This window comes from Streptomyces sp. NPDC012835 (assembly GCF_042900885.1).
Taxonomy (GTDB): Bacteria; Actinomycetota; Actinomycetes; order Streptomycetales; family Streptomycetaceae; genus Streptomyces.
In genome coordinates, this window is record NZ_JBIBBW010000002.1 from 986,075 (window position 1) to 1,041,724 (window position 55,650).

Sequence of the window (55,650 nt, forward strand, 5' to 3'; positions counted from 1 at the left end):
GCGCAGGTCTCGGCGGCGCGGGCCAGCGGGCTCGTCCGGACCTCGACGCCGGCCAGCCCCGACCACGGCTCGCCGCGCAGCCGCTCCCCCAGCAGTTCGGCGCCGCGACGGCCCTCCTTCAGGAGGGGTATGTCCGTCCTGCCGGTGTGCTGTCCGGACAGCGACCAGGCCGTCTGGCCGTGCCGGGCGAGCAGGATACGCGGTGCCATGGTGGTACTCCCTGGTTTCACAAACTGGTGCCGTTCCATCATCACGCACCTGGACCGGAGGCAACCGTCAGGGGCATCCGGGCGTCCCACACTGCGTCCGGGAGGCGTCTCGGTCGGACGCGGCGACGGGGGTACACCCGACCGTGTGGGCCGGCGGAATACACCGTACGGTTGAACGTCGGCCGACAGCAGCACGAAAATATGATGGAGACGGTCCCGGATGCCGCACAGCGCCAGCGCGACTCACAGACCGCTGCCCCGCCCCCGGCCGCGCTGGTGGACCGAGCTGATCCTGCTCGTCGTGGTGTACGGCGCCTACTCGGCGGGCCGGCTGCTGGCGCGGGGGGACGTGTCGACAGCGGTCGATCACGGGCTGGCGATCCTGCGCGTGGAGAAAGCGCTCCTCCTCAACGCCGAACACCCCCTCAACCGGCTGTTCACCGACACCCCCGCGATCGGGATACCCGCCGACTTCGCGTACGCCTCGCTGCACTACCTGGTCACCCCGGCCGTGCTGATCTGGCTGTTCCGCCGCCGGCCGGCCCGCTACCGGGCGGCCCGCACCTGGCTGATGGTCTCCACCCTGCTCGGTCTCGTCGGCTTCACCCTGCTGCCCACCTGCCCACCCCGGCTGCTCGACGCCGGGCACGGCTTCGTGGACACGATGGCGCAGTACAGCTCGTACGGCTGGTGGGGCGCCGAGGCGAGCGCGCCGCGCGGACTGGGCGGGATGACCAACCAGTACGCGGCGATGCCGAGTCTGCACGTCGGCTGGGCCGTGTGGTGCGGGGTGCTGCTGTGGCGCCACGCCCGCAGCCCGCTGGTGCGGTGGCTGGGCGTGGCCTATCCGGTGATGATCACCGTCGTGGTGATGGGAACCGCCAACCACTACTTCCTCGACGCCGTCGCCGGGGTCGCCGTGATGGCGGCGGGGGCGGCGCTGACCAGGCCCGCGATCCGGGCGGCCGATCACGCCTGGAGCTGGGCGCGGGCCCGTTTCACAGCGGTGCGGACCCCGGCCCCGTCCCCCCGTTCCACCCCGATTGTCAGCGGTGGGTGCGAGACTTCGGCGGGTGAGCGATTCCCCGGGCAGCGGACCCGCACCAGCACCACAGGCGCCGTCGGCGCCGCCACCGACGACGCTCCGGCGACGACTCGCTGAGCTGCGCGGCCCGGCGGTCCCGCCGCGGCCCCTGGACGCCCGCGCGCTGGCGGCGCTCGCCGCCAATCCGGGCTGCCGGCGGCGCGCCCTGCTCGACGGGGCCGGGGTCGACAAGGCGGCGCTCGCGGCGGCGCTCGGCTCACCGGCTCCGTTCGGCCAGTCCCAGTTCGCCTTCATGCGCGGCAACGCCTTCGAGGCGCGGGTCAAGGCCGACGGCGGTACGGAGCTGATGCGGCTCCTCGCGGACCGGCTCGGCGAGGAGGTCCCCGCGCCCGGACCCGGCGAGGTGCTCGTCCCCGACCTGGCGGCGGCCGGTCCCGAGGGCCGGGCGGCACGCACGGCGCTGGCCCTGCGCGAGGCCACCGAGGCGGGGGCCTGGGCGCTGCTGGACCATCCGCTGCTCGCCCTGGAGGTGGCGGGATCGCCCGCCTATCTGGAGCCGGACGCGGTGGTGGTGCGGCCCGACGGCCGCTGGACGGTCGTGGAGATCAAGTCCTTCCCGATGATCGACGGTTCGGCCGACGCGGCGAAGGTCGGCGCGGCGGCGCGGCAGGCCGCGGTGTACGTGCTGGCGCTGGAGCGGGTCGCCGAGCTGACCCGGGGCGCCGAGGTCGGCCACCGCGTCCTGCTGGTCTGCCCGAAGGACTTCTCGAACCTGCCGACGGCCTCCGTCGTGGACGTGCGCAAGCAGCTCTCGGTGACGCGCCGTCAGCTGACCCGGCTGACCCGGATCGACGACATCGCCGCCGCGTTGCCCGAGGGCACCACGTTCGACGTCGGTCACCGCACCGGTGCGGAGCTGACAAGCGCCGTCGAGTCGGTCACCGCCGCCTACGCCCCGGAGTGCCTGGCCGCCTGCGAGCTGGCCTTCCACTGCCGCTCCCGGGCCCGCGCGGCGGACGCGGTGGAGGCGCTGGGCCGCAGCGTACGGGGCGAGCTGGGCGCTCTGACCACCGTGCCCGAGGTCCTGGCGGCGGCGCACGGCGAGGCCGGCGACCCGGCCGATCCGACGGTCGCCGCGCTGCGCAGGGCGGCGGCGCTGCGGACGGAGGCGCTGGCGCTCGCGGGAAAGGGGGAGGGATGTCGCTGATCAGTACGCTCGCCCGGCTGGAGGCCGTGCAGAGCGGGCAGGCGCAGCCGCTGGCCACGGTCCGGCACCGCAGGATCTCCGACCGGCCGCTCGTGCTCGTCCCGCTCACCACGTCGGGCGAGGCCGGGGCCCCGCTCGGCGCGCTCGTCGGCACGGACCGGGACGCGCCCCGGCTGCTGACGGTCGCGCAGCCCCGCGACCGTGATCTGCGCTTCGCGTTCCTCGCGGAGCTGGCCGATGTGGTCCTGCCGTATCTCGACGCGTACGCGGACGTCGTCGAGCCCGCCGAGCGGAGCGAGACCGACCCGGAGACCGGCAAACGTGTCAAGGTCGAGACCGACCTGTGCGTGGACGCACCGCAGTTGATCGTCCCGAGCCGCCCCGGCCTCGACTTCGTACGGCTGCTGGGCCGGTCCATGCGGTTCCGGCGTACCGCCGAGGACGACCCGGACACGCCGTATCCCGCTCCCCCTCGGGTGCCGCTGCTCGGCCGCTGGCTGACGCACTACGGCGAGCGGGCCCGGGTGCCCGGCTCCTCGCTGATGCTCGCGGCGACCGATCTGCTGAACCGGCACTGGGCGACGGGCCAGTCCAGCCTGGAGGACCAGCATCTGGGCGCGCTCCTGGCCTGGCTCGACCCGCCGGAGGGACGCACGGGCGGGGAGGCGGCGCTCCGCGCGGAGCTGGACCGGGACCGGCAGGGGCAACTGCTGTGCCCGCCGGCCGGCCCGGCGACGGACCCCGCCTTCGACAACCGCTTGCTGGCCCCGGCCATCGAGTCCTACGACCGGGCCCGCCAGGCGCTCGCGGCGGCCGAGGACGGCCCCGGCGCCGAGGATCAGCTCGCCCGGCTGACCCGGGCCGAGCGGCTGGTCCGGGAGCTGCTCGCCGGGGTCATGAGGCCGACCTGGGACGCCGTGTGGAACGGTCTCGACCTGCTGCGCGCCCTGCCGGAGGGCCCCAGGGTCGACGACCGCTGGACCCGCGACCGCTGGTCCTTCACCGGCCACCGCGACCGCGTGCGCGCCGGGGAGCCACCGCAGCCCCGCCAGGACGACGCGGTGACGGCGGCACAGAAGCTGGCCTCCCGCGAGAGCGCGCAGGCCCAGCTGGAGGCGCAGGAGGCCCTGGACGACCCGCTGGTCCTGGCCGGGCGCCGGCTCTCCGGCGAGGCGTTCCTCGGCGAGGTCACGGAGGTCGTCATGGCGTACAGCGAGAGCAAGCGCCCCAGCCCGCGCCCCCTGCTCACGGTCCGCACGGACGACCGCCCGCACCTGGGCGAGCGTACGAAGGTCTACCGCTCGCTGGACGGCAAGCCGCAGACGGCCGAGTTCGTCCACACCGTCGACGAGGCGGAGGGCACACTGCTTCTGCGTCTGACCGACCGCATGGGCCGCACCAAGGAGCCGGCACCCGGCTCGGTCCCGGCGAAGGGGGATCTGATCGCCTGGACCCTCTTCGAGCACGATCAGCGGGGCGGCCCGAGACTCCCGGACCGCGAGGAGACGCCCTGGACGCACGGGGGCCCGCCGCAGGAGGAGTCGGCGCCGGACGCGATGACGGACGAGGACGTCCTGTGAACCGCCGCCTGGGCCAACGCCGTTGCCACGGCCCGACGCGAGGCGGTGACCACACCCGCGCACGCGCTCCGAGGGAGGGGCAGGGGACCAACCACCCGCACACCTAGAACCGCACGCCCGCACCCGCACACGTACTCGTACACCACAACACAACACACCGCCCACCCCCGGAGCCCCCGATGCCCCCGCACCCGCCTCCCACCACCACCCCCGCCGACCCCGCCGTCGCCGCCACCCGCGCCACGGACGCCATCCTCCGCGACACCCTCCACAGCCCGCACCGCGGCGTGGTCGTCGACTCGCCGCCGGGGGCCGGCAAGTCGACTCTGGTGGTGCGGGCCGCGCTGGAGCTGGCCGCGGCGGGGCGCCCGCTGATGGTGGTCGCGCAGACGAACGCGCAGGTGGACGATCTCGTCGTGCGACTGGCCGAGAAGGAACCGGAGTTGCCGGTCGGCCGGCTGCACAGCAACGATCCGGACCCGTACGACAAGGCGCTGGACGAGCTGCCGGCCGTACGCAAGTCGGCGAAGGCGGCCGATCTGGCGGGGCTCGACATCGTCGTGTCGACGGCCGCGAAGTGGGCGCATGTGCAGGGAGTGGAGCCCTGGCGCCACGCGATCGTGGACGAGGCGTACCAGATGCGTTCGGACGCGCTGCTCGCCGTCGCCGGTCTTTTCGAGCGTGCGCTGTTCGTCGGGGATCCGGGCCAGCTGGACCCGTTCAGCGTGGTGGGTGCGGAGCAGTGGGCGGGGCTGTCGTACGACCCGTCGGCGAGCGCGGTCTCGACGCTGCTGGCGCACAACCCGCAGCTGCCCCAGCACCGGCTGCCCGTTTCGTGGCGGCTGCCGGCGTCGGCGGCGCCGCTGGTGTCGGGCGCGTTCTACCCGTACACCCCGTTCCGCAGCGGTACCGGTCCCGGCGACCGGCGGCTGGCGTTCGGCGTGGCGTCGGACGGCTCGGGTCCTGACCGGGTGCTGGACGAGGCGGCCGAGTCGGGGTGGGGGCTGCTGGAGCTGCCGGCCCGGCACACGCCCCGTACGGATCCGGAGGCGGTGCGCGCGGTGGCGCTGGTGGTGCGCAGGCTGCTGGACCGGGGGGCGGCGGCCACCAGCGAGCGGTCGCCCGGTCCCGTGCCGGTGACGGCGGACCGCGTCGCGGTCGGTACGGCCCACCGCGACCAGGCGGCGGCGGTCCGGGCGGCGCTGGCCGAGCTGGGGGTGGGCGGAGTGGCCGTGGACACCGCGAACCGGCTCCAGGGACGGGAGTTCGATGTGACGGTGGTGCTGCATCCGCTGTCGGGACGGCCGGACGCGACGGCGTTCCATCTGGAGACGGGCCGGCTGTGTGTGCTCGCCTCCCGCCACCGGCACGCCTGCGTGGTGGTGTGCCGGGCGGGCGTGGCGGAGCTGCTCGACGAGCATCCGTCGACGGAGCCGGTCCAGTTGGGGGTGACGGTGAAGTTCCCGGACGGCTGGGAGGCGAATCACGCGGTGCTGGCGCGACTGTCGGAGCACAAAGTGAGCTGGCGGCCGTAAATCGCGTATCGGTACGGCACTCCCGCACCTCTTTCGCGCAGGCATTCGCCCCGTCCCGATTTCCTGTTCCGGAAACTGAAACCTCTTGTGCCTGTCGCGCCCGACCCGCGAACATCGAGACATGGCACTGACCCACGCGGAACCGTTCGGCGAGTGGTGGGAGAAGCACGGAAGCAAGTGAACAGAGGAGAGCTGGGGGCAGCGCTGCGGGCACTACGGAAAGCATCCGAGAAGGAGGCAAAATCCGTCGCCCGCAGCGCTGTCATGTCTACAAGCAAACTGTCGAAGATCGAGAATGGCCACGCTCCACCCAGCGTAAATGATGTTGAACGAATCCTCACGGCCATTGGCGTATCGGAAGAGGTGAAAGCTGAGTACCTGGACGTGGCACGCGCCGCAGCCACCGAAGTCACGGCTTGGCGCCTGGTCCGCCAAATAGGGATTCATAAAGTACAGCAGCAGACCGGGGCCCTAGAGGCTCAGATGACATCATTGAAAATCTTCCAGCCCGCATTGATCCCGGGGCTACTGCAAACCCCTGAATACATCCGGGCCGTTCTCTCCCGGCACGAACTGGGCGAAGACATCCTCGCCAGAACCATCGGCGCACGGCTGGAGCGTCAACGAGTAATCCATGACAGCACGAAGATCCTCCATTTCATCATCACCGAGAACGTGCTGCGTTGGCGCATCGTGACCTCCAGCAGAATGGCGGAGCAGATAGATCGACTCACTTCTCTTTCACGACTCTCCCACGTAAATATACAAATCATCCCGTTCACTGTTGAGCAAACAGACCTAGCAAGTCATTCATTCATCATCCTGGACGGCAGGACGGTGACGGTGGAGACCATCCACGCAGAGGTCAATGCGACAGACCCGAGAGACGTCGCGCTGTACGTGAAAAAATTCAACGGCTTCGCATCCGTGGCACTTTCCGGTGACAACGCACGCGCGATGATGGAAAGCATTCGAAGTGAATATTTGCGCGAACAGGAAACCGGCTAGACGGGACCCGAACACCCATGGATCGTTGCCCGCAGCAGAGGAGATGCCCATCGTCGAGCAGAGGGAGACAACGATGGCGTGGGGAACCGGCAAGGGCGGCGACAGCGGCGATGGGAGGCACGGCGGACAGAAAGACCCCGGCACCTCCAAGCCGAGCCCGGACACCCAGAGCGGGAAGCCGGAGCCCAAGCACAAGCGCGGCGGCGACAAGTGACATCTGACGAGTGCCGGTCGGCCGTCTTGGACGACCTCCTCCGGGATGTCGCGGCGGAACTGGGCCACGATGTCGCCCCCGAGTGGCGCGAGGCGGCCGACGCCGTCGCGCGGCATCGCTTTCTGCCGGAGCGGATCTGGCTGGACGACGGCAGGGGCGGCTACGCACCCCACGACCTCGGAAAGGACCCCGCCGGCTGGTTCCGCGCCGCCTATGCGAACGCTCCGGTGGTCAGCCAGGTCAACGACGGAGTGGAGCCGGACGACCCGGGCGACGCGTGGCCGTCGTCCTCGGCGTCGGCGCCTTCCATCGTGTTCCGGATGCTTGAGGAACTCGACCTGCGTGACGGCATGTCGGTGCTTGAGATCGGCACCGGTACCGGCTGGAGCGCCGGCCTTCTCGCCCATCGCCTCGGCGGGGGCAACGTCTCCTCGGTCGAGGTGGACCCGGGGCTGACCGCGCGGGCCCGCACAGCGCTCAACGCCTCCGGGCTCGACCCCGCCGTCCGCTGCGGGGACGGCCGGCTCGGCTGGAGCGACCGCGCGCCGTACGACCGGACGATCTCCACCTGTGCCGTCCGTTCCGTGCCACGCTCCTGGATCGAGCAGACCAGGCCCGGTGGAGTCATTCTGACTCCGTGGGAGAGTCCGTGGCTCTGCTGGGGCCTTCTCCGCCTCACCCTTGAGGAGGGCGGAGTCGCACAGGGCCGGTTCAGTCCGCACAGCTCGTTCATGCTGATGCGCGGCCACCGCACCGACCTGCGCGTCTTCCGCGATGTCGTCCGTGACGACCAGCAACCCGCCGAATCACGCACCACCGCGCCGGCCCACGCCGTCGCCGCCGATGAGTGGGACCTGGGTTTCACCATCGGTCTGTGTCTGCGCGACGTCTGGAAGGCGTGGGACGACGCACCGGACGTGGCCGGGGTGTCGAGACGGCTGTGGATCGCCACCACCGACACCGCCTCCTGGGCCGCCGTGGACCACGACGGCGAACACGACGACGGGTTCACCGTGTGGCAGTACGGCCCGCGCCGCCTCTGGGACGAGGTCGAATCCGTCCACCGGTGGTGGAACGACAACGGCAGGCCGGGACCCGAACGATTCGGCCTCACCATCACACCGGACGGAACACGAACCTGGCTCGACACCCCCGCTCGGTCGCTGCCGGGCCGAGCCGCGCCGGTGCTCCACCCTTGATCCTCACCGCCCGGACAGCGCACAGCCACCGCGTTGAGACGCCCAGCCCTGAACAGACCGAACAGACCGGAAGCACCGGGCCGCAGGACCGCCGTGCCACCGGGGCCGACCAAGCCCTACGAGCCTCCGAAGAAGTGAGCCACATGACGACACAACGGCGGCTCGTGGCGACGCTGGACGCCAAGGGCGCGCTGCCGCCCGCGTGGCGGTCCGCCGTGGCCTCGGTGGACCGCGCCCTGTTCATTCCCCGTGTCATCGAGGAGGGCGACTTCGCCGACGATCCCGGGAGTTGGCTGCGGGCCGTCTACGCGGATTCCCCCGTCGTCACTCAGGTGAACGACGGGAAAAGCACACCGGGAGGCGCGTTCCGCCTGTTCACCTCGTCCTCCTCCACTCCCTCGGTCATGCTCGACATGCTGGGCCTGCTCGATGTCCGGGAGGGTCACAGGGTTCTGGAGATCGGTACCGGGACCGGTTACCACGCCGCCTGGCTGGCCCACAGGCTGGGCGAGAGCAACGTGACCACTGTGGAGGTGGACGAGGCGGTGCTGACCGCCGCCGTGGCGAACCTGCGACGGGCGGAACTCCACCCGGCGACGGTTCTCGGCAACGGCCGTGACGGGTACCACCGAGGCGCGCCGTACGACCGGATCATCTGCACCTGCACCGTCCGGGATGTGCCGCGAGCGTGGGTGGAGCAGTGTCCGGACGGGCGGATCGTCACCCCGTGGGGCAGCAGCTTCTTCAGCGGCTCCTGGGCCACTCTGGATGTGGTGAACGGAACGGCGCGGGGCCGGTTCTCCGGCTACCCGGCCTTCATGTGGGACCGCACCCAGCGGGGCGGCGCGGGACGCGTCACCGACCTTTACCACCGGGAGAACGGGGACAAGGGGCGTACCGACATCCCGCCCCAGAACGTGATCCAGGACGATCCCGCGTTCTTCACCGGCCTGAGCGTCACGGACGCGTGGTACCGCTGGTGCGCAGCGGACGACGACAGCGGGGAGGCCACCCTGTGGTTCTTCGCCGACGACCGCGCCTCATGGGCGACGGTCGAGTACGTCCCCGGCTCGGAGAGCTACGAGGTGGAGCAGTACGGCCCCCGCGCCCTGTGGGACGAAGTGCGGACGGCGTTCCTCCAGTGGCACGAACGGGGTAAACCGGAGCGGTCCCGCTTCGGGCTCTCGGTCGACAGCGACGGCCAGCGGGTGTGGCTGGACGACCCGCGCCACGTCATCGGCCGGCGGTAGCGGGTCGGCGACCGTGGCGAGCGGGGCGGGACACCCCCACCGGACCCCGACCGGAGCGGGGCGCGGCCCGCCCTGCTCGCGCTTCGCCCGAGGCCCACTTGCGCGCGGTTGGACAATGGATGGTGGCCCACGGGGCCGGTACACGCACGAGCAGGAGGAACCACATGGCGGATGCCGAGCGGAGCGAGCGGCGGGGAGGGCCTTTCCTCCGGGACGGGGCGGATCAGGGCGCGGGTCCCGGCGCCGTGGATCGCGCGGTGAATCCCACGGCGCGGGAGGAGGGCCGTCCCGCGACGACATCGCGAGGCGCGACGCCGGGGGCCGCGGGCCAGGCAGGTTCCGGGAGGCGGGGCCTGCGTCCGGCGCCGCTGATCTTCGAGCCCGCGGCGGCGGTCGCCGATCCCGAGCACTTCTTCGATCTGGAGTCCCTGGAGGACCCGGCCGAGCTGCTGGCCAGAGCGACCGAGCTGACCCTCGCGTTCCGGGCGGCGACGGACCGGGCGGTCGAGTTCCAGGCGGTCGCCGCCGCGCAGCTCGCCGATCCGCGCCGTTTCGACCGGCTGACGACGGCGGACATCGCCCGGCGGGCCGAGTGGACCGAGGACTACACCATGAAGATGGTCGAGTTCGGCCGTGATCTGCTGAGCGGTGAGGGACTGGCGGGGCACCCGTAGTCCCGCAAGTCCCGCGCTGCGCACGTGGCATATGCCGGGGCGAAGGTTACGCCGCCGCGTGCTGCCCTGTCCCGGCTTTCGTGAACTCTCGGGAACAGCACCGTCACTCCCGGTAGATCTTGGGTTATGAGCGCATGGCGACAGGACGACCCCACCCCGAACTCCGGCGCGTCGCACGCGGAGCGCCGCTCCGACCTCTTCGGCCTCCTCCACGACGAGAGCCGCCACCAGACCGCCCACGTCACCCCGGCGGGCGCCCGCTGGCTCGCCTCGGCGGGACCGTATCCCCGCTCCACCCTCTCCCTGTGGGACGCCCGGCCGGCCGCGCCGAGCGTGCTGCCCTGCGGCTCCGCGTTCGACGTGGTGAGCGCCCCGGCGGTGTTCGGCCGCCGCATGCTGGACCGGCTGTGGTCCGACGGTCCCGGCTCCGGACCGGTGGCCGAGTACCGCGGCCGTACGCTGCTCTTCGCCTCGCCGGGCACCGCCCAGCGGCTGCCCTCCCTGCTGTCCTGGGAGGAGTGGGGCGGCGCGGGAGCCGGCGGACCCCGGGGCCCCGGCGACCGGGAGGCCACCCCGCCGCTGCTCTGTCACGGAGCGGGCGACGCGGTGACCGTACCGCCGCTGGTACCGGGCCCGGCGGCCGGTCCGCGCTGGGTGGTCGCTCCCGACACCCTCCAGCCCTGGCTGCCGGGTCCCGAGGTGCTGCTGTGGGCCTGCGTACGGGCCGCCCGCGCCGTGTCGGCCGTCACCGCGCGCACCGCCCTGACCACGTGAAACGGCTCCGGGAGCGGCCCGCGGATATCGATTTTTCCTACCGCCGATCCGGGTGCTAAGGTCTACGACGTCAGCAGGCGCCGCTAGCTCAGTTGGTTAGAGCAGCTGACTCTTAATCAGCGGGTCCGGGGTTCGAGTCCCTGGCGGCGCACCGACAGACGGAAGCCCCTCACGCGAGTGAGGGGCTTCCGTCGTTCGCGCTCCCCGTTCGCCCCCGCTCGCCTCCGGTCACGCTCAACGAACCTCGGCGCCCGGGTGACCCGCACACCGCGGGGCCGGTCGGGGTACGGCCGCTCAGATGTCAGGGGTGATCTTGACCGTCCAGGCCCCCGTGGCCGTCCGATCCTCCACCTGCACCCGCGTCCGCTCCCCCGGCACCGTGAAGGTCTCACCGACGCCGAGCGGCGCGTTCGCCAGCTGCGGGTAGACCGACCGGTCCCAGCAGGCTTCACTGCCCGGATGGGTGTCCACCACCTCGACCGGGCCGCCGCCCGAGGCGGTGGAGCCGCGCACCCGGTAGATCAGCACACCCTCGGTGCAGGTGTTGATGTCGTTGCCGGTCGCGGCGCGCGCCTCGATGGCGAGCACCGTGTCCTTGCCGGTCCTGACGACCGCGAGCCTCGTCCCCGTACTGCCGCCGACGGAGCGCGCGGCGGCTACGGGCTCCAGGGTGAGCAGGCTCGTACCCGTCGGCGGTACGCAGCGCACCTGGCGCCGGTCGAGCCAGCCGAGCTTCCATTTGTGCCAGCCGAAGAGGTCGGGCGAGAGACCGAACTGACTGCCCATCACGTCCCAGTCGCCGACGTAGGTGTCCCAGTCCCCCTTGTTGTCCATGGGCCGGTGGTAGAGGTCCGCCAGGTCGAAGACGTGCCCCGTCTCGTGGGCCAGCACGTTGCGGTCGGGCGGATGCCGCTCGAAGACGGTGACGACGCGCCTGATGTCCGTACCGTCCGCGCGCAGGGGACGCTCGAAGTTCACCACCTTCGTGGCGTCGGAGTCGACACCCGGCGCGTCCGGGTCCGCGACCAGATAGACGATGTCGTAGCGCGAGAAGTCGACGTGCGGATCGGAGACCGCCAGCGCGTCCCGCAGATACGCCGTGCGCCGCGCCGGCGGCCAGTCGCGGCGTATGCCGTACGAGGTCGACGGGTGCGGCATCCGCAGCCAGTCGCGGCGCGGATGCGCGCGCAGTCTGAACTTCCCGTACGAGGCGCGCTCGTAGAAGCGGCTGGTGGCGGGGAAGTGGTCGGCCGTCAGCTCGGCCGGACCGTACTTGGGCGTGGAGTCCGGGAAGGACAGGAAGATCATGATCGCGTCGAGGGTGCGGTCGGGGCGCGGATAGGCGGCGTTCCAGGTGTCGAGGCCGAGGGAGTGGTGGGCGGGGGTACGGGGCAGGGCGCATGGCCCCCGCCCGGCCCCCGCCGCCGCCGGCCCGGCCACCAGAGAGGTGGCGGCGAGCGCCATGAGGGAGGTGAAGGCCGCCGCGGTCCTGCGCAGTCGGGGGCGCTCGACCGCCCCGGGTGGCTGCGGACGCTCCACGTCGACCTCCGGCTACAGGATGCGGTTACCACGTCCACCCTGTGTGATTTTGAGGTGATATGCCCTGTTCCGCTGCCCCACATGAGTGAGCGGCGCGCGTGAGCGCCCGGACCACCTCGCCGTCCGCCGGCACCCCGGAGCCCCGCCGTCCCACCGTCCCCACCACCGCCGCAGCCACCCACGTCACCACCGGCATCACCGTCTCCACCGCGACCGTGATCACCACCGGTACCACCCTCACCACCGTCACCACGGCGTCAGCACGCGGCACCCACCACGACACCCCGGCTCTTACGGAAAGTCACCGTGGTTCGCGACCGAGCGGTCCGGAGTCCGCCAAGGCCAGGCACGCAGAAACGATCGTTCAATCAGTTCTCCGCGGATTTACGCGTCCCGCTTCCCTGTCCAGAAGCTGGAATGGCCCCCCGGCGTCCCTCTATGATCGGCACACTTTCTCTGGCTGACCCGTCCCGACCCCCCTGTACGACACCACTGCACCGCGGGAGCGAGCCGTGAGCGGAACCTCCGAAGGGCCGTGGCCGGCGGCAGTCGCGGCGGCCGAAACCGTATGTCACCCGATCACAGAACGTCACTCTCTCGGCAGAGCCACCGCCGAGCAGCAGAACCCCCCTGGGCAGGAGCACCAGGGCGCGGGCGAGAGTCCGGGCCCGCGGGAGGAGCCGGGCCAGCAGCAGGAGCCGGGCCAGCAGGAGGAGCCGGGCCCGCGGGGACAGCAGGACCGGGACGAGGGGAAGGGCCCGCGCGTGCGACAGGACCCGGACGAGCACCCCGGCCGCCGCGAACGTCGCGAGCCGCCGGCGGACCCCGCGCCGCCGGTCTCCGAGTCGGAGATCCGCGCGCTGCGGGACCACCGGGCCGCGTTCCAGGCGGCCCAGCTCGCCATGGCTCTCGTCGACCGCGAGGGCACGGTCGTCAGCGCCAACGACGCGTTGGCCGCGCTGCTGGGCACGGAGCCCGCCGCGCTGTGCCGCCAGCCCGCCGCCGACCTCGTCGACCTCGCCTCGGACAGCCGCACCTGGCACTCCTACCGTCAGGTGCTGGACAACCGGCGCCCGCGCTTCCGCTGCACCCGCCGCCTCAAGCACCCCGACGGGCGGACGCTGTGGGCCGAGGTCACCATCGCTCCCGTACCCGAGAACGGCCAGGTGCTGCTGTCGATCGCGGACATCAGCGACCGGCGCGAACTCCAGGCGCGGCTGCGGCATCTCCAGATGCACGACTCGGTGACCCGGCTGCCCAACCGGACCCTGTTCTTCGAGCGGCTCGCCTCGGCGCTGGAGGCGTCGACATGCGACGCCGGTACGGGGGTCGCGGCCGGGGGCGGGGCGTACGACCCGGCTCACCGGTCGTACCGCGATGGCAGAACAGGGCGGATCGGCCTCTGCTACCTCGATCTCGACGGCTTCCAGGCCGTCAACGACACCCTCGGGCACGGCATCGGCGACCGGCTGCTGGCCGCCGTGGCGAACCGGCTCACCGAGTGCGCCGACCACGACGGCTACACCCGCAGCGGCGGCCATCTGGTGGCCCGGCTCGGCGGCGACGAGTTCGCCATCCTCGTCGAGGACTCCACCGGTACGGAGCAACTCGCCGATCTCGCCCGCTCCGTGCTCGCCGCTCTCCAGCGGCCCTTCGACCTGGCCGGCCAGCGACTCTCGGTATCGGCGTCGATCGGCGTCGTGGAGCGCGCGGCCGAGGGGACCACCCCGACCGGTCTGATGCAGGCGGCGGACACCACGCTGTACTGGGCGAAGGCCGACGGCAAGGCCCGCTGGACACTCTTCGACCCGGAGCGCAACGCCAACCGGATGACCCGGCAGGCGCTCACCTCCACGCTGCGACCGGCCGTCGAGCGCGAGGAGTTCGTCCTCCAGTACCAGCCGCTGGTGGGGATGGGGGACGGCGTCGTGCGCGGGGTGGAGGCGCTGGTGCGCTGGAACCACCCGCAGTTCGGCACGCTCGCGCCGAATCGGTTCATCGGTATCGCCGAGGAGGACGGCTCGATCGTGCAGCTCGGCCGGTGGGTGCTGCGGACCGCCTGCCGCCAGGCGCGGCAGTGGCAGCTCGACCATCCGCACACCGCTCCGCTGTTCGTCAGCGTCAATGTGGCCGTGCGCCAGGTCTGGGACTCCGACCTCGTCACCGATGTCGCCGAGATCCTGGGCGAGACCGGGCTCCCGCCGAAGCTGCTGCAACTGGAGCTGACCGAGTCCGCGGTGATGGGCTCGGCGGGCCGTCCGCTCCAGGCACTCCAGGCACTGAGCGACATGGGGGTGCGGATCGCCATCGACGACTTCGGCACCGGCTACTCCAATCTCGCCTATCTGAGCAGGCTTCCCGTCTCGGTCCTCAAGCTGGACGGTTCGTTCGTGCGCGGCTTCCGGTACGACGAGGGGGTGCATCCGAGCCCGGCCGACGAGACGATCGTCGAGGCGCTGGTGCAGCTCGCGCACCGGCTGGGGCTGACGGTCACCGCCGAGTGCGTGGAGACCTCCGGCCAGGCGGCGCGGCTCCAGCGGATCGGCTGCGACACCGGGCAGGGCTGGCTGTTCTCCCGCCCGGTGGCGCCCGAGCGGATCGCGGAGATGATCGTGGCGGTCGCGGCGAACCACGCGTGACCGGCGTGCCCCGCCCGGGTCACACCAGCCGCTTTATCTCGCCCCTCACCCGGTAGAAGCCGCCCTGCGCGGGGTGCAGCGACTCGACCACGTACCGGGTGCCGGCCTGGCGTATGCCGCGTGGGAACTGCACGTTCCAGGTGGGTTCGAAGCCGTCCGAGACGACGTGGACGCGGAGCCGGCCGCCGTGGTCGACGCACTCCACGACCACCCCGCCGGCCGGGGCCGTCTCCGTGGAGACCGTCGCCACCGTCCGCACCGAGGTGGCCGGGGTGTAAGTGGGCAGCGCTGCGGCCGACTTGACGTCCATCGCGACCGGCACCGTGCCCTGCTGGGCGGCGGTGACGGCGGCGGCGCTCGCGTCGACGCAGACGAGCGAGCCGTCGGTGGTGACCATGTACAGCTTCTCGTCCAGATACTGCATGGAGAGCGCGGAGCCGCCGCCCGTGCCCAGCTTCCACAGCCGGGTCCCGTCGGCGTCGAAGCAGTAGACCGAGGAGGAGCTGTCGCCCGCGAAGACATAGCGTCCGCCCGGCGCGGTGGCGCACGAGTAGACGGCGGTGTCGCAGCGGTACGTCGCCTCCACCACGCCGGTGCTCTTCGCGAGGCGCTGGACGACATGGCGGACCGTGCCCGCGTACACCGACGCGTCCTCCTGCCAGCCGAACAGCACCCCGCCCGCCGTCGGGGTGTGCCACAACTCGCCCGCGCCGCCCGGCTCGTACGCCGTGACGCCCCTGCCGTGTCCGTGGTAGACCGCCCGCTCGTCGGCGCGCACCATCCAGCCGTGCTCACCCGCCGACCTGCGGGACCACTGGTGCTCGTCCTCGTGGTCGATGACCGTCAAACCGCCGTTGCGGTCGGAGACGTCGAGGACGCCCTCGCGGATGTCGAGCCAGAAGATGTCGACGTCGGCCGCGATGTCGTACGCCGCGAAGGGCAGCTTCGACGACAGGTCGTACACCTTGCCGTCGTCGCACCCGGCGTAGATCCAGAAGTCGTCCGCCACCAGGCACTTGACGCCGTCCGGCAGCGCGTAGCGCGCCAGCACCTCGCCGCCGTGGCTGAGCGTGTAGACGTCGCCCGCCTGATTGCCCACCCAGCAGCGGTCCTCGTCGATGTGGATGCCGAAGGCCGAGGAACCCGTGCGGAACCGCCACAGCACCGGGGCGACGGAGCGGGACGTGGAGGGCGCCGAGCTGACCTGACGGCGCGTCACCGGTCGCGCCGCGCGCTGCCCTTGGACAGCGGGCGCGTATCCCTTGCGGACCTTCTCGCCGACCTTCTTCGCGGCCGCGGCCCGCGCCTTCTGCTCGGTCGGGAAGGACGAGATCTGCGACTGGCCGTCCGCGCCGATCCGGCCGTACCGAACCGAGACCACCGTGCCCTCCACGGTCACCTCGTAGAACTTGTGCGCCCCCGCGCCTTCCTGCGACAGCTCCAGATACGTCGTGGCACGCGCCATGGCAGACCTCTCCCCCACGCTGGGCCCGGCGGCCTGTCCGCCGATCCACTACGAGAACGCTACGAGGAGGCACTGACAATCGGCCCCCGGGCGCGGGCGCGCCCAGGGGCCGTGAGGGGGTCGGCCGGTCCGGGACCGGCCCCGTCGCAGGGCGGTCCGCCGGGGATCAGTCCGTCGGCAGGCCGTACGCGTCCGCGATCAACTCGTAGCTGCGCAGCCGGGCATCGCCGCCGTGGGACTGGGCGGTGATCATCAGTTCGTCGGCGCCCGTGCGCTTCTGAAGGTCGTTCAGGCCGTCGCGCACCGCGTCCGGGGTGCCGTGGACGACGTTGCCGAGCCAGCCGTCCACGAAGTCCTGCTCCATGGAGCTGAAGCGGTACGCCTCCGCCTCCTCCGGTGTCGGTACGAGTCCCGGACGGCCGGTGCGCAGCCGGACCATGGAGAGGGCGCCGGCGAGCACCTGCCTGCGCGCCTCGCGCTCGGATTCGCTCGCCAGGGCCGAGACACCGATCACCGCGTACGGGGCGTCCAGCACGCCGGAGGGGCGGAAGGACTCGCGGTAGAGGTCCAGCGCGGGAAGGGTGTTCTGGGCGGAGAAGTGGTGCGCGAAGGCGAACGGCAGCCCCAGCACGGCGGCCAGCCGCGCGCTGAAGCCGGAGGAGCCGAGGAGCCAGACCGGCGGCCGTCCCGGAGGTCCCTGGACCGGGCCGGGCACCGCGTGGATACGGGAGTACGGGTGGCCGTCGGGGAAGTCGTCGTCCAGGAAGCGGGTCAACTCGGCGAGCTGCTGCGGGAAGTCGTCCGCGCCCTCGTTCAGCCGGTCAGTGCGGCGCAGCGCGGCGGCTGTCGCGCCGTCCGTGCCGGGGGCGCGGCCGAGTCCCAGATCGACACGGCCGGGGGCGAGGGCCTCCAGGGTGCCGAACTGTTCCGCGATCACCAGGGGCGCGTGGTTGGGCAGCATCACACCGCCGGAGCCGAGCCTGATGCGCTCGGTGTGGGCGGCGAGGTGGGCGAGGATCACCGCCGGGGACGACGAGGCGACGCCCGGCATCGAGTGGTGTTCGGCGACCCAGTGCCGGTGGTAGCCCCTGCTCTCGGCGAGCCGGGCCAGCTCGACGCTGGTGCGCAGGGCGCTGGTGGCGGTGGAGCCACTGCCCACCGTGACCAGGTCGAGTACGGACAGGGGTACGGGGGCGTTGCCGCGCGCCGTGCCCCGGATCGCGTCCGTGGACTCCCTCGGCGCGTCCGCCGTCGTCCCGCCCGGCGTGTCGCCGCTCGTATCGGCCGTGGTGCCTCGGCTCGCCTCGTCCACCGGTCAGACCCTCCTGCGTATGAAGACAATCAGCATGCAGATCGTCAACAACAGGAGGGTCGCTCCGGTTATTCCCGGCCGCTCACGCCGGGGGCTTGTTCAGGGGGCGCACCGGACCCAACGGCTCGCACGCCCCGGCAGCGGTGCCCGACCACCGCCGGGCACCGCGCGGTCAGCCGCTCACCGTTCCCGGCTCGCGAACAGTGTGCCCAGCCTCGGCGCCCACGCCTTCCGCTCCGCCAGCCGCAGCCCCTCCCAGACCGTCACCTGGTTCGCCGTGAGCACCGGCTTGCCGAGCAGCTCCTCCAGCTCCGGCAGATACGCGGCCGTGTGCAGCGCCGTATCGGGCAGCAGCACGGCCTCCGCGTCCGGATGGTCACCCGCGCGCACCAGCTCCAGCACCTGGTCCCGGCCCCAGGTCCCGACCTCGGCCGCCGTGATGATGCCGCTGGCGCGGTCCGCGACGACCTCGATCCCGGCCGCCTTGAGGAACGCCGTGAAGTGTCCGGTGACGTCCGCCGGATAGGTCGCGGCGATGGCGACCCGCTCGGCGCCCAGCTCCCGTACGGCGTGGGCGAAGGCGAACGACGTGCTCGACGCGGGCAGCCCGGCCGCCCCGGCGAGGGCGCGGATCTGTTCCCGCGCGCCGTCCCATCCGTACACGAAGCTGCCGCTGGTGCAGGCCCACACCACCGACTCGGCGCCGGCCAGCCGCAGCTCCTCCACTCCGGTGGCGAGCCGCTCGTCCTCGCCCATCCGGATCAGCGCGTCGACCCGGTGGGCGTCCTCGCCGATGTCGGTGTGGACGAGGGGCAGCCTGATGTCGCTGTCGAGCAGCACCTCAATGCGCGGGTAGTCGTCCTCGGCGGAATGCCCGGGGTAGAGGAATCCGACGGTCGTCATGTCCATCCTTCCGAATCGTCCGGCAACGGCAGCGCGTCCGGCGGCAGGCCCGCCTGCGCCGGCCCCACCGGTGCGATCGGAGGGAGCGACTCCACCGGCGGTGCCGGCGGCGCTTCCGGCACGGGCTCCCGTAGCGTCCCGGCCTGGCGCCGGTCCATCAACAGCGCCTGGTACGGGCCGACGGCCTGCGCGCCGAGTCTGCGCAACGCCGCCCACATCGTGACCTGGTTGGCCGACAGGACCGGCATCCGCAGCTCGGCCTCCAGCTGCGGAATCGCGTCGTACGTCGGCAGATTCGTACAGCTGATGAAGAGCGCGTCGGCCGCCCCGACGACGGCCTGCCGCGCCATATCCATGACCGAGCGGTAGGGCACCTTCCAGATATCCCTGGTCAGCCCCAGAAAAGCGCGTCCCGTGACCGTTACCCCGACCTCGGCCAGATAGTCCTCCAGGGATTGGGTGACGGATTCCGTATAGGGCGTGACCAGTGCGATCCGGGTGGCTCCCAGCTCTCTCAGTGCTTCGACCAGCGCGCCGGTGGTGGTCAGCGAGTCCACCTCGCCGGAGCGGCTCATCTCCTCGCACATGGCCCGTTCGCCGAGCGGGCCGCCGACGAAACTGCCGGAGGTGCAGGCATAGGCGATGACCTCGGGTTCGGACGCGCCCAGCGCCCGTACCGCCTCGCGCAGTGTCTCGTGCTCGCTGACCAGCCGGGCGAGGTCGAGGGAGACCTCGACCGGCACATAGGGCGTTCTGGTCAGGCGCAGCGAGATCTCGTCGGGCACCCATCGCCAGAGTTCACGATCGAGTGCGAAATCGAACGGAGCGACCACGCCGACACCACGTTGCGGCTGTGGTCCACCCAGAAAGGAGACTTCCATGGCTGGCCCCCTTATACGCTTGTTGTTGACGACGGTAGGAGCCGGATGCGAGCGTGGTCAATCGTCATTTCTCAGACGTTGCACGGAATTTTCCCGCGGGAAATCCCGCGGGAATTGCGGCCGGTGAACCGCTCGCGCGGTCGCGACCGCCCGCACCGGCCCGACCGGCCACAACCGTCCCGCCGTCACTCGTCCGGCACCCGGCAGAAGGGCACCCGCGCATGGCGTCCCCCACTCTCCTCGTCCTCGAACCGGCCGGCCCCTCCCCCTCGTCACCACGGCTCGGCCGGCTCACCGGCAGAGCGCTGGTGACCACCACCGACGCGGCGGGGCTCGCGGCGGCGCTGCCGCTCGCGGATGTCCTGCTGGTCTGGGACTTCACCTCCGACGCGGTACGCGTCGCCTGGCCGGGCGCGGGTCCGCGCCCCCGCTGGGTGCACACCGCGAGCGCCGGGGTGGACCGGCTGCTCTGCCCCGAACTGGTCGCCTCCGACACGGTCGTCACCAACGCCAGGGGCATTTTCGAGGAGCCGATCGCCGAGTATGTGGCGGGCCTGGTCCTCGCGATGGCGAAGGACCTCCCCGGCACCCTGGAACTCCAGCGGCAGCGGCGCTGGCGCCATCGCGAGGGGCTGCGGGTCGCGGAGAGCCGCGCCGTCGTGATCGGCGCGGGTCCGATCGGCCGGGCCGTGGCGCGCACGCTGCGGACGCTCGGGGTGAGCGTCGCCGTCACCGGCCGTACGGCCCGTCCCGGCATCCACGGCGCCGACCAGCTCGACCGGCTGGTCACCCGGGCCGACTGGGTGATCGGCGCGGCGCCGCTGACGGACGCGACGCGCGGGATGTTCGACGCGCGGCTGTTCGGCCTGATGCAGCCGTCGGCGCGGTTCATCAACGTGGGGCGCGGACAGCTCGTCGTGGAGAAGGACCTGATCGCCGCCGTCTCCAAGCGGTGGATCGCGGGCGCCGCGCTCGACGTCTTCGAGCGGGAGCCGCTCGACCCGCAGAGCCCGCTGTGGGACGTCCCCGGGCTGATCGTCTCGCCGCACATGAGCGGTGACACGGTCGGCTGGCGCGACCGGCTGGGTGAACAATTCGTGGAGCTCTACGAACTTTGGGCGGCCGGAAAGCCGCTTGCGAACGTGGTGGACAAGAAACGTGGGTACGTCCCCATGCATGACTGATCACGCGTTCCCGACCGATCCGACCGACGTGACCACTCCCACCGACCCGGCCGCACCGGCCACCCCCGCCGACCCGGCCGATCCCACCGGGCTGACCCGGCTGACCGCGCGGCAGCTGCTGGCGGGCTACGCGCGGGGCGACTTCTCCCCGGTCGACGCGGTCCGCGCCGTGCTGGACCGGATCGCGGTGGTCCAGCCGCTGGTCAACGCGTTCGTACGGGTGGACTCCGAGGCGGCGCTCGCCCAGGCGGAGGCGGCGGCCGGGCGGTGGCGGGCGAAGGAGCCGCAGGGGTTGCTGGACGGCGTGCCGGTCTCGGTGAAGGACGTGTTCCTCCAGCGCGGCGGCCCGACCCTGCGCGGCTCCATGACCGTACGGAAGGACGGCGCCTGGGACGAGGACGCGCCGGCCGTGGCGCGGCTGCGCGAGCACGGCGCGGTGCTCGTCGGGAAGACGACCACGCCGGAGTTCGGCTGGAAAGGGGTCACGGACTCGCCGCTGAGCGGGGTCACCCGTAACCCCTACGACCTCACCCGCACCTCGGGCGGGTCGAGCGGCGGCAGCGCGGCGGCGGTGGCGGCGGGCGCGGCTCCGTTGTCCATCGGCACGGACGGCGGCGGTTCGGTGCGGATTCCGGCCTCGTTCTGCGGGATCTTCGGGCTCAAGCCGACGTACGGGCGGGTGCCGCTCTATCCGTCCAGCCCGTTCGGCACGCTCGCGCACGCGGGCGCGATGGCGCGGGACGCGGCGGACACGGCGCTGCTGACGGATGTGATCAGCGGCGCCGACTGGCGGGACTGGTCGCGGCTCGCCTCGGCGCCCGCCCTCGGGGACTCGCTCACGGAGGGGGTGAAGGGGCTGCGGATCGCGTACTCCCCGTCCTTCGGCGGCCAGGTCGCGGTGCAGCCGGCGGTGGCCTCGGCGGTACGGCGGGCGGTGGGCCGGCTCGCGGAGCTGGGCGCGTACATCGAGGAGGCCGATCCGGACATCAGCGATCCGGTGGAGGCTTTCCACACCCTGTGGTTCAGCGGCGCGGCGCGGCTGACGCAGTCGTTCGGCAAGGAGCAGCGGGAGTCGCTCGATCCGGGGCTGCGGGAGATCGTCGCGGCGGGCGGACGGTGCAGCGCGCTGGAGTATCTGGCCGCGGTGGACGCGCGGATGGAGCTGGGGCGGCGCCTGGGCCGGTTCCACGAGTCGTACGACCTGCTGGTGACGCCGACCCTGCCGGTCACGGCGTTCGCGGCGGGGATCGAGGCGCCGGGCGGCGCGGGCGGCCGGGGGGCGGGGCAGCGGCGCTGGACGTCCTGGACGCCGTTCACGTATCCGTTCAATCTGACGCAGCAGCCCGCCGTGAGCGTGCCGTGCGGAGTGGACGGGCACGGGCTGCCCATCGGGGTGCAGCTCGTCGCGGCCCGGCACGGGGACGCGCTGGTGATGCGGGCCGCGCAGGCGCTGTACGGGGCGGGGGCGACGCACATCCCGGCGCCCGCGGTGGGCTGAGGCGCCCCGGAGCGAGGCGAAACGCCGGCCGGCCGCGTGGGGCGGGGCGGCCGGCCGGGCCGCCCCGCCCGCTACTCCCGGCGGAAGCTGAGCGTCTCGCCGATGGCGCCCGCGCGCCACAGGTCCTGGCACGCCTCGGCCATCCGGTCGAGGCCGTCGACCACCGTGCCCCAGACGATGCCGGGGATCCATCCCATGTCCCCGTTGATCAGCAGATTGTTCCGCTCGTAGAAGAGGGCCAGGTCGACGGTGGTGCGGCGGGTCGTCACGGCCTTCGTGTCATAGCCGTACGACGAGGTGCCCAACTCGGTGTCGGAGAAGGTGAAGTAGCACAGATCCCCGGGGATGGGGGTCACGGTCGGATTCTCCAGCGGCGGTTCCTCGGCGGCGAAGGCCGGAAACAGCGCATAGATCTCGTTGCGCGCGTACTTCGCGTGGTAGACGTCCGAGCCGAGCGGCAGTGCCTCCCACACCGCCGCGCAGGTGACCGGAGCCCGGTCATCCAGGAGTTTCGCGGTGCAGTGCACCCCGCGCTTGTCGAGCGACACAGTCACGAATCGGTCGGTCATGCCTTCATGGTCCTCGCCTGATCCACTGAGTCAAGGGCACACCGGGTGCGCGTGATCGGCTCAAATTGATGTGCATAACCCGATAGGACTCGGGTAGCCGCGCGCCCATGGCTTCACCACCAGAGCACAACAGAGAAAGACCTGCAAAACGGTACATACGGCGCCGATCATTGCTGCTGGGCACGGCGGCGCTGGGCGCGGCGGGGACGCTCGGCGCCGCCGGCTGCGCGAAGATTCCGTCCGGCGACACGCTCGCCCGGCTGAGGTCGCAGCGGACCGTGCGGCTCGGCATCGCGGGCGAGGCTCCGTACGGCTACGTCAACGAGCAGGGTGACTTCACCGGCGAGGCCGTGGAGCTGGCGAAGATCATATTCAAGCGGCTCGGCATCGCCAACGTACAGCCCGTGGCCACCGATTTCTCCTCGCTGATACCCGGGCTGAACTCGCAGCAGTTCGATGTCGTATCGGCCGGGATGTACATCAACGCGGACCGCTGCAAACAGGTCATCTTCGCCGACCCCGAGTATCAGATGCTCGACTCGTTCCTCGTCCGCAAGGGCAACCCCAAGGGGCTGCACTCGTACCAGGACGTGGTGCGGACCAAGGCGAAGTTCGCCACCGGCACCGGCTACGCCGAGATCGACTACGCGATATCCGCCGGGGTCCCCGAGAAGGAGATCGTCATCCTCCAGGACCCGGTCGCCGGGCTGAACGCGGTGGAGTCCGGCCGGGTCGACGTCTTCGCGGGCACCGCGCTCACCGGCCGCCAAGTGGTGAAGAAGAGCCGCAAGGCCGAGGCGACGAAGCCGTTCGCACCGCTGGTGGACGGCGAGAAGAAGATCGACGGCGGCGGTTTCGCGTTCCGCCCCACGGACGCCGGCCTGCGCGACGCGTTCAATGTCGAGATCCACAAGATGAAGAAGAGCGGAGAGCTGTTCCGCGTCCTGAAGCCCTTCGGCTTCACGGAGTCGGAGATGACGACGCTCACCGCAGAGGAGCTGTGCGCATGACCGCCGGCCTCTGGACCAACTGGGTTCTCCCGGGAATCTGGGTCACCGTCCAGCTCACCCTGTACAGCGCCGCGCTGGCCACCGTCGTGGCCTTCACCGTGGGGACGGCCCGTACCCACCGCTCGCGCTTCGTGCGTTTCCTCGCGGGCTTCTACACCGAGATCTTCCGGGGCACTTCGGCGCTGGTGCTGATGTTCTGGCTGTTCTTCGTCATGCCGGGCCTCTTCGGCTGGGCCCTGGTCCCGATGTGGGCGGCGGTGCTCGCGCTCGGTCTGTCGTACGGGGCGTACGGCGCCGAGGTCGTGCGCGGGGCGCTGAACTCCGTGGCGCCCGCGCAGCGTGAGGCCGGGATCGCCCTGAACTTCACGCCCTGGCAGCGGATGCGGCTGATCCTGCTGCCGCAGGCGGTGCCCGAGATGATCCCGCCGTTCAGCAACCTGCTCATCGAGCTGCTGAAGGGCACCGCGCTGGTCTCGCTGCTCGGCGTCGCCGATGTGTCGTTCGCGGCCTATCTGGTGCGGCTGGCCACCCAGGAGAGCGCGCAGATCTACACGGTCACGCTGGTGATCTACTTCGTGCTCGCCTTCGTGCTCGCCCGCGGCATGCGGGTGCTGGAGCGCAGGACCAAGGCCGGGATCGGCATCACCACCACGCCGGGAGGTGCCCGATGAACTGGGACTGGTCCGCTGTCGCGGACTTCATGCCGCGCTTCTGGGACGGCCTGCTCCTCACCCTTCAGGTGCTGGTGCTCGGCTCGGTCCTCTCCTTCACGCTCGGCCTGGTCTGGGCGATCGGGTTCCGGGCGCCGACGCGTTTCGTCCGGTGGCCGGTGAACGTCCTCACCGAGTTCATCCGCAACACCCCGCTGCTGGTGCAGCTTTTCTTCTTCTTCTTCGTGCTGCCCGAATGGGGCGTGCAGTTCTCCGGACTGACCACGGGCACGATCGCGATCGGGCTGCACTACTCGACGTACACCGCGCAGGTCTACCGCGCGGGCATCGACGCGGTGCCCGCCGGGCAGTGGGAGGCGGCCACCGCCCTGAGCCTGCCGGTGGGCAGGACCTGGCTGGCGGTGATCCTGCCGCAGGCGATCCGGCGCATCGTGCCGGCGCTCGGCAACTACGTCATCTCGATGCTGAAGGACACGCCGCTGCTCGCCGGGATCAGTGTGCTGGAGATGCTCCAGCAGTCCCGGCTGGAGAGCGCGTCCACCTTCCAGTACACCGAGCCGCTGACCGTCGTCGGTGTCGCCTTCATCCTCATCGCCTACCCGGCTTCACTTCTCATGCGAGCCCTGGAGCGTCGTCTTGTCCGCTGAAAACGCCAACGAATTGATCAGGTTCGACAAGGTCACGAAGAGATTCGGCAAGAACACGGTCCTGGACGACCTCTGTTTCTCCGTACAGCCCGGAAAGCACGTCACGCTGGTCGGCCCGTCCGGCTCCGGGAAGACCACCATCCTGCGGCTGCTGATGACCCTGGTGAAACCGGACGAGGGGACGATCACGGTCAACGGCGACAAGCTGTTCCCCGCCGACACCAAACAGGTGCGGGAGGTACGGAAGAACATCGGCATGGTCTTCCAGCAGTTCAACCTCTTCCCGAACATGAACGTCCTGCGCAATGTCACCGAAGCCCCGGTACGGGTGCTCGGCATGAGCAAGGAGGAGGCCGAGGAGCGCGGTCGCGAACTGCTCGACCTGGTCGGCCTCGGCGACCGCTGCGCGGCCAGGCCCTCGCAGCTCTCGGGCGGCCAGCAGCAGCGGGTCGCCATCGCCCGCGCGCTGGCGATGCGGCCGCGCATCCTGCTGCTGGACGAGGTCACCTCGGCGCTCGACCCGGAGCTGGTGGCCGGGGTGCTGGACGTCCTGCGGGACATCGCCCGCACCACCGACATCACGATGCTCTGCGTCACCCACGAGATGAACTTCGCCCGGGACATCTCCGACGACGTGATGATGTTCGACTCCGGCAAGGTCATCGAATCCGGCCCGCCCGAGAAAATCTTCACGGACCCGGAGCACGACCGTACTCGCGAGTTTCTCAGCGCGGTGCTGTGATCATGCCCGTACGGCTCTGACCTCACATTCTGTTGAAGCAAGTATGCCGCTGGCATATGCCAGAGTGGTGCGGCCCAGTACAGTGGCCTGGGCCGCACCCGGATACGTGGTCAACAGGCCCCCCGCGGTGGACGCTTGACGGTTATCGTGGTCGGTGAGCTCGCGGTCACCACCTGCCGGCACGGAGGGTCGCCCGCGTACTGGACGTACCGGGGTGCTCCCGACCACACGGCGAGCGTGCGTACGGGCGCCGCAGGGCAGGCGGGACGTGGAAGACAGGCCCTAGGGGGAACCGTGGTGCTGAAACCGGAACCGACCGCTCCCTTCCACTCGGTGCGCTATGTCCTGCGCGTCCTGGAGACCGTCGCCAAGTACGGCGGCGGGGTGACCGACACCCGGATCGCCCGGGAGAGCGGGCTGCCGGCCGGCCATCTCGCCCCGCTCCTGTCGATGCTGCGGCGCGAGGGGTACGTGGAGCAGACCCCGGACGGCACCTATGTGATCGGCGACTCGCTGGCGCTGCTCGGCTCGGGCACCGACCGGCGCCAGGCGCTGGCCGCCCGGCTCCAGGACGGCCTCGCCGAGCTGCGCGACACGCTGGGCGCGGCGGTCTACGTGAGCCGGTACGTCGACGGCGAGATCCGGGTCACCGAGGTCGCCGACGGACCGCTCACCCCGGCGGTCAACGAGTACGTGGACTTCCGCGCGAGCGGCCACGCCAGCGCGATCGGCAAGTGCCTGCTCACCCAGCTGGACCGGGACGGCCGCAAGGACCATCTGTCGCGCCACCGGATCGCCCGGTTCACCTCGCGGACGATCACCAGTGAGCGGCTGCTCCTCTCCCGCCTCGACAGCCATCCGCCGACCATGCCCGTGCTCGACCTCCAGGAGTACGCCCTCGGCACCGTCTGCGCGGCGGTTCCGCTGACGGCGGGCTCCACGGTCGGCTGCCTGGCACTCTCCCTCCCGCTCGAACAGATGCACCGCCTGCGCGCGGTGGCCGAAACGCTGAACCGCAGAGCGGCCCCGATGGCGCTGGCACTGACGTTCTGACGCCCCTCCTGCGCTGTTTCCTCCCCTATCGACATGGGAGAAAACGGGCGAAAAGGGAAGAAAGCGGCTGGTGCGGAGCACCCCGCGACAGCGGGTATTATTTTCGAGTCAGCAGGCGCCGCTAGCTCAGTTGGTTAGAGCAGCTGACTCTTAATCAGCGGGTCCGGGGTTCGAGTCCCTGGCGGCGCACAGACAGGGTGGGGCCTCTCGCGAAAGCGAGGGGCCCCACTTTTTTCGGCCGTTACGCGGCGGCCCTGTTCGCCGGGGTCACGCCGAAGATGTCGACCGCGTGGTAGTACGTCCACGCCGTACCGTCGCAGGACGTCTTCGTCGCACCCGAGTACGCCGAGCAGACCCGCTTCAGGTCCTCGTAGAACGCGGAGTCGAGCCGGGCCTTGTTGGCGCTGAACGTATTGGCCGCCTTGTAGTTGCGGTAGCCGAAGTCATGGCGGGCGCAAGCGGTCTTGAAGGGGAAGCCGAAGGGGTTGTCCGGCGAGGACGAGCAGTAGTCGGTGGACCAGTCGAAGCCGTAGGCCGACCAGGCCCCCTGGTTGTTCCGGGCGGCGAGCCAGGAGTTGTGGCTGGCGGCGCTGGTCTGGGTCCAGTTGCCGAGCACCCGGGCCTTGTCGGCGGGAGCGGCGTCGGCCTGCGTGGTGGTCAGCAGGACGGTGGCGAAGGAGAGCGCGGCACTGGCGAGGGGAAGGGCGAGGCGTCTGCGCATGACGGAAAACCTCCGGGCGGGCGTGGGGGAGAGTCGCTCCGGACCCGGGGCGGCGCGGAGCGGCCACAGCGTGAACTCCACGGCTGTCGCACGGATCTACGCGCGATGACCGTCCCGGTGATGGTGCCCCGCCTTCCGGCGTCGTCAAACGCCCCGAAGGCCGAACTCCGCGCAGAGAATGGCTTGTCAGCCCCTTCCACCGCCGACGACCCGTGCGCCCGGGGACGGACTCCACGCCCCCGGGCGGTCGTTCACGTGCGGTCGTCCACAAGCGGTGCATCATGAGCGGTGACTCATGAGTCGTGGCTCACGAGCGGTGACTCACGGACGGGCCGTCAGAACTGCACGTCGGAGCAGGCGTAGAACGCGTTGGCCGTGTCCGCGATGGTCCATACGGCCACGATCATGTGCCGGCCCGACTTGGAGGGAAGCGTCCCCGAGTGCGACAGCGTCGCCGGCGGCTGCTGGTTGTTGTACGGAACGGTCAGGAACGGCTGCGCGTCCAGCGCGGCGCGGGTGAGCGGCTGGGACGGGTTCCAGCCCGTCTTGGTGATGTAGTACTTGAAGTCGGTCGTGGCGTGCCGGGCGGTGAACTGCCAGCGGAAGTTGTAGCTCTGGCCGCCGGTGACCTTGGTGGTGGGCCACCCCGTACCGCCGCGCTGGTCGTCGAGCTGCGCGAACTGCCCGTTGCCGCCCGAGCAGATCTTGCCGTCCGCGGGGCCGGCGGCCGGGAAGCCCTTGGGGCCCTCGACGCTCTGCGGCTCCCACTGGATGTTGCCGCAGTTGGTCACCGTGCCGTTGGCACAGAGCTTCTGCCGGCTGAGAGGTGAGTCGGTGTAGCCATGGCTACTGGCGCTGCCCGTGGCGAACAGGGAGACACCGGCGATCGCGAGGCCGACGACGGCCGCGCTTATCTTCTTTCGCATGCTTCGCTCCAGAGAACGTGGGGAGTTCGGTGAGCCGTACCGCACGCGTGCGGGAGGAACAGGCGGAACGGTCTGCGGTCTAGACCAAGTTCAGGATATGGACCCTGCTTGACCATGTCCATATCAAAAGCAGATCAGGTCCAGACCATTTCGCGTCGGTCCCCGGCACTCACCACCCGGCGCTCACCGCCCGGTTCACCACCTCGCGCCGGCGTCCTGCCGCCCCGTGTAGAAGGCGACCGTCAGGTCCTTGACCAACGCCTTGCGCTCGTAGTCGTCCAGTTCGACCAGCCCGCGTGAGGTCAGCCGCCCCACCGTGTCGTCCACCGCGTCCACCACCGAAGTCAGCACGCTGTCGCGGTGCTTGGCGTCGATCGCCGCGATCCGGCGGCGCTGTATGGCGGCGGCGATCTCCGGCGCGTACTCGATCCGCGTCGGCTGGGCCGAGAAGACGTCGACGCCGACGGCCCGGCACTCCGCCGACAGCATCCGCGTCAGCGCGTCGCCCACCGCCTCGGCGTCACGCAGCGTCGGCGCCTCGTCGTGGAAGGCGTCGGCGGGCAGCTGCGAGAGCACCCGCGCCATCGCCGCCTCCACCTGCTCCCGCAGATACTCCTCGTGGTCCCGGACCCCGAGCGCCGCGCGCACCGTGTCCCGCACCCGCCAGACCACCAGGACGACCACGCGCAGCGCCGTGCCGTGCGAGTCGACGGCGGGCATCGGTTCGCTGCGCCAGTGCCGCAGCCGTACGTCCACTCCCCGGCGCAGCAGGAGCGGGCTCATCCAGAGCAGCCCCGTACGGCGCACGCTCCCCCGGTAGTCACCGAAGAGGGTCAGCACCCACGCGTGCCCGACCCGGCCGCGCCCGAGCCCGCCGAAGGCGAGGAGCGCGACCATCGCTCCGACCGCGAGCAGCGCCCACGCCTCGACTCCGACGCCCCGGTACGGGCGGGACGGCAGCCGGAGCGCCCCGGTCACCGCGTCCGGTACCACCCCGCACCACCACGCCAGTGCCGCGCACGCGAGCAACGCCACGCCCCCGGCGAGCAGAGCGGCCCAGCCGGGGAGCACCGGCCCCGGCCGCTCGGCCAGCTTCGGATCACCGGGCGCGGGGGCTCGCGCCGGTACGACGGGAGCGGGCACGGGCGGCCGTTCCCGTACCCGGGGCTGCTCGCCCGAGCCCCAGCGGCGGCCGATCACGGTGGGCATGGGCGCCGGGGGGCGGCCGGGTTCGTCGCGGAAGAGGAGGTGGACGGGGATCTCGTGGGTGCTCTCCCCCACGATGAGCGGGCTCCACCGGGGCGGCCGGGCGGTGTCGGTGGGGGCGGCTCCGGTGGGGGCGCCCCCGGTGCGCGGGGCGGGGGCGGAAGTGGGGCCGGGGCTGAGGCCGTTGCCGGAGCCGTTGCCGGGGCCGGAGACCGCGCCGAGGGTCAGGGGCACGGGCAGGTCCCATGGAGCGAGGGGGCCGGTGTCGGCGTCGTGCGTGGCGGGTGCGGGGTCGAGGGCCGCGTGGCCTGCCGGGCCGACGGCCGCGTCGAAGGCGGGGGCAGGTTCGGAGCCGGGGGTGGGTTCGGAGCGGCGGACGGGGGCGGGGGCCGGTTCCGGGGCAGGGCCGAGAGCGGGCTCCGGCTCGAAGGCGGACTCGGAGTGGAAGGGCGGCTCCGGGTCGAGGGCGGGGTCCGGGCCGGGGCCGGGGCCCCGTTCGGGGATCGGCGCGGCGACCGGCTCCATGCGCGGCTCCGTGTCCGCCGCACCGTACGGGTCCCACGCGTCGGACGCGGGACCCGTACGGCCCGTGACTCCCGTACCGTCCGCGCCGGCCGCCTCTTCCGCGGCGCCCGCGACGGCTCCCGGACCCGACGAGCGCTCGACCGCCCGCTCCTGCGGCCCGGTCTCCGGGGCGGGCCCGTCCTCGCCGGGCGCCGCACCCGCGACGGCCCCCGGGAACGGCTCGGGCCGTACGGCGAACACGCCTCTCAGATCGGGCCCGTCGTCGTCCGGTCGCGGGTTCGTCGTGGTCATCCTTGCCTCCGTCATGCGAAGAGTCGCCGCCAGGTCTGCGGGCCGGGATAGCCGTCGGCCTCGGCGCCGCGCCAGCCCTGCGCCCGCTGGAACGCCTCGACATTGCGCCGGTCCGCCTCGGTCCAGCGGGGGCCGGGACCCGAGGAGTAGTACGTGCCGAAGCCCTTGCGTACGAGCCGCTTGCCCAGTTCGGTGACGTGCGGGCCGGCGCGGCCGGGCCGGAAGTACGCGGGGCCCGGGAAGGCGGGAACGCCCGTACTCGCCTGCGCACCGCTGCCGCCCTGCGCGCCCGCGCCCACTCCGGGGCTGCCGCCGGCGCCCGCGGCGGGGATGTTCCTGCCGAGCCCGTTCACCAGATAGCGCCAGGTCTCCGGGCCGGGCAGCCCGTCCGCGTCCGTGCCGCTCCAGCCCTGCGCCCGCTGGAACGCCTCGGTGGCGCGGCGGTCCGCCTCGCTCCAGCGCGGCCCCGGCCCCTGGGTGTAGAAGCGCCGGCCGCCGCGCTCCACCAGCATCTCGCCGAGCTGGGTGACGTACTTGTTGTTGGCGCCGGGGCCGAAGGAGGACGCCCCGGGGTACGTCGCGGAGGCGCCGCTGCCGCTGGGCTTGCCGCCGCCCGGACCCGTCTCCGTACCGGTGCCCGGCTCCGGGCCCTTGCCGTCGGCGGGGTCGGCCAGCCCCTTGTAGCGGTAGGGGACATAGCGGCTGGAATTGCTCCAGTACGCCATCGGCGTGGCCTGGGAGCGGGTGTGCGGCTTGGTCTGCTCGTACGCCATATAGGAGGAGTGCGTGTAGTCGGTCCAGCCGCCGAAGATCGTGACGTGCGACCCCTTGTTCGGGTCGTCCGGATTGTGGAAGAGCAGGATGTCGCCGGGCTGGAGTTCCTCGCGGTCGATCCGTACCCCGAACTGCGCGAGGCTGCCCGTCCACTCGTTGCTCCCGAGGTTCCAGGCCATCGACACATAGCCGGAGCAGTCCTGGCGGTAACCGTCCGACCAGAACTTCTCCATGCTGTACGGCACCTTCGCGCTCACCCAGCGCTTGGCCCGGTTGATGACGTCGGCGCGGGTGGATTTGCGCGGCTCGGCCGACGGATGGCTGGAGCCCGGCCCCGGCAGCGGGCGCCCGTGAAGGGGCGCGCTGCCGCCCTGCGGGGTGTCCGGGTCGGGGGCTGCGGGCAGCGCCTCGGCCGTACGCGGCAGGGACGGCCCGGTCAGCGGGCTCGCCGGTACGGTGGCCGCCCGCGCCGGGTCGGCACCGACACCCGGGGCGCCCAGCGCGACCCCGGCGGCGGTCGCCAGGACGAACGCCCGGCGCACGCCGTGGGCGGCCGGGTGGCCACCGGCTCGCACCGGCAGCCCTCTGGCCAGATCGCGCCGCCGCTCGGCGCACCCCGCGCAGGGGCAGTCGAGAGCGGGCTCGTAGTCCTCGAAGGCCGGGACGGTCATGCGATCCCCTCCACACTCATCAAGATCTTTCGAAGCGTCTGCGCGGGGGCCAATGTCCCAACTGTCCAGACAAGTCACATTTTGACGGGTCAAATGTAAGAAAAGACAATCCGACAGGCCGCAACACTCATCAAATGGTCGGAGCCACTCGATCGGATCGGGTAGAGTTCTCCAGGTCAGCAGGCGCCGCTAGCTCAGTTGGTTAGAGCAGCTGACTCTTAATCAGCGGGTCCGGGGTTCGAGTCCCTGGCGGCGCACGCACAGCGAAGCCCCTTCACCACAGGTGAAGGGGCTTCGCTCGTTTCCCGTACGCGGCCTAAGGGCTGTCCCGTCATGCCTGGTGGATCAGCGCGCGGCGTCAGATGCGGTGCATCGCACGGCGGAGGAGCGTCCGCGGACTGGATGTACGCGGACGCGACGACAACGCGGCGAGGTGCCGTAGCTGTCGTCGCGCGCCCGCCGGGCATGACGGGACAGCCCTTAGCGGCAGGCGAGGCCACCCGCCGCTCCTGAACGCACGAACCCTGCTCCCGCCATGTGCCCTTGACACCTCCGGCCGACGAGCGTCATCGTCACGCAGGATGGCGCACCCCTCACTGTGGGAGACGAAGATGGCACTACAGTTCATCGCGAAGGATCCTGATACGGACGAGAAGAACTGCCCCACCGTATGGATCGACGTCGAAGTGGAAGAGATGCTCTTCCAGGGCCTGAAGCCGGATGAAGCACGGATGGTCGAGTGCCTCAGGACCGGCCCGGTTCCGGACAGTGAGGCGATCGTCCGTCTGCCGCTGCGGATGGTGACCGCTATCAGAAAGGCGTGTGATGAGGCAGAACGAGCGGGCGTACGAATTCGATGACGTGCTGGCCCGCTGCACACGCTCCGCTGTCCATCTGGAGATGCGGGACACGTACGCGGTGGACAACGAGGCCGGCCGCTACGCCGAGTGGAAGGCCGGACACCGGCACGACCCGGACGACCGGGAATCGTGGTGGCGCCCGTGGCACTCGTTGATCGCTGAGACCGTTGCCCGAGGTGTCGTGGTGCGCCGGGCTCGTATCGTTTCCGAACCGGTCAGTGAGTACATCCGGTTCGAGTACGACGGCACCTTCATGAACGTCGCAGCGGGCGAGTCGGTGCGCTGGCTCCCGAGGCGACGGGCATCCGACCTGGCGTTGCCCGGCAATGACTGCTGGGTGTTCGACGGCGAAGTGGTCCGCTTCGGGCACTTCACCGGTGACGGGCAGTACACCGGCGAGGAGTGGTCGGAAGACCTGGCTGTGACGCGCCTCTGCTCATCCGCGTTTGAATCCGTCTGGGAACGCGCCACCCCGCACGAGGACTACAAGGTCTGACGCGCTGAGCCGCAGGTTCCCCGCTCATGCCGTCCTCACCCTCGTCAAGCGCGCAGGCAGCCCGTGCCGCGGTCGCCGCCCGCCTTCGGGACCTCAGACTGGAAGCCGGCCTGACCGGGCGGGAGCTGGCTGCCCGTGCCGGATGGAGCACGGCCAAGGCGTCGCGTATCGAGAATGCGAAGACACCACCGTCGGACGCCGACATAAAAGCGTGGTGCCGGGCCTGCGGCGCAGAGGATCAGACCGTTGATCTGATCGCATCCAGCAGAAGCGCCGATTCGATGTATGTCGACTGGCGACGGAAGCAGCGCACGGGACTGCGCAGGCTCCAGGAGTCGGCCGTGCCGCTTTTCGAACGGACGCGCCACTTCAAGTGCTACTGCTCCAACGTCATCCCTGGCCTCGTTCAGACCGACGGCTACGCCACGGCGCTGCTCTCCGCCATCACCGACTTCCGTCGGATCCCGAACGATGTCGCGGAAGCCCGTGGAAGCCCGCATGGCTCGGTCGCAGGTGATCCGCGAGGGCGACCACAGGTTCGCGCTCATCGTCGAGGAGGACGTCCTCCACTACGGCTTCGGCGACGCCGAAGTCATGGCTGGACAGCTCGGGTACCTGCTGGCGGTCATGTCGATGCCTTCCGTGTCACTGGGAGTCATCCCCCGCACGGCACCACGCGCGATGTGGCCGATCGAGACGTTCATGGTCTTCGATGACGAGCAAGCTTCGATCGAGCTGCTGTCGGCGGATGTGACGGTCACCGTCCCCGGTGAAGTCGCCTTGTACGTCCGAGCCTTCGCGGAACTTGCCGACATGGCCGTTCACGGAAGTGCCGCCCGTGCGCTGATCACTGACGCCATTAACTCTCTCGGGTAATCACCGTGTAATTCGGTGCAACGGCATGGCCACCGCGTCCGGCCCGTTCCTACGGTCGTGCGCATGGACGCAATCCGATGAGACTGACATGCGCCTGCTGCCGTGGACTGCCCCAGAAGGCAAGCCGTGCGTTTTGCGCACGGACGGTTCGGGTGGGTTCCTGTCGCCGGTCGCGGACAGCGGGTGCCCTACATAGGTCTCGGCCTGGGCATTCGCACCTCCTTGCACTTCCTCCCTCCCCTGACTCAATGGAGCAGCGATGCGTGCCCTCCCACTCCGCCCCCAATTCGCCTGGTTGGAGATCACCGGCTTCTGCAACCTGAACTGCCGTCACTGTTACGCCGATTCGTCGCCCCGGGGCGACCACGGCGACATGACCGAGGCGGACTGGTTCCGTGTGATCGATGAACTCAACGACATGGGCGTACGGGACATCCAGTTCATCGGCGGAGAGCCGACGCTGCACCCCGGCCTGCCCGCGTTCATCCGGCACGCGCATACGTATGCCATGCACATCGAAGTGTTCAGCAACATGACCCGCATCCGGGACGAAGTGTGGAACGCGCTCCAGACGCCTGGCGTGCGACTGGCCTTCAGCTACTACAGCGATCAGGATGCCGACCATGACGAGGTGACGGAGGCACGCGGGTCACACGCGCGCACGCTTGCCAACGTGACCAGAGCACGGGAACTCGGCATCAGGATGCGCGGCAGCGTCATTCATGTGCTGGCGGAGCAGCGGCAGCGGGGCGCTCATCACGAACTGCTGGGACTGGGCATTTGGGATGTCCGTACGGACAACATCCGCCCCTTTGGTCGCGGGGCCGAGGGAGCCTCCCCTCAGGTCGGCCGGCTCTGTGGCCGGTGCGGACGCGGGAAGTTCGCCGTATTACCGGACGGCCGGGTGTCGCCGTGTGTTTTTGCCCGCTGGATGGATCTCGGCAACGTACACACGCAGAGCCTCCGGACCATCTACGACGGCCTGCCCATGCGGGCGGCGCGCGAGGAACTGGAGCGAGCCTTTCCGCACACCGCCGTGGGCGGCAAGCCCGTGTGCAATCCGGAGTGCAACCCGGCATTCCATACGTGTTCGCCTCAGCTGGCCTGCGCCCCCGACGCGGCGTGCGGCCCGACGGGGAACGGCGAGGAAGGGGACGAGGGGGCGGTGGCCGGCGCACGTCGCGCCGCGCCGTTCCGTGCGGTACGCGGATCCCGGAGTGTCCGGCACGGACTGCTGAGCACTCCGAGCGGACCGCGCGTGATCAAGGCTCGCGGCCGGTAGCGTCGTCACGCTGCTCGACCCGACCGGACGGAGTACGACCATGCACGACGCGTCTGTGATCCCGCTCTACCTCGCCCGCCGCGACGCCTTCGCCGATTTCCTCTCCGCCGTGGACGCCGAGTCCCAAGTCGCCTGGCACCGCGCCGACGGCCGGTTCAGGGCGTCGGACGGCGCTCCGGACGACCTCGCGGCCGTGGCTGCCGTCGACGCGGCGTATCTCCGTACCCGGAGCGCGTTCAACGTGATCGATCTTGAGGGGGTCGGTCCGGTCAAGGAGGCCCGGGTGTTGGTGGAGCAGGTGTCGGGGCTGCACAAAGAGGGCGGTGGGAACCCGGACTGGTATGAGTACAAGAGGGCCCGGGAGGCATTCCTCACCGCGGCCACCGGCCATCTCAGGGGACTGCTTCCCGGGCAGAGCTGACCCGGGACGCCAGGGGCGGGAGTCACCTCGCGGCGGGGGCGCCGTCGTTCTCGGTCAGCCGTACGACCAGGTCGGCATGGGGGCGGGTGCTCGCGATCGTCTCGGCGTTGCGCTGGTCGGTGCCGTGTGCCCAGACGTGGGCGGCCCGGGGGGACTTGCCGAACTCGATGTGCCGGGCGACGAGGCGTCGCAGGCGCAGCGGCTCGTCCGGTTCCACGTACCAGGACTCGTCCAGCAGCGGCCGTATCCGGGCCCAGGGGCCCTGCGGCAGCAGGAGGTAGTTCCCTTCGGTGATGACGAGGCGTACCTCCGGGCCGATCGCGATCTCGCCCGCGATGGACTCCTCGATCTCACGGTGGAAGCGCGGCGCGTAGACGGTCTCCGTGCCCGCGTCCGCGCCGGGGCCGGTGTCGGTGTCGCGCAGACGGCGCAGCAACGCGGCGTATCCCGAGGCGTCGAAGGTATCGGGGGCGCCCTTGCGGTCGCGGCGGCCGAGGGCTTCGAGTACGGAGTTGGCCAGGTGGTAGCCGTCCATGGGCAACAGGGCTGCGCGCGGGCCCAGTTCGCGGGTGAGGAGGGCGGCCAGGGTGCTCTTGCCGGCGGCCGGGGCGCCGACGATTCCGAGGACGGTGCGGCCGGGGCGGGCCATGAGCCGGCCGGCCCGTTCCACCAGGGCGGTGAGGTCGCCGGCCGTGAGGTGCGCCTGGGGGCTCCGGTTCGGAGCGGACGGGCTCATGAGGTCTCCCCGCGTGGTCACTTGGCGTTCCGGGCCAGGCCCGGCGGGCCCGGTCGCCCATCGTGGCATACCGGGCCCGGCCGTCACGCGCCTCGGCCGTCAGCGGCCGTTTTCGGCAGCTTCGGGCCGGGGGGGATCAGCCCTGCCGACCGGCCGCCCTCTGCGGCTCCTGCACGCCGGTCAGATACGCGGACACCACCACGTTCGCCGTGTAGGCGTGCTCCTTGGTGTCGAACGTCCCCCCGCAGGTGATCAGCCGCAGTTCCGCGCGGTTCTTCTCGCGTGGGCCGTAGACCTTCTTCGCGTCGAAGCGGTCCCGGGGCACGACCCTCACGTCGTCGATCGTGAACTCGGCGATCCGCCCGTCCGCCCTGGTCACCGCGACCTTGGCGCCGGGCTTGGCGGCGCTCAGCCCGTAGAAGACGGCGGCTTGCTTCTCGGTGTCCACATGTCCGACCAGGAGGGCCGCGCCCACCGCGCCCGGTTGGACGCCGCCGTCGTACCAGCCGACCGTGTCGGGCAAGTCGTACGGTGGCGGATCGACCGCGCCGTCGGCGTCGAGGCCGCGCGCCATGATGGGCGCGGCGATGCCGAGGGACGGGATCTCGACCCGCTTCGGGGGCTGGACCGCCGGGGGCGCCGCCGCCACCGGGGCGTGCCCGGAACCACTCCCCGCCCCGCGTCGCGCATCGCCCGGGGCGTCGTTCAAGGGGTCCCGGGCGGGCGGCAGCCGCACTCCGGGCGGACGGCCCACCGCCGCCACGTCGCCCGTGGTGGGCGCGGACCGTCCGCCGAGGCCGTCGCCGACGCCCCGGCCCCACATCCAGAGCCCGAGCAGGAGCACGGCCCAGGCCACGCCGGTCAGCAGCCTTCCCCGGCCGGCGCGGCCCGGTGCACTCCAGGGACCAGCAGGACCGGCGGGACCGGCAGGAGCGGCGGGACCACCGGCATCGGTGGGATCAGCGGGACCGGTGGGGCCCGCCGACTCGGTGGCACCCCTGGTGCCCCTCGTACCCCTGATGTTCCTGGCGCCCTTGATACCCGTGATACCCGTGATACCCGCGATGCCGGTGATTCCCTTGACGCGGTCCCTGACGGACACGGTCAGTCCGCGTCGCGCGAGGCCGTACGCTGCCGCCGCACGCTCCTGAAGGCCACGGCGACCGCCGCCACTCCGGCCAGCACCAGGCCGATGACCGCGTGCTGGGTGCCGGGTCCGCTGCTCGCGGCCTCGGCCTTGGCGTCCGCGTCCGCCTCCGCGTCCGTGTTCGTCTTCACGGCGCCGGAGGAGGAGTCGGAGGCGGCGAGGTGGGTCGCCGTACCGCCGCCACCGGCCCTGACCGGTGCGTACGGGGTCCTGTCGTGATCACGGCGTTCGTGGTCGCCGCGCGTGTGGTCCCGGCCCCGGTCGCGGTCCCCGGCTCCGTCCCGGCCGCCGTCGGACCGTCCGTCGTGGACGATCTCGATGCTCCCGGACGAGGCGTGGTCGCGGCCGTCGCAGCTGACGTTGATCTCGTACCGTCCGGCGGTGGCGGACTGCTTGATCTTGACGTGGCCGCGCAGCGGTACGGCGTAGTCGGGGTTCCTGGCCGTCTCGGCCTGGTCCTGGTTGTACTCCTCGCCGAACGCGCGGCGCGCGAGATCGGCGTTCGAGGCGAAGACCCGGGACTTGGCCACGGCCGAGTGTCCCTTGCACCCCTCAACCTGGACCTCGACCTCACCCCCCGGACCGGCGGTGGACGGGTTGACGGTGACTCGTACGGAGTCCTTGGCTTGAGCGGCGGTGGTGCCCAGGACGGGTACGGCCACCAGGACGGTGACCGCACCCGCGGCACGGAGAGCGAGCAGAGCAGAGCGCATCGTTGACCTCCTGGACCGAGACTCACCCGCGCGGGCGGTTTTCGCATCCGGAGCGCGCGGTTACCGGCGAGTCGCTCCGCCGTACACCCCGCTGACGTGCTGCGACGCTCTCAGACGCGATCAATCAGATCGGCGATCGAGTCAACGACCCAGGACGGGCGGAAGGGGTGGCGGTCCACCTCGGCGTGTGTGGTGACGCCGGTGAGCACGAGGAAGGTCTCCATCCCCGCCTCCAGACCGGCCAGCACGTCGGTGTCCATCCGGTCGCCGATCATCGCGCTGGTCTCGGAGTGGGCGCCGATGGCGTTGAGCCCGGTGCGCATCATCAGCGGGTTCGGCTTGCCCGCGAAATACGGGTCCCTGCCGGTCGCCTTCGTGATCAGCGCGGCGACGGCCCCGGTGGCGGGCAGCGGGCCCTCGGTGGAGGGGCCGGTCTCGTCGGGGTTGGTGCAGATGAACCGCGCGCCGCCGTTGATCAGCCGGATCGCCCTGGTCAGCGCCTCGAAGCTGTACGTACGGGTCTCGCCCAGCACCACGTAGTCCGGCTCGTGGTCGGTGAGGATGTAGCCGATGTCGTGCAGCGCGGTGGTCAGCCCGGCCTCGCCGATGACGTACGCCGTGCCGTTCGGGCGCTGGTCCTCCAGGAACTTGGCGGTGGCGAGCGCGGACGTCCAGATGTTGTCGACCGGCACGTCCAGCCCCATCCTGGACAGCCGGGCCTGGAGGTCGCGCGGGGTGTAGATCGAGTTGTTGGTCAGGACGAGGAAGGGCTTGCCCGACTCCCGCAGTCGCTTGAGGAATTCGGCGGCGCCGGGGATCGGGACACCCTCATGGATGAGGACGCCGTCCATGTCGGTGAGCCAGGACTCGATCGGCTTGCGCTCTGCCACTGGACTGTTCTCCGCTCTGCGGTGGCCAATAATGCACTGTCCGACACGCCCAGCCTAACCAGGGCGCGGCGCGGACGGTACGGGCACGGTGGCGGGTCAGGCGCGAGGACGGCCCGGTCGCGGGGGCCCGTCGGCCACGGGCCCGGTTCAGTCGCGGAGTTGGCGTGCGCCGATGAACAGGGCCAGCCCGGCGGTGAGGAGCGCGACCGCGGCGACGGCCCGCCCGAGGAGGGCGCCCCGGGAGAGGCCGGAGGCGGCGAGTTCGGGAGCGGGGGTGGGGGCGGGAGCGGGAGTGGGGATGGGGACGGAGAGGGCGGCGGAGGCGGAGGGCGGGGTGGGAGCGGGAGCGGGGGCAGAGGTGGGGACAGGGCCGCTGCCGGTTTCCGTACCGCCCTCCCCCACGGTGAAGAGGTACGCGTCCGACGCGCCGACCCAGTCACCGGCGGCGCCCCGCCGCTGCACGGTGGCCGCGCTGACCGCGACCTCGTTCGGGCTCGTGTCCGCGCCGAAACCGAGGCGGGCCCGCACCGTGACGGTCCGGCCCGCCGGTACGTCGTACCCCGGGGAACCGTCGTCGAGGACGCCGATGATCTCGTCCTCGTCGGTCCGTTCCAGCGACAGCGTTCGCCAGCGTCCCCGGGGATCGGCGGTCTCCAGCGTGACGTCGGAGGCCGAGAGCGTACGGTCCCGGTCGGCCAGGACCAGGACCGGATGGATGTCGTGGCAGGTGGCGCCCGTGGCGTTCGTCAGGTCGACGGAGAACGCACCGGGCGGGCCGCCCGGCCGATAGGACGCGGGGCCGTCGTGGATACGGGCCCGGATCGGGAAGTCGCGGTCGGTCTGCCGGCCGCAGCGAGGCCGTGGCGCGTCGGGGCGGCCCTCTCGTCCCGCCGTTTGCCCGGCCTCGGCCGCGACCGCCGCCCGCTCGTGGACCACGAGCACGAACGGCGCGAGCGCCGTGGCGGCGGTGGCTGCGACGACCAGGGCGTGACGCGGGCGAAGTTGCATGGGGGACGTGGCCTTTGCGGATCGCGAGGCGGTCGGGACGCGGATGCCTGACTGCGGCTGCCCGGCCCTCGACGCTGTCACAGGCCCTCGGCCCACCGTTCTCTTCGCGGCCCACCGCGCCGATACGTCGCATAAACGCACCAACAAATGCACCCCATCAGCCGAGGCCCACGCCTCCCCCGCCCCGCCGACGCCCGAAGATCGGCGCCAGCACGAGCTGCGCCGCGCCCTCCGCCACCGGGTGCGGGCCCCCTCCGGCCGCGCTCACCGGAACGGCCGTACCGCCCGGGGCGCGTGCGGCGACGGCGGCGCCCACGCCCCGTACGAAACGCTCCTGGTGCGCGGCGATCGTACGGCCGCCGAGCAGCACGCGGTCGATGTCGAGAAGCCCGACGAGGTTCGCCGCCCCCGCCCCGAGCACGCGCGCCGCCCCGCCCGGATCGCCCCGGCCGACGGCCGCCAGACAGAGCGCCTCGATACAGCCGCGATTGCCGCAGTCGCACACGGGCGGCGCACCGGCCGCACCGGACGCGTCACGCGCGTCGGCAGGGGCGGGGGCGGGCGGGTCGAGCTGAATGACCTGGTGCCCGAACTCACCCGCGCCGGTGCGTTCCCCCCGGTACAGCGCGCCGCCGAGCACGAGCCCGGCGCCCAGGCCCGTCCCGAGGTGCAGATACGCGAAGGAGTCGCCCGGTCCGCGCAGGGCGAGTCCGAGTGCGGCGGCGTTGGTGTCCTTGTCGAGCACAACGGGCAGCCGGAGCCGGTCGGCGAGGATGTCGCGCAGGGGGCAGCCGTCCCACTGCGGAAAGCCGGTGACACGCCCGAGGACGCCGGAGGCGTGGTCGAGCGGGCCGGGCATGGCGACGCCGACCCCGAGCAACGCCCCGGTCCCACCACCTGAACCGACACCGGACCCGGCACCTGAACCGGCAGTCGCGCCTGTCCCCCTCCCCGTACCGGTCACCACACCCGTGCCCGTACCCGTACCCGCGCCCGTACCCGCGCCGCCCGCCCGCGCGTGTTCGGCGCGTACCGCGTCCACCGCCCGTGCCACCGCCGCGACGACGTGCTCCGTGCCCGCGCCGAGGTCGAGCGGCGCGCTCCGTACCGCGACGGGCGCACCGGCCAGATCCACCAGGACCGCGACCAGCTCATCGCGCTCCAGGTGCAGCCCCACGGCGTACGCGGCGGACGGCACCAGCCGCAGTACGGTCCTGGGCTTCCCTCCCGTGGACGCGCGGCGCCCGGCCTCCGCCGCCAGCCCCTCCGCGCGCAGCCTCGCGGTGATCTTGCTGACCGCCTGCGGGGTGAGCCCGGTGCGGTCGGCGAGTTCCAGCCGGCTGATGCCGCCCTCCCCGGCCGTACGCAGCAGGTCGAGCACGAGAGCGGCGTTGTGGCCGCGCAGCACCGGCAGGTTGGCGCCCGCGCCGCTGCCGGCCCAGGCCCCGCCCCCGGCCGCGCCGGCCGCCTCGCCCCCGGGCCCGCCGCCCCCGTCACGTCCGTACATGCCTGTCACCTCGTTCACCTTCGCATTGTCCCTGCTGCTTGCACTTTGGCAACACCGTTGCTTAAGTGGTGCCCATGACTGGTACCGGAACCGGCACGGGCCCTGATGCCCCTCTGCGCGTCGGACTCGTGGGTTACGGCCTCGCGGGCTCCGTCTTCCACGCCCCGCTGATCGCGGCCACCGACGGGCTCGTGCTCGACACGATCGTCACCTCCAGCCCGGAGCGCCGGGCCCAGGCGCGGGCCGAGTTCCCCGGCGTACGGTTCGAAGCGTCGCCCGACGCCCTGTGGGGGCGGGCGAGCCAGGGCGGGGGCACGGACTCCGGGCACGGCGAGGGCACGGACCCCGGCCGGAGCGCGGACGCGAACTCCGCACTCGAACCGCTTGATCCGGTCGAAGCGCTCGAACCGCTCGAACCGCTTGATCCGCTTGATCCGCTCGACCTGATCGTCATCGCCTCGCCCAACAAGACGCACGTCCCGATCGCGACGGCCGCTCTCAAGGCCGGGCTCCCCGTCGTCGTGGACAAGCCTCTCGCGGGCACCGCGGCCGAGGCGCGCGGACTGGCGGCGCTGGCGGAGGAGCGCGGGCTGCTGCTCTCCGTGTTCCAGAACCGCCGCTGGGACAACGACTTCCTCACCCTCGCCCGGCTGATCCGCGCCGGAGAACTGGGCGAGGTCCAGCGCTTCGAGTCCCGCTTCGAGCGGTGGCGCCCCCAACTCAAGGGCGGCTGGCGGGAGTCGGGTGCGCCGGAGGAGATCGGCGGCCTGCTGTACGACCTCGGCAGCCATGTGGTCGACCAGGCGCTGATGCTGTTCGGGCCGGCGGTGCGGGTGTACGCGGAGGCCGATGTACGCCGCCAGGGCGCCGAGGCCGACGACGACACGTTCCTCGCGATCACCCACGCGAACGGCGTCCGCTCCCATCTGTACGCCAGTGCCACCACCGCCCAACTGGGGCCGCGCTTCCGGGTGCTGGGCTCGAAGGCCGGTTACGTGAAGTACGGCCTCGACCCGCAGGAGGCGGCCCTGCGCGAGGGCAAGCGCCCCGGCGCGGAACCGGGTTGGGGCCTGGAACCCGAGTCGCTGTGGGGCCGGATCGGCGCGGGCCAGTCCCCGCTGACGGGCGGCGGCCACCCCGTCGAGACCGAGCCGGGCGACTACCCGGCGTATTACGCGGGCATCGCCGCCGCCCTGCGCGACTCCACCGAACCGCCGGTGACGGCGCGTCAGGCAGCGGCGGCACTCGACGTACTGGAGGCGGCCCGGCGCTCGGCGCGCGAGGGCGTCACGATCGACCTGGAGGTCCGGTCATGAGCCTGATCGACGTGGCGGCCCATTCATGAGCACGATCGACGCGGAGGTCCAGTCATGAGCACCGAACTGCCCGGGGTGGCCGAACTCGAAGCGCAGGAGGCCCGGTTGGTCCTCAGCCACTTCACCCACGACGACGCGTGGGCGCTGGGCTCCCTGCTGGTCGGGCTCGCGCGCGGACGACACGCCCCGGTGGCCATCGACATCCGCAAGGGCACCCAGCAGCTGTTCCACTGCGCCCTGCCGGGCTCGACGGCGGACAACGACGCGTGGATCGACCGCAAGCGCCGGGTCGTGGAACGGTACGGCGCTGCCTCGCTCCTCGTCGGCGCCCGCTTCCGCGCCAAGGGCACCACCTTCGAAGAGTCCTCCCGGCTCGACCCGAACCTCTACGCGGCCCACGGGGGCTCGTTCCCGATCGCCGTCGAGGGCGTGGGGATCATCGGCGCGGCCACGGTGTCCGGCCTGCCGCAGGCGGCGGACCACGCGCTGGTGGTGGAGGCGCTGGAGCGACTGCACGGGTGAGGGGCCGCACGGCTGAGGGATGAAAGAGCCGAGCAGAGGCGGGAGCAAAGAGAAGCAGGAGTACGGAGACGGAGAGGTGAGGCGGGGGCGGGCGGCGCTAGGCGTCCTTCAGCACCTGGCGCTGCCGCCCCAGCCCCTCGATCTCCAGCTCCACCACGTCCCCCGCCCGCAGATACGGCTTGGGCTCCGGGTGGCCCATCGCCACGCCCGCCGGGGTGCCGGTGTTGATGACATCGCCCGGGTAGAGCGTCATGAACCGGCTGACGTAACGCACGACCTCCCCCACCCCGAAGATCTGCTCGGCGGTCGTCCCGTCCTGCTTGGTCTCGCCGTTGACGCGGAGGCTGAGCCGCAGGGCCTGCGGGTCCGGCACCTCGTCGGCGGTGACCAACCAGGGGCCCAGCGGGTTGAACGTCTCGCAGTTCTTGCCCTTGTCCCACGTACCGCCGCGCTCGATCTGGAACTCGCGCTCGGAGACGTCGTGCGAGACGGCGTATCCGGCGACATGCGCGAGGCCGTCCTCGGCGGTGTCCAGATAGCGCGCGGTGCGGCCGATGACGACCGCGAGTTCGACCTCCCAGTCGGTCTTGCGGCTGCCCCTCGGCACGAGGACCGTGTCATCAGGTCCGACCACTGTGTCGGGTGCCTTGAAGAAGATGATCGGCTCGGCGGGAATCGACGCCCCGGTCTCCGCCGCGTGGTCGTGGTAGTTCAGCCCGATGCAGACGATCTTCCCGATCCGGGCGAGCGGCGGCCCGATCCGCGAACCGGCCGCGCCGCCGCCGTCGAGGACCGGCAGTCCGCCGGAGGCGGCGGCGTCCCTGATCCGGCCGAGGGCCGCCGGATCGGCGAGGAGGGCGCCGTCGATGTCGGTGACCAGCGCCGAGAGGTCGCGGAGGGTCGTACCGTCCTCGTCCAGCAGCGCCGGGCGTTCCGCCCCCGCCGTACCGACTCGCAGCAGCTTCATGCGCGCGCTCCCTCTCCCTCTTGATCCGTCCGGCAGCCTTGATCCGTGCGACGGCTCGCCCCGGCCCGCAAGGCCCGTCCGGCGGCCGCGGCCGTCAGGAATCGCGGCCGTCGGACGGGATCGGCCGATCCTCCAAGACATCGGATGACTGTGCAAGACCGCGTTCATACCGTGGACGAGGCACGCGAGGCACGCGGGTGCCACGGGGGCGCCGCACGGGGACCACCCGCGCCGCGTACCGGGACCCGCCCGCCCGCGTACCCGGACCCGCCTGCCCGGACCCGCCTGCCCGCGTGCCCGGACCGCCCGCCCGCGTACCCGCCTGCCCGCCTGCCCGCCGACAGACCTCGCACGACGCGTGAGCGTACGAACACGAGCGGCCCGGTCACATGGCGGTCGTCGGAGCCAGCGCGCCCGCGGCCGGAGCGTCGCGGTAGAGGAAGTAGCGCTCGGCCGCAGCCCAGGTCGTACTGGTCACCACGTACAGCGCGGCGGCCAGCGGCACGACGCCGACGGTGAAAAGCGTCGCGAAGGACATCAGCGGCATCACCTTCGTCATCGCCCCCATGCCGGGGACCTGCTGCCCGTCGGGCCCGGCCGGCATCGCGGGCGCCTTCGCCATCTGGATCTTCGTCCGCCGGAAGTTGAACGTGGCCACGCCCGCGACGATCGCGAAGAGCGCCACGTACACCAGCCCCGCTCCCCCGAACACCCCGCCGCCCGAGAGCGCGTCCGTCCAGCGGTCACCGAGCGGCGCGGCGAAGAGGGAGTGGCCGAGCAGCTCGTTGGCCCGGCCGCCGATCTCGCGGCTGGAGAAGAGGTGGTACATCAGGAAGAACGCGGGCATCTGGGCCAGACTCGGCAGGCAGCCGGAGAGCGGGGAGACCTTCTCCCGCGTGTGCAGTTCCATGAGCGCCTGCTGCATGCGCTCGGGGTTCTTGGCGTGCTTCTTCCGCAACTCCGCGATCTGCGGGGCGAGCCTGGTACGGGCCTTCTGGCCACGGGCCGAGGCCCGGGAGAGGGGGTGCACAGCGAGCCGTACGCACGCGGTGAAGAGGATGATCGCCGCCGCCGCGGCACTCTCGTGGAACAGCGGCTGGAGAAGATCGGCCAGCTGCCCGACCAGATAAGCGAACGCGGACATGAAAGCGGACATGGTGAGCCCTCCGGGGCGTCTCGTCGTGCCGGGGGAAAACAGCCATCGCGCTGAGGTGGCGCATGGCGGATACGGCATGACGGCGCGCGCGGGGTCACCTGCGCGGCAGGCTCCGGAGACAGCTGACGGGGCAGCTGACGAGCGGCGGGCGTGCGGGGGCGGGGAAGCCCTACGCGGCCGTCGGCAGAAGACGGCCGGGGGCTCGGGGCCTGATACGGCCCGAGCCGTCGGGATCGCGCTGCGGCAGGAAAGCGGTGCGCTGCTCGCGGTCGCGGATGGCCGTCCGTACCCGCTGGTGCGGTACGGCGGGCACGGAGCGCGCGCTGATGACGGCACAGGCGGCGAGGGTGGACCCCACGGCGGCGGTGGCGGCGAGCGCGACGGCGGCGGAGAGGCTGCCGGCGTCGACGAGCAGGACCTCGGTGAGCAGGAAGATCAGCAGACCGGCGGGGCGCAGCAGCCGGAACGCGCTGCGGACCATGGCCGACCCCTCTCTTCTCCCGCTCGTCACGGCACAGGACATGAGCCGTCTCCACAGGCCCTCCGCGATACGCGGTACGCCATAAGGCATATGGGCTTCAAACCGTTATACACGATGAGTCAACCGGCGCTGGAGCCGCGCGAGGAGGCGGCACCGGCCCCGGCACCGCCGTCCCGGGCGTCGCCGTCGTCTCCGCCGTCGTCCCCGTCGTCAGCGAGGGAGTCGTGGGCGAGCACCTCCGCGTCCGGCCGGCCGTCCGGCCTCCCGTCGAGACGGTCGGGGCTCCCCGCGTACGTCACCCCCACCGCCACCACCAGGTTCGCGGCGAGGGCGACGATCCCGGCGTTGATCCCCCACACCGGATCGTGGCCGCTGAAGACGAGCGAGCACACCGTCGCGACCCCCACGGCCAGCCCGGCCAGCCCGCCCACCACCGTCAGCCGCCGCCACACCAGTCCCAGCAGCAGCATGGGCAGCAGCTGCGCCATGGCCTCGTACGAGATCAGCGAGAGCCGTACGAGCGTGTTCGGCACCGTGTACGTCATCACCAGCGCGATCACGCCCGCCGCGACCACCACCACCTGCGCCGCGCCCTTCTGCCGGGCCCGCAGGCGCGGGACGAGGGAGAGGACGCTGCGCCCCCACATCGTGCCGATCACCAGCATGAAGACGGCCATCGGCACCACCGACGAGAGGGCCGCCGCGACCCCGATGATCCCGACCGCCCAGGCCGGCAGCGAGTCGACGACGAGCCGGAAGAGCGCCAGGTTCGAATCGGCGCCGGTCAGCCCGGGGACGACGAAGATCGCGGCCATCCCGAGGAGCATCGGGACGAACAGCAGCACGTTGTACGCGGGCAGCCAGATCGCGTTGCGGCGCAGCGCGTCGGCGCTGCGGGCGCCCAGATATCCGGCGACGGTGGTGGGGAAGATGACGACGGTCAGGGCGTTGAGCAGCGAGGTCGTCGCGAACCACGCCGTTCCCAGCCCGCCGGCCTCCCCGCCCGCTCCCGGCAGGGTGAGCCAGGCGCGCTTCTCGTCCAGGAGCCGGTCGAGGAGGGGCCCGTACCCGTCGAAGTAGTGCGTCGGCACGTACACGGCGAGGAACCCGAGCGTCCCGATCACCAGCACGTCCTTGAGCACGGAGACCCAGGCGCTGCCGCGCAGCCCGCTGACCACGACGAAGCCGGTGGTCACGGCGAAGGCGACGAAGTAGCCGAGTTCGAGGCTGATCGTGCCGTACGAGATGACCGAGACGACCACGCCCATGCCGGTGATCTGGAGCTGGATGTACGGGAGCAGGAAGACGGTCGCGAGGACGGCGACGAGGGCGCCGAGCCAGGGCCGTCCGTAGCGGTGGGCGATGATGTCCGTGATGCCGACCAGGTCGTGGCGGCGGGCGTAGCGCCAGAGCATCGGGCCGACGACGTAGCCGACCGCGTAACCGCAGGACATGTACGCGACGACGTAGAGCACGGGCGCGCCGTAGTTGTAGCCCCAGCCGGCGGCGCCGAGGTAGCTGAAGCTGGTGTAGCTCTCGCCCGCCATCAGGACCCAGATGAAGACGGCGCCGAGGCTGCGCCCGCCGACGGACCATTCGGCGAGGCCGCCTCCGGTGCCCGCGCGGCCGCGGACGGCGAGCAGCCCGAGTCCGACGGTGGCGACCATGAAGAGGCCGAAGACGGAGGTGGCGACGAGGGCGTTCATCCGCGCTCCCCGTGCGGGTCCCGCCGGTCCGCCGCGCCCCGGCCGGCCCCCCGGTGGTCCGCTCGGCGCCGGTCCGCCAGCCGCCGGTCACCCCGGTAGGCGCGCCAGACGGCGAAGGGGGTGACGACGGTGGAGCCGAGCAGCCACAGGGCGAGGAAGGGCAGGCCGAGGACGACGGGCTGGACCCGGTTCACCCAGGGCAGGGCGCCCAGGAAGAGGACGAAGGGCACCAGCAGCCAGAGCAGGTGGGGGCGGTCTCGAAGCACGTCAGGACCTTAGCCCGGCCGGGACACGGAGTGCGGCGTCACGGGGAAACGGAACCGGGCCCGGACAGGCCCCTCCGTACGCACCCCGGACAGCAGTACGGTGTCCACCATGCGCCCCGACATGCTGCCTGCTGACCACACCACGGAAGCCGAGCGCCTGCTGCGCACCGCGGCCCAGTACCCCGAGGACAACGAGCCCCTCCTCCTCCAGGCGGCGGCCCACCTCGAACTGGCCGGCGACCACGACCGCGCCACCGGCCTCTACGACAGCCTCCTCGCGGGCTCCCCCGACCGTCCCCAGCTGGTCAAGGCGCTGAAGGCCGCCAACCTCTGGGAGTACGGTCACGAGGCGGAGGCCCGCGCCATCATCGACGGCGTGCGCGCCGCGGCCCCGCTGGAACCGTCGCCGTGGGAGATCGTGGCGGAGACCCTGGAGGCCCACGACGAGCTGGAGGCGGCCCACGACACCTTCACCTCGGGCCTGAAGCTGCTGCTCGCGCCGGACGAGGAAGTCCCGTACGCCACCCAGTCCCTGCTGATCGGCCGGCACCGCGTCCGCCGCCTGCTCGGCCTGGACCACGACACGTGGGACGCGCTGGCCGACCAGGTCAACCCGGCCTCCGTCGCGCTGGACGAACTCCACGACCCCAAGCGCCTCTGGTCGCTGGGCTCCGAGAACCCCGCCGAACTCCAGGCCGAGATCACCCGCCTCCGCGCCGAACTGGGCTCCTACCGCACGGCCCTCTCCCGCCCCTTCCCGGTGGCGGTGCTGCACTGGCCGGCCCCGGAACTGCGCGAACTCCTCACGGCGTACCCGGCGCTCACCACGGAATACCCCTCCCACGAGGCCCACCTAGCCCACCTGGAGACCTCCCTCCGCGACCTGTCCGCCACGGGCACCCCCAACCTGGGCATCGTCTCGGCCACGGTCCCCTCGTACGAAGCGTTCGCCGCCTCGGAACAGTCCTCCCCGGCCCACCCCCCGCTCCTCCCCCAGTACGCCACCACCCTGGCAGCCCGAGGCCGAGCCACCCCCTGGCCCCCGGCCCGCAACGCGGCGTGCTGGTGCGGGGCGGAGGAGACGTACGGGAAGTGCCACGGGGCGGGGTAGTGGCGGGCGAGGGTGGATCAGGTCTCAGGTGACATTGACCTCACCGGTTCCCAACGAACGCACCGGACCGCAGCCCCGGCGTGCTCACCGGCACCCCCGTCGCGGGCAGAGGTCAGATCATCCCCCAGCCGGAAGCCAAGCTCGACCCGCTCCAGCCTTCGCCGTCCTGCCAAATCGAGCCAATCCCCTGATGCTCCAAATAATCTGCGTAGACTCCGATGTTTTCGTTGAAGAGCCCAACGAGATGAGGCTTCGGGAGATTCTTCTCTCGATACCAGAAGTGACTGTACTCATACAGTTGCCCGACAGCCCCTCTCACCGCCTCAGTAGAGTTACCGTTGCGAATTATCTTGGCCTCAACCAGCCACTCTTCGCCGGCCTCACTGATCCCATTAGGGCGCTTCAGCACAACGTCTCTAGGGTGCATAGATTTTGTTATCGGCGTAAATCCAAGCGAGGCGACATGCAGGCCAAAGGATTTGATGAGCAATTCGTGGTTACGCTTCTTCACCTGCTGCCTGGCAGTGATATTTGCAAGGTATTCGGAGCTATCTTTGGGGCTAAAACCTGACAACAGGTCTTCGTCACTCACCACATGAAGGTCCGGAACGAAACCAACCTCGGGACGTCCACTAACATCACTATCCCACCACTCTTCATTGAGGCTGTGCACCTCTCTAAGCATCACCAGCGCGTGAGCAAGATCGTCTTGCAGCGAATCCTCACTCGGTAGCGAATTGGTGTCATAGCAGCGAGAAATCACGCTTGCCGCTTCATACGCCTTGGGTCGATTAACCTTACTAAGCAGAACTGGCTCATCGTCCCATCCACTTCTCCGTAGACGGCCCACGGCGCGACGGAGTCGCTTAGCGTGATGACGAAGATGCTCCTCCCGATCTTTTCCTTTTCCGAGTCGCTCTTCGAGATTTGTAATCCCTTGCTGAAGCGTCAGCGAAACCGTCCGGAGATCAGCCCTGAAAATGTAGGCAAGGTATAGCCCCTCCCTGGGATCACGATTAATTTCCGGGTCGAAGACTCCAACCCACGGTGTCGCGGCCGCGCTAGCCTGACCTCCGTAACCCTTGACGATGAGCCCGGATGGCAGGTGCAAGTCGGTGCGCTTCGCGACCTCGCGGAGCACACGCTGCCCCACAACCTCCCGTCTCGTCCCTTCGCTCGCGTCGTATGTATCGGCGATCTCCCGCAGCAGCCCCTGTATGCCCATACAGCAAACCTAAGACAGGGCAGCGTGTTTCGCGATCACCTTTGACCGCATCGGTCGTCATGCCGGACCACAACTCCCCTCACGGTGAGACCGGCTAGCCCCCACTAGGACCCAACCAACTCTCAACACGCACTTGAGGTCGGCGGCCGCGGCCGCCGCTCGGTCAACACCCCGCTTCGACCTCCGCCTCGTAGTGTGTCTGGGCCCGATCCAGCGCTTCGTCCGGGTCGCAGCCTTGAGCTCGGAGCCAGTGCAGGAGATCGGCGATCAAACCGATCGCCGCCTCTTCCGCCACGGCAGCCGAGAGCGGGCTGTTGGTTTCGGCGTCCAGGCGGCGTCCGGTGGCGTAGGAGGTCAAGAGTTCCTTGCTTCGGGTCACTTGAAGGCCACCCGCATGCCCGTGCGGCGAAGTCAGGGTGGTGGCGAGTTCACACCACACGACCTTCGAGTCCGAGCGGATAGATACTCCCCAACGTTCCGCGAGTTCATCGACCAGTAGCATTCCGCGTCCCGACTCCGCGCCCGAGGCAGGGGCGAGTCCAGCCCTCGGACATCGACGCGTTGTGCCGCTTCTACGACACGTCCGACGAGTTGCGCGAGCTGCTGAAGTCACTCGCCAAGGAATCCAAGACGAAAGGGTGGTGGCACTCGCACGGTGATGCCGTCCCCTCGTGGTTCTCCGTGTACGTGGGCCTCGAACAAGCCGCAGCGACTCTGCGTACCTTCCAGACAGAGATCATTCCCGGGCTGCTTCAGACGGCCGAGTACGCCACTGAGCTGACTCGAGTCGCCCCTGATCAGGCTCCCGATGAGATCCAACGCCTGGTGGACGTACGCATGCGTCGTCAGGAACTTCTCTCGGCTACGAACCCGCCAGACTTCTGGGCCGTAGTGCACCAGAGCGCGCTGATGCAGACCGTCGGCAGCCCTACGGTGATGGTCGCGCAGCTCCAACGCGTCTTGGCGGCAACAGAGTTGCGCAATGTGACGGTGCAAGTCCTACCGTTCGACAGCGGGGCCTACCCGTTCACCGGAGCCTTCACCATGCTGGGCTTCCCGGAGCAGGAAGACCCTGACATGGTGTACCGAGAGGGCCTGACAGACTCCGTCTACCTTGAACTTCCTTCGGAAGTAAGCCTCTACTCCAAGGCTTTCGATCATCTCAGAGCGCTCGCTCTGAACCCCCAGAGATCAGCATCGCTGATCCGTTCAGTCATGGAGGAACACTCCCGATGACCGCGTCTCCCGCTGTCCCTCAGTGGCACAAGAGCAGCTACAGCAACAGCACCGGCGGGGAGTGCGTAGAGGTGGCCGACCTGGCGGTGGCCGGCGTTAGCGTCCGTGACTCGAAGCGGCCGCTGGGCCCCCTCATATCCGTGCGGCGCAGCGCATGGGACGGGTTCCTCGGGGCGGTTCGGGGCTCGGGGCTTGGGGGGTGAGTTGATGCGGGGGAGGTTGTGAGCTGGGGCGTTGGGGGGCTTTGTGTGCTTGGGGGTTGAGCTTCGGGCGGCGAGCCCTGTTTGTTTGGAGTGGTTGGTTCTTGTTCCCACCCACCCTCCCTACCGTCGCCACACCGGGGGGCGTTGACCTTTCGCGTTCGGCTTGCCACTCAGGGTGACCTCGGTCTAGCGTGCCCTCAGACGTAAATGGCCCCCGCCTGGTGCTGGAACACCTGGCGAGGGCCTGACCAACGAGATCGAAACGGCGATCCCCATGGCTGACAGCCAGTTTAGTGATGTCCCGCGCCCCGCGCACGCTGCTCCTCATCCCATGGCCCGTGCTGGGTATGGGAAGCGGTCCCTTCCCGGTGAGTCGAGGTCGCAAGGTGAGGGCTTCGCTCATCTCCCCGTGCGCGAAGCCGCCATCGCCTCGTTCATCGACCGGCTGCCGGACGGTGCCGATATTTCGGTGAAGGCCCTGGCCAAGGTGATGGACTACGGCCAGTGCGCCCTGCGTACCGCGCTGAACTTCCTTCAGCGCGCCGGGCATCTGTTCCGGAAGCGGGAGCATGTCGTCGGGCCGCACGGTGCTCGGTGGGTCACCCGTACGTGGTTCTCCCGGGCCGCCCGGGACGATGCCGAATGGGGTGTAGGCGCCGATGAGGGTGAGCCGGTTCCTGCTTCTGTTCCGGCGCGGCTGCCCGAGCGGTCGCGGGGCTATTCCTTGCTCGCCTCCCTCGGGCGCCGGTGTCCCGTTCTGACGTTGTCCGCCGCCGACTGCGCTGCTCTGGAGCCGCTGGCCGCCGAGTGGTTCGCGCGCGGTGCCGGTGAGGAGGATGTGCTGCGGTCTCTCAGCTACGGGCTGCCCTCGCCCGTTCATCATCCGGCCGGGCTCGTCCGCGCGCGGCTCACCGCCAAGCTGCCGCCCTGGCCCGCGGAGGCTCCGGAGGTGTTCGTGCGGGCGCCTTCTCGGGTCGTGGAGTGCGCCAAGTGCCGGGCTCCCGGTCGGGCCGAGGCCCTGGTGGGCGGCGAGTGCGGTGCCTGCCGGGGTGAGCCCGCGCCCGTACGGCGTGCGGGGGCGCTGGCGCCGGGCCGGGTTCGGGCTCGGGCCGCCGAGGTACGGGCCGCCGCTGCCCGCGCTGCTGCGGGCGCCCTCCTCTCGGGCGCTATCGGTACGGGCGGATGATGACCTCCGGGCGGTCCGGGCGGGCCGTGCCCTGACGGAGTTTGGCCGTGACCGCCCTGACCAGCTCCTGGGGGTGGTCACGGACCAGAGCGGGGACAGCGCTGACCACGTCGATGCCGTGGGCTTCCATCCGGAGGCGGCGGCGGAGGGTGGAGCGGTATTCGGCGACGCCCAGGTGGAACTGCTCCGAGTCGATCTCCAACGCCACACCGGCGAACGGCCAGTAGGCGTCCGGACGGGCGAGGAAGGCGCCGGTCGCCGTGAGGAGAGTTGGGTTCCAGAGGGCGTCGGGGACGCCCGCGGCACGCAGGGTGTCGCGGGCCTGTCCTTCGGCGATGGACTGGATACCGGCGCGGAGTTCGTCCAGGACAGCTCGCACGGCCGAGTTGCGCAGCGCGTGAGAGGCGCGGAGTTCGGCACGGAGGTCCTCCGGATGGCAGGGACACTTCTGGACGGTGGCCGCGAGGATCGCGCGGACGCGCTCCGGCGACGGTTCATGGGCCGCGAAGTCGGATGCCGCGCGGACCGGACGCACGCAGGGGATGCCGTCGACCAGCAGGGTGGGCGGCCAGCGGTTCGTACGGCGTACGCGTACGTACGACCTGTCGCGCAGGCCACGCCGGGCGTCGACCAGGACGTCGGCCCGCTCGCCGCCCGCCCCGCGTACCCCGTACAGCGACAGCGCCGCCTCGCCCGTCAGCGCGGAACTCGGGAGACCTGGGGAGGGGCTGCCGACGTCTCGGTCGCCGCCCGCGCCCGTATCCCCGTACAGCACCGCCGCCAGCAGCCGTTGCCGCGTGGTCGGTTCTCCGGTCTGTATCAGGACCACTCCCGGCAGCGGGCGCTGCCAGGGGCCGCCCGGCCGGCACCGGCGTGCCGTGGTGCTGGACGAGAGGCCGGCGGCCCGAAGTTGGCGTGAGGTCGCCAGCCGCATCTGCGTGCCGGCCAGCCGTGCAATGGCCGCGTCGGCGGCGGTCGTTCGGATCATGGGGAGTTCGTGCCCACCCCGCACCGGAAACGGACACACCCGCACCGGCTGTGACAATCTCTCGTGTCCTCAGCTGCGTTCGTGGGAGGCCAGAAACTCCTCGATCGTCTCCCCCAGCGCCTCCGGCCGGTCCAGATGAACGTCGTGAGCCGCCGACTGCACCACCCGTACCACCGTCCCCGGGCGTCGCGCCCGCATCTTCGCCGCCTCCGCCGCCGACATGAACCCGGCCGCTCCCCGCACCACCAGCGTGGGACAGCGCACCCGCTCCCACTCCGTCCAGAAGGAACGGCGCGCCGGCTCGGCCACGCAGGCGACCATCACCTCCCGGTCCACACGGGGACGCAGTCCGTCCGGATGTGCCGCCAGGCCGTCCGCCCAGGCCCGGCCCGCCGGACCGCCGCCGAAGAAGTCGGCCGCCGCCTCGACGGACGGGAAGGGCACCGGCCAGGAGTCCAGCCAGCTGCCGATGCGGTACGGGAGTTGGGGTCGCGGGCCCTCGGGCCCCGCCTCCACCAGCGTCAGCGCGTGCCACAGATCCGGATGCGCGGCGGCGGCGAGCATCGCCGTATGACCGCCGAGCGACTGGCCGACCAGGACCGGCCGGTCGAGTCCGAGCTGCTCCACGACGGCGATCGCATCCGCCACGTGAGCCTCCCGCGAGACGTCGCCGGGCCGCGGGTCGCTCGCGCCGTGGCCGCGCGCGTCGTACGCCACCACCCGGCGCGCCGGAGCCGGCCCCCGCGAGAGGCGACGTACGAGAGCGTCCCATTCCGCGGCGTACCCCGCCAGGCCGTGGAGCAGGAGGAGCGGTCGGCCGGTCCCGGTGCCGCCGTAGTCGCGGCAGGACAGCCGTACGCCGTCGTTGATCACGGTCCTCGTCGTCGCGGTCATACCGCGCAGGGTACGACCGGGCCGTCACCCGCCGCGCGGGCCGTGACCCCCTCGCCCGGAGACGTGACTCCGGGCGGAGTGGCGAACAGCCGGGAAACGAGTTCCGCGCTCGTTGAACACGCCCGCACCCGCGTCCGTATTCAAGAGCAACTCCCCCATGGTTGCTGGGCGCGTGAACGGACGACAGGGTCCGCGTCACGCGCCCAGCGATCTTTTACGCTCCCAGGGTCAGGGTCCGGGTCCGGGCCCTGGCCCTGGCCCTGGCCCTGGCCCTGGCCCTGGCCCTGGGCCTCAGCCGCCCAGCGCGTGCGAGACCGTATAGATCAGCAGGCCCGCCAGCGCCCCGACCACCGTGCCGTTGATCCGGATGAACTGAAGGTCCCGGCCGATGTGCGCCTCGATCTTCTTCGAGGTGTCGTCCGCGTCCCAGCCCGCCACCGTGTCCGAGATCAGCGAGGTGATCTCGCCCCGGTAGGTGGAGACGACATACGCCGCCGCGTCCTCGGTCCAGCCGTCCAGCTTCCCCTGCAACCGC

At 71.2% G+C, this 55,650-nt stretch carries 54 protein-coding genes, 3 tRNA genes and 2 pseudogenes (2 of these 59 only partly in view); 32 read left to right on the forward strand and 27 right to left on the reverse strand.

What is annotated here, in order from left to right:
- Positions 1-209, reverse strand: the start of a protein-coding gene (locus tag ACFY6S_RS11740; protein WP_388825346.1) for a histidine phosphatase family protein. 388 nt of this gene lie to the left of the window's left edge; 209 of the gene's 597 nt are visible here — the first part of the coding sequence; it begins with the start codon at positions 207-209; its stop codon lies off the left edge, out of view.
- Positions 210-429: 220 nt separating this feature from the next.
- On the opposite strand from ACFY6S_RS11740, the gene ACFY6S_RS11745 reads away from it, so the two are divergent.
- The 11 genes and pseudogenes from ACFY6S_RS11745 (at position 430) to ACFY6S_RS11795 (ending at position 10,846) form a co-directional block, all read left to right on the forward strand.
- Positions 430-1,371, forward strand: coding sequence for a phosphatase PAP2 family protein (locus tag ACFY6S_RS11745; protein ID WP_388825343.1), 942 nt, complete (start codon positions 430-432; stop codon positions 1,369-1,371).
- Positions 1,283-2,461, forward strand: coding sequence for a hypothetical protein (locus ACFY6S_RS11750; RefSeq protein WP_388825340.1), 1,179 nt, complete (start codon positions 1,283-1,285; stop codon positions 2,459-2,461). The genes ACFY6S_RS11745 and ACFY6S_RS11750 overlap by 89 nt, the downstream gene beginning before the upstream one ends.
- Positions 2,452-4,041 carry a hypothetical protein gene (locus ACFY6S_RS11755; protein ID WP_388825337.1) on the forward strand — a complete coding sequence of 530 codons (1,590 nt, stop codon included), beginning with the start codon at positions 2,452-2,454 and terminating at the stop codon, positions 4,039-4,041. The genes ACFY6S_RS11750 and ACFY6S_RS11755 overlap by 10 nt, the downstream gene beginning before the upstream one ends.
- 179 nt (positions 4,042-4,220) lie before the next feature.
- Entirely contained in the window at positions 4,221-5,576 is a 1,356-nt protein-coding gene (locus ACFY6S_RS11760; RefSeq protein WP_388825334.1) for an AAA family ATPase, read from the forward strand.
- 177 nt (positions 5,577-5,753) lie between these two features.
- Complete coding sequence (locus tag ACFY6S_RS11765) at positions 5,754-6,584, forward strand: helix-turn-helix domain-containing protein (protein WP_388825331.1); 831 nt, start codon at positions 5,754-5,756, stop codon at positions 6,582-6,584.
- Positions 6,585-6,657: 73 nt separating this feature from the next.
- Positions 6,658-6,798 (forward strand): hypothetical protein, encoded by a 141-nt coding sequence (locus tag ACFY6S_RS11770; RefSeq protein ID WP_388825328.1) that lies wholly within the window; start codon positions 6,658-6,660, stop codon positions 6,796-6,798.
- Between the two features lie 26 nt (positions 6,799-6,824).
- Entirely contained in the window at positions 6,825-7,997 is a 1,173-nt protein-coding gene (locus ACFY6S_RS11775) for a methyltransferase (RefSeq protein ID WP_388825325.1), read from the forward strand.
- Between the two features lie 143 nt (positions 7,998-8,140).
- Positions 8,141-9,247, forward strand: coding sequence for a methyltransferase domain-containing protein (locus ACFY6S_RS11780; protein WP_388825322.1), 1,107 nt, complete (start codon positions 8,141-8,143; stop codon positions 9,245-9,247).
- Between the two features lie 353 nt (positions 9,248-9,600).
- Positions 9,601-9,921 (forward strand): hypothetical protein, encoded by a 321-nt coding sequence (locus tag ACFY6S_RS11785; protein WP_388825827.1) that lies wholly within the window; start codon positions 9,601-9,603, stop codon positions 9,919-9,921.
- A 126-nt stretch (positions 9,922-10,047) separates the two neighbouring features.
- Positions 10,048-10,782, forward strand: a pseudogene (locus tag ACFY6S_RS11790) (bifunctional DNA primase/polymerase).
- A tRNA-Lys gene (locus tag ACFY6S_RS11795) sits at positions 10,773-10,846 on the forward strand. Before ACFY6S_RS11790 ends, ACFY6S_RS11795 begins: the two are co-directional and overlap by 10 nt.
- Before the next feature lie 143 nt (positions 10,847-10,989).
- Here ACFY6S_RS11795 and ACFY6S_RS11800 read toward each other — a convergent pair.
- Positions 10,990-12,234, reverse strand: a complete 1,245-nt coding sequence (locus ACFY6S_RS11800) for a M6 family metalloprotease domain-containing protein (protein ID WP_388825319.1) — start codon at positions 12,232-12,234, stop codon at positions 10,990-10,992.
- Between the two features lie 902 nt (positions 12,235-13,136).
- Between ACFY6S_RS11800 and ACFY6S_RS11805 the strand changes: the two genes are divergently transcribed.
- Positions 13,137-14,873, forward strand: a complete 1,737-nt coding sequence (locus ACFY6S_RS11805; RefSeq protein ID WP_388825824.1) for a putative bifunctional diguanylate cyclase/phosphodiesterase — start codon at positions 13,137-13,139, stop codon at positions 14,871-14,873.
- A 19-nt stretch (positions 14,874-14,892) separates the two neighbouring features.
- Here ACFY6S_RS11805 and ACFY6S_RS11810 read toward each other — a convergent pair whose 3' ends face one another.
- The 4 genes from ACFY6S_RS11810 to ACFY6S_RS11825 all read right to left on the reverse strand — a co-directional run bounded on the left by ACFY6S_RS11810 (position 14,893) and on the right by ACFY6S_RS11825 (position 19,434).
- A complete protein-coding gene (locus tag ACFY6S_RS11810) occupies positions 14,893-16,338 on the reverse strand; it encodes a WGR domain-containing protein (protein ID WP_388825316.1) in 1,446 nt (481 codons plus the stop codon).
- A 166-nt stretch (positions 16,339-16,504) separates the two neighbouring features.
- Complete coding sequence (locus ACFY6S_RS11815; protein ID WP_388825313.1) at positions 16,505-17,650, reverse strand: LLM class flavin-dependent oxidoreductase; 1,146 nt, start codon at positions 17,648-17,650, stop codon at positions 16,505-16,507.
- A 180-nt stretch (positions 17,651-17,830) separates the two neighbouring features.
- Complete coding sequence (locus ACFY6S_RS11820) at positions 17,831-18,553, reverse strand: decarboxylase (protein ID WP_388825310.1); 723 nt, start codon at positions 18,551-18,553, stop codon at positions 17,831-17,833.
- On the reverse strand, positions 18,550-19,434 hold the full coding sequence (locus ACFY6S_RS11825) for a decarboxylase (RefSeq protein ID WP_388825307.1): 885 nt from the start codon (positions 19,432-19,434) through the stop codon (positions 18,550-18,552). The genes ACFY6S_RS11820 and ACFY6S_RS11825 overlap by 4 nt, the downstream gene beginning before the upstream one ends.
- Before the next feature lie 221 nt (positions 19,435-19,655).
- On the opposite strand from ACFY6S_RS11825, the gene ACFY6S_RS11830 reads away from it, so the two are divergent.
- Both ACFY6S_RS11830 and ACFY6S_RS11835 read left to right on the forward strand, forming a co-directional pair.
- Positions 19,656-20,618, forward strand: coding sequence for a D-2-hydroxyacid dehydrogenase (locus ACFY6S_RS11830; RefSeq protein WP_388825304.1), 963 nt, complete (start codon positions 19,656-19,658; stop codon positions 20,616-20,618).
- The gene (locus ACFY6S_RS11835) at positions 20,611-22,116 is read left to right on the forward strand and encodes an amidase (RefSeq protein ID WP_388825301.1); all 1,506 of its coding nucleotides are present in this window, start codon (positions 20,611-20,613) and stop codon (positions 22,114-22,116) included. Before ACFY6S_RS11830 ends, ACFY6S_RS11835 begins: the two co-directional genes overlap by 8 nt.
- 71 nt (positions 22,117-22,187) lie before the next feature.
- Here the strand turns inward: ACFY6S_RS11835 and ACFY6S_RS11840 are convergent, their stop codons facing one another.
- Positions 22,188-22,685, reverse strand: coding sequence for a DUF3830 family protein (locus ACFY6S_RS11840; protein WP_388825298.1), 498 nt, complete (start codon positions 22,683-22,685; stop codon positions 22,188-22,190).
- 107 nt (positions 22,686-22,792) lie between these two features.
- On the opposite strand from ACFY6S_RS11840, the gene ehuB reads away from it, so the two are divergent.
- The 6 genes from ehuB to ACFY6S_RS11870 all read left to right on the forward strand — a co-directional run bounded on the left by ehuB (position 22,793) and on the right by ACFY6S_RS11870 (position 26,997).
- A complete protein-coding gene (gene ehuB / locus ACFY6S_RS11845; RefSeq protein WP_388825295.1) occupies positions 22,793-23,695 on the forward strand; it encodes an ectoine/hydroxyectoine ABC transporter substrate-binding protein EhuB in 903 nt (300 codons plus the stop codon).
- Complete coding sequence (gene ehuC / locus ACFY6S_RS11850; RefSeq protein ID WP_388825292.1) at positions 23,692-24,366, forward strand: ectoine/hydroxyectoine ABC transporter permease subunit EhuC; 675 nt, start codon at positions 23,692-23,694, stop codon at positions 24,364-24,366. The genes ehuB and ehuC overlap by 4 nt, the downstream gene beginning before the upstream one ends.
- Positions 24,363-25,013 (forward strand): ectoine/hydroxyectoine ABC transporter permease subunit EhuD, encoded by a 651-nt coding sequence (gene ehuD / locus ACFY6S_RS11855; RefSeq protein ID WP_388825289.1) that lies wholly within the window; start codon positions 24,363-24,365, stop codon positions 25,011-25,013. The genes ehuC and ehuD overlap by 4 nt, the downstream gene beginning before the upstream one ends.
- Complete coding sequence (locus ACFY6S_RS11860; RefSeq protein WP_388825286.1) at positions 25,003-25,755, forward strand: amino acid ABC transporter ATP-binding protein; 753 nt, start codon at positions 25,003-25,005, stop codon at positions 25,753-25,755. Before ehuD ends, ACFY6S_RS11860 begins: the two co-directional genes overlap by 11 nt.
- A gap of 294 nt (positions 25,756-26,049) precedes the next feature.
- Complete coding sequence (locus tag ACFY6S_RS11865) at positions 26,050-26,808, forward strand: IclR family transcriptional regulator (RefSeq protein ID WP_388825283.1); 759 nt, start codon at positions 26,050-26,052, stop codon at positions 26,806-26,808.
- A 115-nt stretch (positions 26,809-26,923) separates the two neighbouring features.
- Positions 26,924-26,997, forward strand: a tRNA-Lys gene (locus tag ACFY6S_RS11870).
- Between the two features lie 52 nt (positions 26,998-27,049).
- Here the strand turns inward: ACFY6S_RS11870 and ACFY6S_RS11875 are convergent.
- The 4 genes from ACFY6S_RS11875 to ACFY6S_RS11890 form a co-directional block, all read right to left on the reverse strand.
- Positions 27,050-27,529, reverse strand: coding sequence for a phospholipase (locus ACFY6S_RS11875; RefSeq protein WP_388825280.1), 480 nt, complete (start codon positions 27,527-27,529; stop codon positions 27,050-27,052).
- 335 nt (positions 27,530-27,864) lie between these two features.
- On the reverse strand, positions 27,865-28,455 hold the full coding sequence (locus tag ACFY6S_RS11880) for a lytic polysaccharide monooxygenase (RefSeq protein WP_388825277.1): 591 nt from the start codon (positions 28,453-28,455) through the stop codon (positions 27,865-27,867).
- A 195-nt stretch (positions 28,456-28,650) separates the two neighbouring features.
- Positions 28,651-30,477 carry an SPFH domain-containing protein gene (locus ACFY6S_RS11885; protein WP_388825274.1) on the reverse strand — a complete coding sequence of 609 codons (1,827 nt, stop codon included), beginning with the start codon at positions 30,475-30,477 and terminating at the stop codon, positions 28,651-28,653.
- Between the two features lie 11 nt (positions 30,478-30,488).
- Positions 30,489-31,922, reverse strand: a complete 1,434-nt coding sequence (locus ACFY6S_RS11890) for a peptidoglycan-binding protein (protein ID WP_388825271.1) — start codon at positions 31,920-31,922, stop codon at positions 30,489-30,491.
- A gap of 183 nt (positions 31,923-32,105) precedes the next feature.
- On the opposite strand from ACFY6S_RS11890, the gene ACFY6S_RS11895 reads away from it, so the two are divergent.
- From ACFY6S_RS11895 to ACFY6S_RS11920, 6 genes and pseudogenes are all read left to right on the forward strand, one after another.
- Positions 32,106-32,179, forward strand: a tRNA-Lys gene (locus ACFY6S_RS11895).
- Between the two features lie 354 nt (positions 32,180-32,533).
- On the forward strand, positions 32,534-32,782 hold the full coding sequence (locus tag ACFY6S_RS11900) for a hypothetical protein (protein ID WP_388825268.1): 249 nt from the start codon (positions 32,534-32,536) through the stop codon (positions 32,780-32,782).
- Positions 32,748-33,278 (forward strand): DUF6879 family protein, encoded by a 531-nt coding sequence (locus ACFY6S_RS11905; protein ID WP_388825265.1) that lies wholly within the window; start codon positions 32,748-32,750, stop codon positions 33,276-33,278. Before ACFY6S_RS11900 ends, ACFY6S_RS11905 begins: the two co-directional genes overlap by 35 nt.
- Before the next feature lie 26 nt (positions 33,279-33,304).
- Positions 33,305-34,154: pseudogene (locus ACFY6S_RS11910) on the forward strand (helix-turn-helix domain-containing protein).
- Positions 34,155-34,449: 295 nt separating this feature from the next.
- Positions 34,450-35,436 carry a radical SAM/SPASM domain-containing protein gene (locus ACFY6S_RS11915; protein WP_388825262.1) on the forward strand — a complete coding sequence of 329 codons (987 nt, stop codon included), beginning with the start codon at positions 34,450-34,452 and terminating at the stop codon, positions 35,434-35,436.
- Positions 35,437-35,476: 40 nt separating this feature from the next.
- Positions 35,477-35,857 (forward strand): hypothetical protein, encoded by a 381-nt coding sequence (locus ACFY6S_RS11920; protein ID WP_388825259.1) that lies wholly within the window; start codon positions 35,477-35,479, stop codon positions 35,855-35,857.
- A 22-nt stretch (positions 35,858-35,879) separates the two neighbouring features.
- Here ACFY6S_RS11920 and ACFY6S_RS11925 read toward each other — a convergent pair whose 3' ends face one another.
- From ACFY6S_RS11925 to ACFY6S_RS11950, 6 genes are all read right to left on the reverse strand, one after another.
- On the reverse strand, positions 35,880-36,593 hold the full coding sequence (locus ACFY6S_RS11925) for a nucleoside/nucleotide kinase family protein (protein WP_388825255.1): 714 nt from the start codon (positions 36,591-36,593) through the stop codon (positions 35,880-35,882).
- A 136-nt stretch (positions 36,594-36,729) separates the two neighbouring features.
- Positions 36,730-37,461: a class F sortase gene (locus tag ACFY6S_RS11930; protein WP_388825821.1), complete on the reverse strand. Its 732-nt coding sequence runs from the start codon at positions 37,459-37,461 to the stop codon at positions 36,730-36,732.
- Between the two features lie 236 nt (positions 37,462-37,697).
- Positions 37,698-38,453, reverse strand: coding sequence for a hypothetical protein (locus ACFY6S_RS11935; RefSeq protein WP_388825253.1), 756 nt, complete (start codon positions 38,451-38,453; stop codon positions 37,698-37,700).
- Positions 38,454-38,563: 110 nt separating this feature from the next.
- Entirely contained in the window at positions 38,564-39,343 is a 780-nt protein-coding gene (locus tag ACFY6S_RS11940; protein WP_388825251.1) for an HAD-IIA family hydrolase, read from the reverse strand.
- A gap of 147 nt (positions 39,344-39,490) precedes the next feature.
- Complete coding sequence (locus tag ACFY6S_RS11945; RefSeq protein ID WP_388825248.1) at positions 39,491-40,351, reverse strand: hypothetical protein; 861 nt, start codon at positions 40,349-40,351, stop codon at positions 39,491-39,493.
- Between the two features lie 157 nt (positions 40,352-40,508).
- Positions 40,509-41,858: an ROK family protein gene (locus ACFY6S_RS11950; protein ID WP_388825818.1), complete on the reverse strand. Its 1,350-nt coding sequence runs from the start codon at positions 41,856-41,858 to the stop codon at positions 40,509-40,511.
- Positions 41,859-41,932: 74 nt separating this feature from the next.
- On the opposite strand from ACFY6S_RS11950, the gene ACFY6S_RS11955 reads away from it, so the two are divergent.
- Together ACFY6S_RS11955 and ACFY6S_RS11960 are read left to right on the forward strand one after the other, a co-directional pair.
- Positions 41,933-43,174 (forward strand): Gfo/Idh/MocA family oxidoreductase, encoded by a 1,242-nt coding sequence (locus ACFY6S_RS11955; protein ID WP_388825245.1) that lies wholly within the window; start codon positions 41,933-41,935, stop codon positions 43,172-43,174.
- A gap of 54 nt (positions 43,175-43,228) precedes the next feature.
- Positions 43,229-43,696, forward strand: coding sequence for a heme-degrading domain-containing protein (locus ACFY6S_RS11960; protein WP_388825242.1), 468 nt, complete (start codon positions 43,229-43,231; stop codon positions 43,694-43,696).
- A gap of 97 nt (positions 43,697-43,793) precedes the next feature.
- Here the strand turns inward: ACFY6S_RS11960 and ACFY6S_RS11965 are convergent, their stop codons facing one another.
- From ACFY6S_RS11965 to ACFY6S_RS11985, 5 genes are all read right to left on the reverse strand, one after another.
- Positions 43,794-44,663 carry a fumarylacetoacetate hydrolase family protein gene (locus ACFY6S_RS11965; RefSeq protein ID WP_388825239.1) on the reverse strand — a complete coding sequence of 290 codons (870 nt, stop codon included), beginning with the start codon at positions 44,661-44,663 and terminating at the stop codon, positions 43,794-43,796.
- A gap of 385 nt (positions 44,664-45,048) precedes the next feature.
- A complete protein-coding gene (locus tag ACFY6S_RS11970) occupies positions 45,049-45,819 on the reverse strand; it encodes a YidC/Oxa1 family membrane protein insertase (RefSeq protein WP_388825236.1) in 771 nt (256 codons plus the stop codon).
- A 169-nt stretch (positions 45,820-45,988) separates the two neighbouring features.
- The gene (locus ACFY6S_RS11975) at positions 45,989-46,300 is read right to left on the reverse strand and encodes a DUF6412 domain-containing protein (protein ID WP_329067912.1); all 312 of its coding nucleotides are present in this window, start codon (positions 46,298-46,300) and stop codon (positions 45,989-45,991) included.
- 119 nt (positions 46,301-46,419) lie between these two features.
- Complete coding sequence (locus ACFY6S_RS11980; protein WP_388825232.1) at positions 46,420-48,006, reverse strand: sodium:solute symporter; 1,587 nt, start codon at positions 48,004-48,006, stop codon at positions 46,420-46,422.
- The gene (locus ACFY6S_RS11985; RefSeq protein ID WP_388825229.1) at positions 48,003-48,272 is read right to left on the reverse strand and encodes a DUF3311 domain-containing protein; all 270 of its coding nucleotides are present in this window, start codon (positions 48,270-48,272) and stop codon (positions 48,003-48,005) included. The genes ACFY6S_RS11980 and ACFY6S_RS11985 overlap by 4 nt, the downstream gene beginning before the upstream one ends.
- Before the next feature lie 109 nt (positions 48,273-48,381).
- Here ACFY6S_RS11985 and ACFY6S_RS11990 point away from each other — a divergent pair, with 109 nt between their 5' ends.
- On the forward strand, positions 48,382-49,383 hold the full coding sequence (locus ACFY6S_RS11990; RefSeq protein WP_388825226.1) for an SEC-C metal-binding domain-containing protein: 1,002 nt from the start codon (positions 48,382-48,384) through the stop codon (positions 49,381-49,383).
- A 112-nt stretch (positions 49,384-49,495) separates the two neighbouring features.
- Here ACFY6S_RS11990 and ACFY6S_RS11995 read toward each other — a convergent pair whose 3' ends face one another.
- Both ACFY6S_RS11995 and ACFY6S_RS12000 read right to left on the reverse strand, forming a co-directional pair.
- Entirely contained in the window at positions 49,496-50,608 is a 1,113-nt protein-coding gene (locus ACFY6S_RS11995) for an MrcB family domain-containing protein (RefSeq protein WP_388825223.1), read from the reverse strand.
- Between the two features lie 163 nt (positions 50,609-50,771).
- Entirely contained in the window at positions 50,772-51,110 is a 339-nt protein-coding gene (locus ACFY6S_RS12000) for a hypothetical protein (RefSeq protein ID WP_388825219.1), read from the reverse strand.
- A gap of 59 nt (positions 51,111-51,169) precedes the next feature.
- Between ACFY6S_RS12000 and ACFY6S_RS12005 the strand changes: the two genes are divergently transcribed.
- The 3 genes from ACFY6S_RS12005 (at position 51,170) to ACFY6S_RS12015 (ending at position 53,233) form a co-directional block, all read left to right on the forward strand.
- Positions 51,170-51,844, forward strand: coding sequence for a DUF5753 domain-containing protein (locus tag ACFY6S_RS12005; RefSeq protein WP_388825216.1), 675 nt, complete (start codon positions 51,170-51,172; stop codon positions 51,842-51,844).
- On the forward strand, positions 51,841-52,047 hold the full coding sequence (locus ACFY6S_RS12010) for a DUF397 domain-containing protein (protein WP_388825213.1): 207 nt from the start codon (positions 51,841-51,843) through the stop codon (positions 52,045-52,047). The genes ACFY6S_RS12005 and ACFY6S_RS12010 overlap by 4 nt, the downstream gene beginning before the upstream one ends.
- A gap of 274 nt (positions 52,048-52,321) precedes the next feature.
- A complete protein-coding gene (locus ACFY6S_RS12015) occupies positions 52,322-53,233 on the forward strand; it encodes a hypothetical protein (RefSeq protein WP_388825210.1) in 912 nt (303 codons plus the stop codon).
- On the opposite strand, the gene ACFY6S_RS12020 is transcribed toward ACFY6S_RS12015, so the two are convergent.
- From ACFY6S_RS12020 to ACFY6S_RS12030, 3 genes are all read right to left on the reverse strand, one after another.
- Positions 53,214-54,221: a hypothetical protein gene (locus ACFY6S_RS12020; protein ID WP_388825207.1), complete on the reverse strand. Its 1,008-nt coding sequence runs from the start codon at positions 54,219-54,221 to the stop codon at positions 53,214-53,216. The two genes, ACFY6S_RS12015 and ACFY6S_RS12020, sit on opposite strands and share 20 nt — an antisense overlap.
- A gap of 69 nt (positions 54,222-54,290) precedes the next feature.
- Positions 54,291-55,115: an alpha/beta fold hydrolase gene (locus ACFY6S_RS12025; RefSeq protein WP_388825204.1), complete on the reverse strand. Its 825-nt coding sequence runs from the start codon at positions 55,113-55,115 to the stop codon at positions 54,291-54,293.
- 291 nt (positions 55,116-55,406) lie between these two features.
- Positions 55,407-55,650, reverse strand: the final stretch of a protein-coding gene (locus tag ACFY6S_RS12030) for a DUF445 domain-containing protein (protein WP_388825201.1). It continues 1,328 nt past the right edge of the window; the window shows 244 of its 1,572 coding nt (coding positions 1,329-1,572); the start codon falls outside the window, past its right edge — the gene reads right to left on this strand; its stop codon occupies positions 55,407-55,409.

Bases quoted from the DNA above. Each gene is read 5' to 3' on its own strand.
- ACFY6S_RS11835 (WP_388825301.1), top strand. From the start codon at position 20,611: ATGACTGATCACGCGTTCCCGACCGATCCGACCGACGTGACCACTCCC.
- ACFY6S_RS11890 (WP_388825271.1), bottom strand. From the start codon at position 31,922: ATGACCGTCCCGGCCTTCGAGGACTACGAGCCCGCTCTCGACTGCCCC.
- ACFY6S_RS11880 (WP_388825277.1), bottom strand. From the start codon at position 28,455: ATGCGAAAGAAGATAAGCGCGGCCGTCGTCGGCCTCGCGATCGCCGGT.
- ACFY6S_RS11900 (WP_388825268.1), top strand. From the start codon at position 32,534: ATGGCACTACAGTTCATCGCGAAGGATCCTGATACGGACGAGAAGAAC.
- ACFY6S_RS11875 (WP_388825280.1), bottom strand. From the start codon at position 27,529: ATGCGCAGACGCCTCGCCCTTCCCCTCGCCAGTGCCGCGCTCTCCTTC.
- ACFY6S_RS11995 (WP_388825223.1), bottom strand. From the start codon at position 50,608: ATGGGCATACAGGGGCTGCTGCGGGAGATCGCCGATACATACGACGCG.
- ACFY6S_RS11950 (WP_388825818.1), bottom strand. From the start codon at position 41,858: ATGTACGGACGTGACGGGGGCGGCGGGCCCGGGGGCGAGGCGGCCGGC.
- ACFY6S_RS11830 (WP_388825304.1), top strand. From the start codon at position 19,656: ATGGCGTCCCCCACTCTCCTCGTCCTCGAACCGGCCGGCCCCTCCCCC.
- ACFY6S_RS11955 (WP_388825245.1), top strand. From the start codon at position 41,933: ATGACTGGTACCGGAACCGGCACGGGCCCTGATGCCCCTCTGCGCGTC.
- ACFY6S_RS12010 (WP_388825213.1), top strand. From the start codon at position 51,841: ATGACCGCGTCTCCCGCTGTCCCTCAGTGGCACAAGAGCAGCTACAGC.
- ACFY6S_RS11965 (WP_388825239.1), bottom strand. From the start codon at position 44,663: ATGAAGCTGCTGCGAGTCGGTACGGCGGGGGCGGAACGCCCGGCGCTG.
- ACFY6S_RS11825 (WP_388825307.1), bottom strand. From the start codon at position 19,434: ATGGAAGTCTCCTTTCTGGGTGGACCACAGCCGCAACGTGGTGTCGGC.
- ACFY6S_RS11970 (WP_388825236.1), bottom strand. From the start codon at position 45,819: ATGTCCGCTTTCATGTCCGCGTTCGCTTATCTGGTCGGGCAGCTGGCC.
- ACFY6S_RS11820 (WP_388825310.1), bottom strand. From the start codon at position 18,553: ATGACGACCGTCGGATTCCTCTACCCCGGGCATTCCGCCGAGGACGAC.
- ACFY6S_RS11960 (WP_388825242.1), top strand. From the start codon at position 43,229: ATGAGCACCGAACTGCCCGGGGTGGCCGAACTCGAAGCGCAGGAGGCC.
- ehuD (WP_388825289.1), top strand. From the start codon at position 24,363: ATGAACTGGGACTGGTCCGCTGTCGCGGACTTCATGCCGCGCTTCTGG.
- ACFY6S_RS11935 (WP_388825253.1), bottom strand. From the start codon at position 38,453: ATGCGCTCTGCTCTGCTCGCTCTCCGTGCCGCGGGTGCGGTCACCGTC.
- ACFY6S_RS11975 (WP_329067912.1), bottom strand. From the start codon at position 46,300: ATGGTCCGCAGCGCGTTCCGGCTGCTGCGCCCCGCCGGTCTGCTGATC.
- ACFY6S_RS11905 (WP_388825265.1), top strand. From the start codon at position 32,748: ATGAGGCAGAACGAGCGGGCGTACGAATTCGATGACGTGCTGGCCCGC.
- ACFY6S_RS11810 (WP_388825316.1), bottom strand. From the start codon at position 16,338: ATGGCGCGTGCCACGACGTATCTGGAGCTGTCGCAGGAAGGCGCGGGG.
- ACFY6S_RS11780 (WP_388825322.1), top strand. From the start codon at position 8,141: ATGACGACACAACGGCGGCTCGTGGCGACGCTGGACGCCAAGGGCGCG.
- ACFY6S_RS11805 (WP_388825824.1), top strand. From the start codon at position 13,137: ATGGCTCTCGTCGACCGCGAGGGCACGGTCGTCAGCGCCAACGACGCG.
- ACFY6S_RS11770 (WP_388825328.1), top strand. From the start codon at position 6,658: ATGGCGTGGGGAACCGGCAAGGGCGGCGACAGCGGCGATGGGAGGCAC.
- ACFY6S_RS12000 (WP_388825219.1), bottom strand. From the start codon at position 51,110: ATGCTACTGGTCGATGAACTCGCGGAACGTTGGGGAGTATCTATCCGC.
- ACFY6S_RS11885 (WP_388825274.1), bottom strand. From the start codon at position 30,477: ATGACCACGACGAACCCGCGACCGGACGACGACGGGCCCGATCTGAGA.
- ACFY6S_RS11745 (WP_388825343.1), top strand. From the start codon at position 430: ATGCCGCACAGCGCCAGCGCGACTCACAGACCGCTGCCCCGCCCCCGG.
- ACFY6S_RS11925 (WP_388825255.1), bottom strand. From the start codon at position 36,593: ATGAGCCCGTCCGCTCCGAACCGGAGCCCCCAGGCGCACCTCACGGCC.
- ACFY6S_RS11945 (WP_388825248.1), bottom strand. From the start codon at position 40,351: ATGCAACTTCGCCCGCGTCACGCCCTGGTCGTCGCAGCCACCGCCGCC.
- ACFY6S_RS11980 (WP_388825232.1), bottom strand. From the start codon at position 48,006: ATGAACGCCCTCGTCGCCACCTCCGTCTTCGGCCTCTTCATGGTCGCC.
- ACFY6S_RS12020 (WP_388825207.1), bottom strand. From the start codon at position 54,221: ATGATCCGAACGACCGCCGCCGACGCGGCCATTGCACGGCTGGCCGGC.
- ACFY6S_RS12015 (WP_388825210.1), top strand. From the start codon at position 52,322: ATGGCTGACAGCCAGTTTAGTGATGTCCCGCGCCCCGCGCACGCTGCT.
- ACFY6S_RS11840 (WP_388825298.1), bottom strand. From the start codon at position 22,685: ATGACCGACCGATTCGTGACTGTGTCGCTCGACAAGCGCGGGGTGCAC.
- ACFY6S_RS11755 (WP_388825337.1), top strand. From the start codon at position 2,452: ATGTCGCTGATCAGTACGCTCGCCCGGCTGGAGGCCGTGCAGAGCGGG.
- ACFY6S_RS11990 (WP_388825226.1), top strand. From the start codon at position 48,382: ATGCGCCCCGACATGCTGCCTGCTGACCACACCACGGAAGCCGAGCGC.
- ehuB (WP_388825295.1), top strand. From the start codon at position 22,793: ATGGCTTCACCACCAGAGCACAACAGAGAAAGACCTGCAAAACGGTAC.
- ACFY6S_RS12025 (WP_388825204.1), bottom strand. From the start codon at position 55,115: ATGACCGCGACGACGAGGACCGTGATCAACGACGGCGTACGGCTGTCC.
- ACFY6S_RS11920 (WP_388825259.1), top strand. From the start codon at position 35,477: ATGCACGACGCGTCTGTGATCCCGCTCTACCTCGCCCGCCGCGACGCC.
- ehuC (WP_388825292.1), top strand. From the start codon at position 23,692: ATGACCGCCGGCCTCTGGACCAACTGGGTTCTCCCGGGAATCTGGGTC.
- ACFY6S_RS11760 (WP_388825334.1), top strand. From the start codon at position 4,221: ATGCCCCCGCACCCGCCTCCCACCACCACCCCCGCCGACCCCGCCGTC.